Raw genomic sequence first — 57671 nt, forward strand, 5'->3', positions numbered from 1 at the left:
CAGTTATTTTGAGGTTGCACCTTCCGACGAGTGCGTAAACTGCATCCGAGAGCTCGTTTCGGTGGGAATACTACCCGCGCCGAGGGTGGAGAACGAGATCCGTCGGGGAAGCTTCATTTTCAAGACCGATGAGGCGGCGTACGCATATCAAGCCAAGTTGATTGAAGCGTTAGGCTGCAAAGCCCCAAACGGCTGGTTCGGCTTTGGCAGCAAACAGGATGTTCCCAAGGACGCTCTTTACGTCGGAAGGTTTGACAATTGCTACACTTGGGTCATGTGCAATCAAGTCGATGCGCTATCTCGTTTTACCTTGACCATGCTGGATCTCGCGACTAAGGAACCCAATGGATCGTCTGTCGAAATCAGTCGTAAGTATGAGACGCCGTTCGGCGAGATCGAGATCAAAGGCACTGCATCAGGCGCAATTGGGGACTTCGTATCGCCCAGAGAAGTCGTGCTATTGAGACAACTTGACGCCAAAGGCCTGAAGTCGAAGACCGAACTCTCTGCGGAGAAGTTCGAAGACGCAGTCGGCTCGTTAGACTCACGCCTTCCTAGCGACTTCGCTCCAGCTCCAAGCCGTACGGATGCTCCGTTGATTCTATTGCCGCAAGGACTGATAAACACGCCGGGCCCGAACTGAGCTTGTCTTGCATAAACTGAAAGCGTCCCCGGTGCTCAACCACCGGGGATGCCTTTGGATCGGGAACACGTTTAGCTGGTTCGCAGCAACGGATAACGCGAATTAAAAGGAATCAAGCACTATCTTATCACGCTCCTACCGAAGTTCCTTTTACATCGTCCATTCCTCTTTATTCTCGAGCATGCCACCAGACAGCGGTTGCCCCCACACGCAGGCTTCGCATTTGAAACGCTGCAGAGCAGATGCGTATTCAGCTCCGACCTATTCACGCGCGGATGGAGTTGATTTCCCCGGTGATTATCCTCGGAGTCGTTAGCGCGATCGTTTCCGCCGCAGGCTTGATGCCTGGTGCGAAAGAGAAGGGCATCGCACAACGACCGGCCGAGCTTGTTGGTGGCGTGGTTCTAGCATCGGCCGGCGGCTGGGGGATCTGGACCTAACGATCAGACCTGGGGATAAGTCGGAACCATTCGTTGAATTTTACGCCCGCGGCGTGATAGCGTGAATTCGTAACAACGTGCATGCGAATGCACAGAAACACGACGGACATGATTTACGCTTATCTCAATCAAAAAGGCGGCGTCGGCAAGACGACGCTTTCCATCCACACCGCAGCCGAACTGGCGAAACGTGGGCGCCGTGTCCTGCTGATCGATGCCGATCCGCAAGGTAGTTCGCTGACCTGGTCAAATTGCCGCGAAAAGGCTTTGTTCACGGTGGTGGGAATGCCCAAGGCAACGCTGCACAAAGAGATCGACCTGATGGTGGGCGACTACGACGACGTGGTCATTGACGGACCGCCCCGAGTTACGGAACTAGCCCGCTCGATCATTCTGGCCGCCGATATCGTCATCATTCCCATCCAGCCCTCGCCGATGGACGTTTGGGCAGCGGCCGACACCGTCGACTTGGTCAAGGAAGCCCAAATCTACAAACCGGAACTACGGTGCGTCCTGGCGATCAACCGCAAGATCGCAAACACAGCAATCGGAAGGGACGTGCGAACGGCACTGGCGGAGCTGGAAGTACCGGTGCTCAAGCACGACATCGGTCAACGAGTCACATTCGCTGAAACCGCGGCGAACGGATCCACTGTACTGGATCAACGCCGCAGCAAGGCCCGAAAAGAAATCGAAAAGCACGTCAACGAACTCAGGAGGATCCTATGAGCAAACAAATCAAAATGCAAGTTCGGCCGAGCCGAGGAAACGAAGCCGACCAATGGGTCGAAGCCCGCAAAGTCGAGCCCGAATTCCCGCCAGTAAAAATGAAACGGCTAACGATCGACATCGACCCAGATCTGCACACGAAGCTGAAGGTCCACTGTGCGATGAAAGAGACGGAAATCGTCTCCCTCATGCGGGAACTGATTCAGAATGAACTCGGGGCTGAATAAATCGGCCGCAAATATGTGCCAAGTCTGCCTATCTGCTGACTGGGCGTTTCGCTCCAATATTCAGTTGCCTCCGGCGTCGGCCACCGGAGTGTTGTTGGGCAGGTCCCTATAGCGGCAATTGAGTCCAGGAACCTATTCTTCTTGATTGAGTTTTAGATGCAAAGCCCTCCTCGTCCTCGCGACTTACCTACCCAAAATATCATCCATCGAATTTGAACTTTCAGATCCCCAAATGAGCGACCTGACTTCGTCGACGTACAGGTCGATGGAATGGTTGCTTAGGTAAGGGGAGTTTCCTTGCAGCAAGACTTCGCCGTTTTCGTTTCGAGCAACGGGTGGGGCGGCTTGGTCTGCAAGCCACTGTTGGTACTCGGCCTCGCTGAGCGGGTCCGGTTCATCGAAATCACCAAACGCACCTTTCAAACCACCGTCTTCCGAAAACGGTGAGCCAAACATCTGCCTTTTCGGCTTTGATCGTTTCAGTCCGTCATCGGTGAACCAAACTAGACTGCCAGCGGGGCGGTAGCTTGGTGGGATCCTCGCGACAATGTCGCTTCGATTTACGAACCGGGCATATCGTCCAAGCAGGCGATCGTCGATGTCGTCGGCCAGCGTTGGTCTCGCGACCATGGGTTGACCGAAGGTGACGACCCCGGCGATCGGCCGACCAGAGAGCTCTGAATCGTAGGCACAGCAAACCGCCAACGCTCCGCCAAGACTGTGGCCGGTGACCCACAAGTGTCTCGGTCGCGCGCGGTCCAATGCCACTTCAATTTGCGATTTCAACGATTGATAGCCGTTCCAGAAACCTGTGTGGACATCGCCGACTTCCAGAGGAAACGGCGATCGACTGAGGTTGGCCCACCAATCGCCAAATTCCTCTTCGCTACCGCGGAAAGCAATCACTGCCACGTCGCCATCGCTCACCACGTAGCCGAACATGGTCGCCGAGCTGACCGGGACAACCTCATCAAAACCCAGCGCGCGAAATTCATCGGTCGCCAAGACCGGCGGTCGATAGGCAATGTCGCTCAGCCTGCTCATGAGCGAGGCCACGGGCCAGCTCGCAGTCCCTTCGCTATCCCACGATTCATGTAGTGGATCCAGGTCATCGTCAGAAACAATCGGCGGGAACAGATCGTCGCCGTCATCCTCATTGACCACATCAATGCCGCCCGGAGTCGAACGAAGCACTCGGACAACGCCGAGGCCGAGCAATCCAGAAAGCAAAATGAAGCACGCAAACGCGACGCGAGCATCCTCTCGCCGCCTGGCCAAGTGCAGCGTGAATACCAGGCTGCCGACGGCGAGCAACCCCAGGGGCAAAAGGTAAGATTCAGGGTTCATTGCGTCATTCCTAAAAAAAGTGAATGGACATTGGCCGCTAGCACCAAACGATTCGGCCGGATCGAAGAAAGAAATGACTGCGACAACCGACCTTTCGCCAAACAGACGGGTGCAAGGTGACGTCGCCGCCCGATTCCTGACGCCAAGTCCAACGTGGCCTCGTATTCGGCAGACAGCAAAGTTGGATCGTCGCCCCGCAACCGCACGGACACGACATCACCGCCTGCCAAACGACCTCGTCTTCGCGTACGAGGTAGACCATGCGGTCATCCAGTTCAGTCGGAACGTCATCGACAAGAACGGCTTTCCATCGCCCGCCGAACGGCCAGCATGACCGCAGCCAATTCCAAAACTGATCAAGCATTTGCACGACGAACCTCCCGCTGAATCGAAAGCGCGGGCAATCCCAGCGGCGGAATCATGTCCCCACTGCCCAGATACTTAGCGACGATTGTGCATCGTTCCCCGTCTGGTTCGGCATTTCGGAAGTCGCCGGACAACGACCAACGCTGAGCCGCAAACCCGGCGTTGTCATCCGTACGGATCGGATGCAAACGAGCAAGCATTTCCAGCACAGCGTAGCTGCCAAAAAGTTGGTTGATTGTGATAACCGCGGGACGCGACACGTCCGCGCCGCGAATGTAGCCTGCGTCCAACTGGTCGGCGTAATCATCAGGGGCCGAGCGAGCCATCGCGTCCGCGCGAACGTCCTCCATTGAGAAGACACCACGATTGATCAAGCTCGATCCGTCGGGCTGCAGATAGTGAACCGCCCCTGTCGCGTGACCAATTCCACCGCTTCCGTTGGCCCGGATTCCGATCCCAACGTCGATGTACGGAACGCAGTAGGTAGACGCGATCTTGTTCAACAGGAAACGTGCGAAGACGCTGTCGACGCAACCGAAGATCAGATCGCATGACGCGACGGCTTGAATCGCTTCGGGATCACTCAGATCCTTCTGGATCGGAAATACGTGCGTCCCAAGACCGGTGTCTTCGATCGCATCAGCCAATAATTTGACCTTCGGCGTCTTGGATGACGCGTGCCGATGACGAGAGTTGATGATCCGATTCAGGTTTTCGGGACCAACCGAGTCGGGATCGACCAACACAAGCTCTCCAACACCCAAGCGATACAACTGCTCGACCACCGGCGATCCGGTTCCCGAGCAGCCGACCACGGCGACACGCAATCGCCGCATCTTGGCGAACGTTCCTTCGCCGAGCACCTGTGCGTGACGGTCAGCGAAGTCCGGCACAACCGGCATTTCTTCATCGCGATCAAACCAAAACTCCAACTCGTCACCCGCCACCGACATCATCTGCAATGGTTGGAATCCGCCTTCCTCAATTCCGTACCGCCCAAACATACATCCGCTTGGCAACATCACGGCGGTGGCATGTGGTCCGCCCGATTCGACCCAAGATTCTGTCGCCGTGAAAAAGTCCGCATCCGATCGGTCGTCGTATTCTGAGAACCGATCAAAGCCGTTTGGGTGACTGTGGATCTTCAAGATCGACAGTCCCTCGTCATTGGCACGTTGGAGCAACGGCCGCAACCGATCGGTTGACCACGTCACCCGATCCGCCGAACGATCACATTCGGAGTGAGGGATCGGATGGATTTCCATGACGCTCAAACAAATACGCCCGGCACCACGGTGCTTGCCGCACAAGGCCAACGCGACGGCTTCTGATTCATCACCTGGAAATAGGTGCGATCGCAGTTCTTCTTTTTGGCGTCCCGTCAGACGCACGATGACATCACTATTCATTTTGCAAACTCCCTTTCGAGCCAATGCCGCACCAGCAGCAAATGAGATTCAATGTTGTCCTGACCGGGCCGCCACGGATTAGCGGGAGACCGGTGCCGAGACCATCGCTGAAACGATTCACCGTTGATCGTCTTCGTGTTTCCGGTCGCGCCGATGGTCTTGCCATCAGTGCGGGCCAGCGGTGGGTTGAAATACACCATGTCGATTGGGGTATCCGGGTAGCCCGGTTCCAACTGCAGTGCCGCAGTCGCCGACTGCACTTTGTATCCGTCACAAACCGGAAAGTCCGGGATGACCAACCACGAGGCGTTCCCATCGCGAATGGTTTGCCAGCCGAGATACGACGCATTCAAAAACGTCGTATCGTCCGGCGGCAAAACAAGATCGCGACGAGGTTTCGTCGCGACATCACTCATCGCGACACCTCGCCCTCGGTCTGGTCGCAAGGCAGCGTCTTGAACTTCTCGACGCCTTTCGCCGTGAAGTCGACCCACTCGTCGTGAGCGACCTCGACCAACTGGCCGCAAAGCTTCTGGAACACCTTCCACTTCGCTAGGTCACATATGCCGGCCAGTTCCAGCAACTGTTGGCCCGTCATCTTGGTCACATGGACCACGTGGGGATCGCGATCAATCCGAATCCGATAGCGGCGAACGCACCGAGCGGCCCGCCCCTGCGAGCAACAAACTTCCAAGTCTTCCAATTCGTCGGGAAGATCGACGTGTTCAGGCACAGTAGCCATCATTAACTCCTTCGAGAAAAACCTGACCAATCTGGTTTTGTGATTGGTCTTCTGAAGGAGTACTCGCACCAACCGAGCTATCGGGGGTGCAAAATTTGAAAACTATTCGTCAGGCGTTAATAGAGTGATCGCGAAACCAGTGCGGCCGAGAATAATTACATCCTCCCAAACGCATTCGACCGCTGGGTTTTCAAACCATGTTGTCGCCATGACGCGTCCGTCGACCGCGGTGCCAACTTCGTCAGTCTGAAACGCCTCTCGTGTTTTTGAATCTCTGGGGACCGGTTCCTTGAACGGAACATATCCCATTCCCATTACCTTCATATCCGCCGAGGGCATCGCCCACTGCACCACGCCGTTTCTTGAAAACACTGCGATGCATGGCTCAATATCACACTGGCAGTACCGTCGAACGGTGCTCGTCAATGATGTCCCCAGCCGTTCGCTGGATAATTCGCTCAACTCATTCAAAGTGCAGACACGTTGGCGGAACCGCCCAACCTCGGCGATGAAAAGATCGCGTGGCATCAATAGATTGGCCGCGAACTCATCGGCTTCCCTCTCCTGCTCGGCAGCCGATCGGAAGTTTGAGGTCGAATTGTGCATCTCGCCGCGTAGCAATTGCTCCCGATGGTGAGGCAGGTAGAAATGTCCAAGCTCGTGCGCGATCGAAAAATTGACTCTGCCTCTTGGTCGTCCGGATCCCGGCGGCCGATAGTAAATGGCAAATCGTGTCGCTTCGGGAATGAACTCAATTCTGGCATCAAATCCATCCGTGTACTTTCCGGGGGCCAACTCAATCTCTTCGATCCCCGCGATCGCAAACGGATCAACTGGCAGCGACATCATTTCGTGGGTTTCCAGAACCTCGCGGCTCAGGTCACTCGCTTGGGTCGGCATCGTCGTGATCCTCCTTTGATTTCTTCGTGCGGTCGATAATCTCCTGGCGTTTTTGATCCAGCTCCGCTTTCGTTTCCTCGTCGATATCTTTGGCACGATTCAGCCCGAAAGCGGTGCCGCAAAGGGCAGTGCCTGATTCCTCCACCTCATCAGTGCCGCAGATTTCTTCGATTTCGCCGGCAAATAGCCGATTGACAAAATCGTCACCAAGGGAGCGAAGCTGCTCGCGGTCGTGTTCGTTTAATTCGGGGTGGCTTTCGGCGTCTGTCCGGTTGGACCGCAGCTGCGATACAAACAGAGCGTCGATGGCGCGCTCTTCTCGCTTGCTATTCATGATCTATTCCTCGATATCTGGAAATGTAAACCCGTTCTTCGCCAACTCTCGCATCAATTTCGCTCTCGCCTGCTTCCACTGCTTCTTCACCGTCATCGCGGTTTCAATCTTGCCCGTCCTTTCGCTTACCCGTGCAGCCAGTGGTCCGTAAATATTGTTTGGTGTAAATTCTTCAAAATGATCCACATAGCAACTGGCGACGTCGACTTCTTTTGGCGTCAATTTTGTCTCGATCGCGGTGCTCAAGACGCGGCGAAACCTTGCCCGATCATCCTCGCTTGTTATTTGCCACGCGGCTTCAACTTGGGTGCCAGACAAGGCCGCAGCGATCGCGTCTAGCGCGCCATCAATGTCCTGCTTGTGCGACCGTTTGCGAACCCGAAAATGGTCAGCGACCCGCTTTCGGGCAATGTCAATAACAATCCTCATCGGGTCGCGCCAGTCGAAGTCTGGCTTCTTTGCAAGCTCGGCCAATGAGACCATCGTGTTACAGTAAATATCTCTTATTGCTTCCGACTGATTTTTCTCGGCTATGCCGTACAGACGAGACTTGATGAACCTCGCAATGCGATCTTCAAAATCAGTATGGAGTAGATCAAGACCGAATCTTGGTTCCGCCAAGAAGGCCTCCTCCAACTCGTCTTCAGTCGTGGATTCAGTCGTTTTCACTTCACCCTCCGGGATGAATCTAGGAACGTTGCAACGGTTCGCGGTAATGGAACTCGCCGCAGACAGGCGATCGGGGGTCGAGTTTTCTAAAATTTCTTGAAATTCGCGATGAATTTCGTCCGAACGCCCCATAAACCATCTCATTTGAGTGGTTTTTTAGCCGCCAAAGGGATCGTCCATCGTTGAGGTACGTGTGTCAAACCCCCCCAGATGCACGTGTTCGTTGATGCCGAAATGCAACACGAACTCACCGTAAGGCATGTTTGCCGCAGGCTTCATTTCAAACGTGGCGATTTCGCCAGGAGCCAAAACGACCGGCGGGCGGAATTGGTGCACCCAAACCTGGCCGCTGGTAAATTCGATCTTGATAGGTTCGTCAGCGTTCTCGACCGGGATGATCGCAGTAGTGTGAAGGGTTTCACCGATCGCGCCTTTGACATCGCTCATCCGATATTCAACCTCGAAAACCGCCGCCTGTCGCTCGCCCACATTTTGGACCGTGGCAAAAAACGATGTTTCACTCAGGCGATTGAACCGGAGCATCTCGAGGCGTGGTATCCGAGACCGATACTCGATCTGCGCGAGCTTGGCTTGCAACGCCCGGTCTCGCTCCGAGTTCTGGTTCGCGGATTCGACGGCTTGGCCAGATCGCACGATGGAATCGCTTGCCAGCCTGTTTGCGTCCCAACTGATCGCCGTTGAGACGATCCCGAAGATGACAGAGATGACAATTGCAGCGAAGGAAAGGCCGACGCCCACCCAGCCCAGAACGTTGGCGTCCTTCTTGGGTTGATCTTGAATGACTATGTCCCCTTTAGGCTCGCGGCAATCGTGGCGAATTGGTCGAGGGCGTCTTGGAGGTCAGCGATGATTTCGTCGGCTAGGATGTCGGGGTCGGGCAGGCTGTCGCTGTCTTCGAGGCGGTCGTCTTTGATCCAGGCGGCTTCCTCAGGTTTCATTGATCCATTTCTCCGTCGTCAGCGAAAAGCCGCAAAGTAGGCTTCGATGATTGTTCGCTTTGTTGCTCCGAATCGACAGAGTCGGCTTCCGTCGCGGTTGCCGATGCGCCCAGCCGTGGCGATCGCAGACCAGCCGAGTCGACTTTCTTTGTAAAACGATCGACAAGCGCGGTTCGCAGTCGTGGGGTCTCCGAGGGAATCAGCACGGGTTCACGTTTCTTGTACCCCTTTGCACTGAGCTCACGATTCAGATTGCGATATTGACTCTCTGAAATGACTTTCAAGTCGTAGGCTCGCCGAATGATCGCTTGCATCGAGACTTTCCACTTGCCCTTCAGGGCAGCTGCTTTGCTCAGGTTCAATTGGCGGAGTGATTTGATGATGTCATCTTTCGGCATCAAGAATTCAGACGCGAACTGGTTGGCCTCTGCTTCAAAGTCTTCAGCAGGTTGATGGTGCAAACACAGGTGGCCCAACTCATGGGCCAACGTGAACCGCTCGCGGTCTCCCGATTTGCCCGAGACGCGGACCACCACCGGTGTCGTTTCCTCTTCACCGATCGGCCACAGACTCAGCGCATCGACCTCCGACGCAAGCTGATCCGTTTCCCACACGACGATGCCGGCCGACTCAACCAAGTCAACCAAGTTAGCGATCGGACCTGGGGGAACCTGCCAACTTGAACGTAATTGCCTAGCCGCGTCGGACGGCGATACGGTCGGTGTCACTGCAATCCGATGCATCTTTCGGCGCACTTTGAGATTGATCCCATCCATCATGCGAAGGACTCGCAATCGCGTGAAGTTGATATGGGCATTTGTTTTCTCGACGTCTCGGACACGGGTCGACGCACGACGACGATGAAAGACATGCGAACCGGCAAACAACTCGCCATCCCATCGAAGGAATTCGATCGGACGGTCCAACGCTTCGGCGATAGATGCCGCGATCTCTTCGGTCAGGATACGGTCTCCGTTTTCAACGCGTGTGAGGTGCGATTGCGACATGCCGCATCGTTTCGCCAACTGTGTTCGGGTTAGTCCGAGCAGTTGGCGGCCTAGCGTGATCATCTCGCGATTGAATTCGGTCGACATGTTCAGCAACGTGACTTCTTCAGGGGACGGCTCAGCCGAATCGTTCACTCTTAGAGTCATCAAGTTCTTCAATTTCAAATCCAAAGTCTTCGGTTGGTTGTTCTTCAAAGGTGCGTTCTTCTGTAAAGCCGTCCTCGAAGCCTTGCGGGCTGTCGATCTCGCGGTGCCATTGCAACGTCGCGTTAGAGCCTCGCGGCAATCCGAGGTAACAATGCATTTCAGTCAGCTCGTGTCGAAACTCATATCCGACAATCACTCGCGGAAGGTCGGGTACTTCGTCGATAGCACGCTGGCCCCACCAGTCCATGTTCTGCTTCGTTCGACAATTCGATGTCACCAATTCCGTGGTGCCATCACGGTTGGTTTTGTTCCGCAGCTTCTTGAAGACGACAATGGCTTCCTCACACACAACGATGAAATCCTGCTGTTTGACTCGTCGGTAAACCAGCATCGGTTCACCGTGAAAATCATCCTTGGCCCTGTGCCGCAGTTGGGTCCACATCCACCACGCCGATTCACCTTCATCCATCCACGCGAAGGCATCATCGCTATGCCGCCGAATGAGCAAGTCATCGAAGGTGTCTCGAACCAGCCCGCGAAGCCGTGGCAGAGCGGGTTCGACCGTCTTCATAACTTGGTCCGGGTGAAGCTCTCCGAGCAAATCGAAGAGGAAAAACTGACGGTCCATTGGCTGAAAACTCCCAACAAATGCGGTCGAAACTGTCGCGATCGACAAACGAGTGTGGAATTATGCCATAGAATATGCCGTCGTCAATGCCTCATCGTACGACCAACGTGTTCAACTGCTCCGGAGCCACTATTTCCCACATCTCCCGTTGCCGGTCGAAGTCGATTTCGGACGTGATCGGACGGAGCATCTTTTCGTGGATTTGGCTGCGGCCGGCGATTTCTTGGGATCCGAAAATGTGAGATCCGAAAATGTGACGGGGGTAATATTTCGAGTTCACGGATGTTTTCAGCCATCAGTAGTAACCTGCTCCGGTGGCCGACACCGGTGCGATCTGGCTCATCGATCAGGGCACGCCAGGTGGACGGAGCTTTCCGCATGGGCGATGGGGACTAAGGCTTTGTCGCCTGTGGCCGAAAGAATACGTTTGAACTAAGTGGGGCCAACAGAGCAAGCCTCCTCAGTCCATCACCTACGTGTCCAGACCGTGGAGCGTGCACGTTTCGATGCACGAAACAGCGTGTAAAACAGGAGACTGGGTGCGCATGATGGAACGAAAACTCGCCTGGATCCCCGTAAAAACAACGATTCTGCACCGAGTGGGTTTCGATGGCATTGCAGACAATCTACTTTTTTAGGCTCGCAGCAATGGCTTGCTTTCGCAGAAAGTCGACGTTTTGAGCGAGGTGGGCATAGTTATTGATCATCCTCGTGTCCTTGTGCCCCATCAGGTGCGAGAGCGAAACCGTGTCGACCGAACGGATCAAGGCGTTGGTGGCGTAGCTGTGCCGAGCGCCATAGGCGATCACGCGAAAGCCGACCTTTTCCGAAATCCGGGTTAGCCGACACTTGATCGAATCCTTGGTCCAAGGGTTGCCCCGTGAATTCAGCAAAAGTGGCCCTGTCGGGCGTTCAGCAAGAAGTGGCTTCACGATTGCCTCAGTCTCGGGCGTTAGGAAAATGACGCGGGAATCGGCTTCGCCCTTTGATTCGTCGGGCGGGAAGATGACCAAGTCGTCGTGGACGTGCTTAGCCTGGAGCGTCCGCGCTTCTTTCGGCCGACAGCCGGTGCCCCAGATGAAATCGAGAAATGGAATGAGCGGACCGATAGCATGTGACTTGATCTGCTGCCACTGATCCGGCGTGTAAACAATTTCACGACGTTTCGACTTGGGCTTTTTCATCCGCGGGATAGGCGTTGCCGAAAGATAGCCTTGGTCGACGGACCAGTTGAACATACGTTGAACGATGGTGATTGCATCGTTCCTGCTGGTCGAGTTCCAACTGTCCTTGTTCGTCCACTTGGTGAGGTGGTGAGGCTTGATCGCCGCAGGCTTCATCGACTTTCCAATCGCCCCGATGAAGCTCTCCAGATAGTGCCGTTGCTTCCCGTAGGTGACAGCCTTCCGGTTGGCCTCGACCCAGTCCAGATAGGACTGAGTGAGCGCATAGATCGTGCAAAGCTCAGCACGGACCGACGACCTGTCTAACATTAGGGCGTGGTACTTTTCGAACGCCTTTTCTTTGTCATCACCGAGCGTAACTCGATTTCCGTCGATCGTGCAGACCCACCGATTCTGGGCTTTGCGATAATACGGCTTCGGCTGACGTGGCATGAATCGCTCCTGATTAGGGTACACAAAAGGGGTACAACCAGGAGAACAATTGCAATAAGTGCCCAAAAGGCAATGGGCGATACAGAACTCGAATCTGTGACCTCTGCCGTGTGAAAGCAGCGCTCTAACCAACTGAGCTAATCGCCCTTTGCAGGGTGTAAATTAGCTTGCCGGACGGCGTTGGGCAATCGGGGATTTTATCGACTCGTTGATCGGGGGAATCGACTGACGCCCGAGGGCGTGGATGGTGGATGCTGCGATCCCGCCGGCCAGACCGGCTAGGTGGGATTGGACCAACGGGGTGAAGGTCGATGAATCGACGAATAACGTGTTTCCTGTCGCCGCTTCGAAGATCAGCTTGCCAATCAACGCTAGCAGACCTGTGGCGGCGACGACCGCTGCCAAGCGGTTGCTGGATCGCCAACTTTGGCGTGAGTGGTCGACCACCAGCCATCCGAACAGACCGGTATCGATCCCCGAAAGCCCTCGGTAGGTGGCGATCTCCGGACAGGTGATCCGGATCGCTGCCGAAATGAACAGCAGACTGGCGGCGATCGTTACGGCGTATCCCCAGGCAGACTTCTGCCCACACCGGCGTTCGCACATCGCCGACAGCACCACGAACATCAGCAGGTCCCAGCACAGATGACTGGCGTCAAAATGCGTCCAGTGACCGCTGATCAGCCGCCATACCTGGCCGCCGGCAACCAGACCAAAGTCCAATTCGAACGCCCCAGTCAACGCCGCTGACGTGTGCGACAGAACCGCAAGCACGGTGATCGCGATGGTGACCGGATAGGTTCGCAGCAGATGAGTGAACATGATGGTTGCCGGGGGGGAGTACGTGGACGGCGTGAAAGAATTCGCTGGCCCGATGACGAGGGAACCACCATTCCAAGATTTGGAACGGTGGTTCGGCAGCTGGGCGATACCCAACAGGCTAAAAGTCGTTTCTACGTCGCCGTGACCAGGCTGCCGCACCGGCCGACGCGAGTGCGATCGCTGCGGTGATCGGATCGATCGCTCCGCCACCACCTCCACCGCCGGAACTGGGCAGAGTGAAGTCGACGTTCTGTCCGGAATTCGGACGTGTGGTTGGCGCTGGGTTTGAGCTGGGTGCTGGGTTTGAATCAGGACGACCGGCAGGGGAGGGCGATGCGGCATCCGATGTCGCTGAATCCTCCGGTGCAGTTTTCTGTGTCGACGTCAGCGTCATCTCGTTCTGCTTTCGCAGGTCGGCCAGTTTGTCGGTCGTCCGTTGCTGGGATTGACGGTCACGAGCGATGCGGGTTGCGTTGCGACGATCGATTTTCCAGCGACGATACTCGTCGTTATTCTCTAGCACCAACATCGATGCGTAGGTGGAAACGATCGAATAGCCTTCGCACAGCCGCACGATCTCGTCTTGACGATTCCCCGTCCCCGCACGCTCTTGAGCGAACAGACTTTCGACGCGGCGGGATGCCCACATGCGTTCGATCGGACTATTCCCTTTGTCATCGGCGGGCAGGGTGACTTGGACGGTCTGTTCCCAGGGGCTGCCCTGGATTTTTCCACGCAGGATGACTTCGACGGCACCACCATTCTGATAGCGACCGAACAATCGCAGCGGCGTGCCATAGAACAGGCTGCCCAGTTGGGCCGGTTCGACTTGACTGACCTCGCCGCCGGCGAACTGAACCGACAGGTCCTCGATCGCTGGGCGAACCAGTTTTTGCCGCATCAGGTGAGCCTGGCGACTGAAACTATCCTCGGTCGACACAAACGCGGCCAACCCGCCGGCCTGGCTGGCCAGTTGACTTAGCAGCGGCCGATTCACTTCATTGCCCACGCCCACACAGAACACGCGAACGCCTTCGGGCCGCGATCCGATCAGTGACATCAGTTCGTCGCTTTCGCCCGTCTGTGTCAGCCCATCGCTAAGCAGGACAACATTCAGCGGGCGATCGGAATCTCGGTACGCGTAGGCCGATCGCAGCGCGGGGCCAAGGACCGTGCCACCGCGAGCCCGTTGAGCGGCGAAAAATTCCGCCGCGGCGGTTAGGTTGGCCTTGTTTGCCGGCTTGGTCTGCTGGAACAGCGGCGTGGGTGTCAGGTTGAACGCCAGACAATCGAAACGGTCTTCGTCCCCCAACGATTCGATGAACGCCATCACACTGCGGCGACTGATTTCCATTTTCTGGTCACGAGCCATTGAACCGGAGATATCCAGCAGGAAGACATAGTCCATCGGCTCGATCGTGCTGCTGAGGTCTTCGCCGGGCGTGACCGTCATCATGAAGTAGCCATCTTCGCCCGCAGGACGACTGGTGACGACATCGATACCGGTGCGTGGGCGCTTGGTTTGAAAGGCCATCACGATGTCACGTGACAGGTCGCCCGCGGTCAATTCCATCGCGGCCTGGGCGTATTGGTCGGTGTGTTCGACGATCACAAAATCGTCGGTATGCGATTCACTCTTGAATGCTTTGATCGGCACTTCGCTAAGCACGTTGACGTTCATCGAGAAACGTCCTTGGACTTTCGAATCGATCGGTTCGCCCCCGGCGACGGTGGCCAGCGGATAGACATAGGTGCCCCAATCGTGGTCCAGATTCAGTTCCTGGTAGTATTCGATCCGGACGCGTTGCTGGGCGCCGGCGGGGATCGGGAAAATTCGCATTTCGAATTGTTTGAAGTCGACTTGTTCCAGCAACCCGGGGTCACGTTTGACGCGTTTGTAGCTGTCGTAGATTTCGCGGGCGCGTTGCTTTTCGACGACTTCGCCGATCATTTCTTTGCCCCCGATCCACATGCTAAAGTTGGACACGCTGGCACCGCGTGGGACGGGAAAGGTGTACAAGGCTTCGACGATGCGGTTTTCGCGATTGACGAAGGTCTGGTCGATCTGGGTAACAGCGACCGAGTTGTTGATGGTGACGGTGACGTCTTGGTTTTCGATTTCCAGTCGTCCACCGAAACCGCCATCGGCGACCAACATCCCTGCGGCGTCGGCGGTGGGCGACATCACATGCAGCGTGATCGCGGTGAGAGCCAACACGAACAGGGTGGCACGGGGAGGTGGCTGGCGCATGACAAGGACTCCGACAGAAGTGAATGGGGGGGGGGAAGCACGGATCCGGACGGAAAGATTGCCGGTCGCTTCATTCACAGGAGCCCGAAGCCGCCGATGGGCTTCGAAAGAAATCGCCCTGGACCGGAAAATCCCAAACAAGGAAATCCAGAAACAGGGCGATGAAAGAGCTTGTTAGCTTGATGTGCCGCCGATAGATCAGGCGGGTGGTGTGAACTTCGGCGCTTTCGGCCCGGTGACTTCTTCGTCGTCGTCTTCGTCGTTGGAGCCCGATGTGGGCTTCGAGTCGTCGGCGGTGAAGGTCTTCTTGGCCTCGTATTCGGCCAACCGGAACTGCTGCTGAACCTCGTTCAGTCCTCGGCGAAACTCGCGATAACTGCCGCCTAGTTTTCGAGCAACCTCGGGGAGGTTGCCGCCGAACAGGACGACCGCGATGACGCCGATGACCACCATTTCAAATGGTCCGAGTCCAAACATGCTTTAGCTTTTCTCTTCGCGTTTTGCGGCCGGCTCTTCTTCGTCCGTCGACTCGCTCATGCCACGCTTGAATTCATTCGTGCTGCGGCCAAGATTCCGCATCAAAGTGGGCAATTTGGACGATCCGAACAACAACAGGATGATGCCGGCGATGATCGCCAATTCCAACGGGCCGGGTGCACCGAACGCAAACAGGGGATCGGCTAGGCCTTCCATCAAACGATTCACAACCATGGTTCTCTCGCGCAAAAAGGGGGTCTACAAAAAACCCTGACTCATGACCGGCGAAAGCTGGAAGGCCAATCAGCCGGAATGTTACATCGGCCAATCACCTCCGGAACCGATATGTCGGGGAAGGGGGGGGGATCGGTGCGGGGGCAGGCGCCAACGCACGGACACGTCACTGTGTCTGGCACTATTTTATTGTCTTACGCCAGATAGTCAAAGGCTAACACAAAACCGTTTGCGGTGTTCCAAAGTCGCCGAATCCGCGATTGTGGGCAGGGTGATGCGAAACAACGGCATTTCTGGGGTTCCAGAGGCCGATGCTGGCCCTGGGGGCGATCGAAATGTTGGTCTAGGATTGGCTGCGATCGCGGTGCAGGCCGGTTCGACAGGCATCGCCAGCCGATCCGGACCCGTACCAGTGAGGGGGTGCCACCCACAGCCTAGCGACCGGCCGCTGAACTGGTCTTCCGCTCCATTGGCCTTCCGCTCAACAGGCCGCACGTCGCCCTCTTTCGACCGAAAACCCAGAAAACCATCCTCATGCAAACCCTTTGGCCAGTCATCACCAGCGTCTTGGCGGTCTTTTTGGTGATGGGGATTGGTGCGATCTGCCGTCGACAGCGATGGCTGACTCGCCAAGCCGACCATTCGCTCGCCAATTTGACGGCCAAGGTGCTGTTGCCGGCGTATTTCATGCACCGGATCCTAGAGAGCCCTCAGTTCGAATCGGCCGCGGCCGCATGGTTGCCACCGGTATTCGGATTCGGGATGACGGCCCTCGGGTTCGCCGTGGCGTTTACGTTCGCTCGGTCGCTGGGTCGTTTCATCGGCCTGGACAGCGACGCCAAGCAACGAGCTTTCGCGTTGTGCGCGGGCATCTGCAATTACGGTTACATCCCGCTGCCGATCGCCGAGGAATCGTACCCGGATGCGGTCATCGATTTGATCCTGCACAACGTCGGCGTCGACTTGGCGCTGTGGAGCATCGGAATCGCGATCATCAGCGGGTCGTCGGGCGGCAAGTGGCGACAAGCCTTTTTGAGTCCACCCTTCCTGGCCGTGATCCTAGCGTCGGGGCTAAGGCAGTTTGGCGGCAGCGCGTTGGTGCCCGCACCAATCCTGGACGCGATCGGCAAACTGGGCAGTTGTGCGATTCCGATGGGGCTGCTGCTAAGCGGCGCGATCATCGTCGATTTCCTACAGGAATCGAATTGGTCGGGATCGCGAAACGTGATCCTGGCGGCGATCGGAATACGCCAGGTGCTATTGCCGGCCGTGATGCTGACCATCGCGCTGGCAATCGTCCCCAGCGTCGACCTGAAGCAAGTCATCATGCTGCAAGCCGCGATGCCGGCCGCCGTGTTCCCGATCGTGCTGGTACGGATGTACGAACGAGATACGGAAACGGCACTGCGAGTGGTGCTGTCGACTTCGATTGCGGGGTTGTTGTTCATCCCGCTTTGGTTGGTGGCGGGAGCTTGGTGGCTGGGAGTTTAGGAGGCGGGGTTGGAGGGTGAGGGAGAGGGTTTAAGTTCGAGTTCGAGTTTAAGTTTAAGTTTAAGTTTAAGTTTAAGTTTAAGTTTAAGTTCGATTTTAAGTTTAAGTTTGAGGATGCCACGACACACTCGCCTACAACTTAAACTCGAACTTAAACTCGAACTCGAACTTTCTTCCTGCCGCAGCAAAGCAGCCACTACCGACCCGACCGAGCCCCCGAAGCCGACCTCACTTTCCTTCGGCTGCCATCTTCTTCATCCAGGCGATGTTCGATTCGATCACACCTAACTGCTTGCTGCTGCTTTCATTGCCACGCAGTTTGTCGGTATAGACCTTCATATCGCTGTCGTACATTGCGACCGATTCTGGCGTTCGCCCTTTGTCGTCGGTCCGGACCATCCAGTCGTCCAATCGCGTTCGCATTTGGACCAGCTGATCGGCATAGGCGGGATCGTCCGCCAGATTGTGGATCTCGTACGGATCGGCGTGGATGTCGTAGAGTTCTTCGGCCGGTCGAACTTGACGAAACAACAACTGTTGAACGTCGTCTAGTTTTCCTTGTTCGTGCCAGGACCGGAGTGCGATCAGGATCGACTTGGCGTCCTTGTACGCACAGGGTTGCAGGTAGGGACGCTGGGGCAAGAAGTTGCGGATGTACTTGAAGTCCGCGGTGCGAACGCTGCGGATATGGTCGACCGTTTCGTCGCAGCGATCGCGGGCGGCAAAAACGGCGTCGCGAGGCTGATAGTCGGCTGCCAAGATGTCTTTGGCCTGCATGTAGTCCGGGATCGGGATCCCGGCGGCGGCCAATGACAGGGCGGCGATATCGATGTGTTCAACGACATCGGACCGAACCGTCCCGGCATCGATCCCAGGCCCGGCAATGACCATGGGAACATGCAGCCCTTCGTCGTACAGGAACTGTTTACCACGGGCGTGGCTGATCCCATGATCGGTCATGAACAGCACGATCGTGTTGTCCAACACGCCTTCACGATCCAGCCGATTGATCACTTCGCCCACCATCGCGTCGGTCAAACGAACCGAATCCAGATAGGCGGCCCAATCCTGGACCACGTCCGGGTGATTGGGATAGTACGGAGGCAACTTGACCGCATCGGTCGACGTCCGGCTGCCCAGTTTGCGTTCTGCTTTTTGGGCGACCGATTCCCATCCCTTGGAATCCTTTCCACGCATCTTGCCGCCCTTGGTTTGCAGTTGGGCAAAGAAGGGCTGCCCGTCGGCTCGATTGGCCCAATCGCTGCCGTCATAGACGCCTGGGTCCCACTGGAAGTTGTAGTCCGTTTTGCCCAATCGGTTTCCCTTTGGCGGCCAATCCGAGATGGTCGTGTAATAGCCGGCCTGTTGAAACAGTTCGGGAACCAAACGAATCGCATCGGGCAACTGAATCGTCTGTTGGCCGCGACCGCTGCGGTGATGATGGGCTCCGATGCTGGTCTGATACATGCCGGTGATGAAAGCCGAGCGGCAAGTCGAACATACCGGCGCGGTGACATAGGCGCCCGTGAATTGAACCCCGCGTGCCGCCAACCGATCCACGTTGGGTGTTTCGACCGCGGTCTCGCCGTAACACGAAAAGTTTGCCGACATATCGTCGGGGATGATCCAAACGATGTTGGGACGCTGGCCTGCGAGCGACGGGGCATCGTCCGCGGTGGCCACACAGGCCGCGAACAAGATGGCAATGAGAGACAGGTGTCGCATGATGGATCCGTGATCGGGCGGGATTGGAAAAAGGATGGTGGGGAAGGTCGGTGAATCGGTGGACCGCTATAGGCGGCTTGTGGATTGAATCCAGATTCGAATGCTAATGGTAGCCGTTTGAGCGATAGCGGCCTGCTGATTGAGTGAGCCGTGATCGCGTGAGCGGCCGGGAATTGCCAGCGGCCTCTACCAACGCCGTTGAAAACAGCGATGAGATCACAATCCGACGCGGAATCGAGTGGCGGAATCGAATCCCTCGCTGACCGGAGTGTTACTAAATCAACTGGCCGATAACCCCGGTTTTTGTGTGACGAAATCGAGGTTAAGCGTCTAACGAAATCGACATACCCTCGACGGTGGGGGCCTAGGATGTGGGGTCACCGAAAGTCTTGGCGACTTGCGCTACGGTGGGGATGGGGTGGGGTGGGTGGGCCGAAAGTCTTGGCGACTTGCGCTACGGGTGGGATGGGGTGGGGGGCCGAAAGGGATCACCGAAAGTCTTGGCGACTTGCGGTGCGAACGGGGAGGGGGTGGGGGCACACGCTGATCAGGAACCGAAGGCCAGATTCCGCACACCCAATGATTTCGCCCAGGCCGGGTCGATCGCGACCAATCTTTCCGTCGGCGGCAGGGTCATCATCGCGTGCATTCGGCCGCGGAACCGGTCCAATTCGTCGCCCAAATGCGAATCGACCCACTGGATGATCGCATCATCCTGGGACGATTGCGACTTGTACCCCAGCCGTGCTGCGGCCGACCGACCGGCGGCGGCTGCGGCGCCGTCCAACATGGGATTGCACCAATCGTCGATGGCGACCCCCGTGGCCCCCAACAAAACCAATTTGACGGCGTCGTCCGGCGAGATCGGACCAGGGACGATCCACAGCGGCATCTCAGGCACCTTTTCGTGCTCCATCCACAATCGGGCACGGCGAGTCATGAAAGCCAACATCAGCCCCGACATCGGCACCTGATCGGCTCTTAGGATCACTCCGTCCGGCTTTTGCCGAATCACCCCAGGCAGTTCCTGGTCCATTCGAAAGGGGGACATCGCGACAAAAACGGCAGCCGATGGTGCCAACAATCGCAACTGTTCCAACTTGGATCTCAGCCCATCCAACGAATCGACATCGGGCGGAAAGGTTCCCGCGGGCACCCAACTGCCGCCGGCCACCGGATGATCGTCATCGGCGGCCTCCCAGCGTTGGATCTGTTCAGGCGAATACGCAAACCGCCCCGATTGGTCGGTCGCGATGGTCAGCCGGACATCGATCACCGACGTGCCTGCAAAATCATCGATCGACAATCCATAACGTTCGGGCCGATAGGGCGTGATGCGGGGCAGCGGACGCAGCCGACAAGCGTCCGCAGACTCTCCCGCCGGCGCACCTTCATCACGCGCCCCCGAATAGTGGCCCATCAGAAACGTCGACGCATCGTCTGCGGCAGCAAAATCTCGCCGCATTCCCGAAACCGCGATGCCCTGGTTCGCCGTGATGCGTGCAACGACATCGGCCGTTGCCGGAGGCACGCTATGCCAAGGTGGGTCGTACCAGAACAAGGGACTATCGAAAACGACATCCGCGTGATCGGCACGTGCGATCGCCGTACCAGAGGACTGCACCGGAGCGGCGACCCAGGGGGAGCCGGCGGCGGGTGTTTGGAACACCAACTGGCGAAGTCGATCGGTGTCGACAAAGTGGTCTGATGATGTGGACGGGTGACTTATCGCCATTTTGGATTCACCTCGCCACGACTGGCCCGTTCGGCAAGAATCATGGCTTCGGGGACGATCCGCCGAAACTCTTTCGCGTCGCCACGAATCGATGCATTGATCAGTAACAGGCCCAGCTGCAGTTGTTCTCGTTTTCGCAGCGGAGCCTCCACCACTCCTTCGGCCAGACTTTTTACTTTGCCCCGGATGAACACCGACACGTTGCTCATCGCATCCCCGACGTGGTGCCCGGCATCGCCGCCGATCACGATCATCCCGCTGAGCGCGCCGACGCCGCACTGATCCCCCACGTTGCCACGGACAAAGATATTCCCGCCTCGCATCGCCCCACCGCAGCGATCACCCGCCGACCCGTAGATCGCCAGCGTGCCGCCGGTCATCGCAGCCCCGGCTCCGATTCCCGCATCGCCACGAATCCGCACCGCACCGCTGATCAATCCTTCGGCGACGCCGTTGCCAACAGCGCCACTCAACCGCACTTCGGCATCGGCTCCCCACGCAAAGGCATGGTTCCCCAGCGGCCCATCGACTTGGATCCGCACCGCGTGGTGGATCCGCATCAGTGCATGGTCTTGGCCACAGGCGCCGGTCACATGGACCTGCGTTAGTTTCTGGTCTTCGGGTGCCAGCGGAACCGCTGCGATCGCGGCTCGCAAATCTTCGTCGCTGATCGACGCCATCGAAAAACGATGTTCGGGCAGCGCAAGCACGTCCTCGTGCGATGATGGGGAATCGGCATCAGGATGAGGATCGACCGGCATGAACAGCGATTAGCCCAAGGGAAATGGAAGAAACAGTTCAGCAGTGCTAGACACAAACGCCGCGTTGATGGCGACCCCCGACGAGGGAACACGCAAAAAAAGGTGCCCGCGTCCGTCCTAAGGTAATCCCAGCACAGCGCGAACGATGGCTTCCATCTTAACCTCTGCGGCGCGGCCCGCCTGTAGGACTTCTTCGTGATCCGCTTTCACCGGCCGATCCGGGTTGGCAACGTTGCTGACCATCGACAATCCCAAAACCCGCATGCCCCGGTTCGAAGCGGCCAAAACCTCTGGAACCGTGCTCATCCCCACCACATCGGCCCCCAGCTTTCGCATCATCCGATACTCGGCTCGCGTTTCGTAGGTGGGTCCGAATGTTGCCAAATAGGTCCCTCGGTAGGCGGCAAATCCGGTATCCACCGCCACCTGCATGGCCGTTTTGGACATCGCGGTGTCGTAGGTTGGCCCGGAATGGGTACGACCGAAGCATGGAACGGACTGCTTGGAATTCCAAGCGAAGGTGCCTGTCATGAAATTGATGTGATCGGCAATCACAACGATGTCGCCGACCGAAAGTTTCGGCGAGACGCCACCGGCCGCGTTGCTGACAATCAACCGCGACGCCCCCATCGCGTGCATGACGTCAACGGGAAAGGTGACGTCATCGTTGGACCAGCCCTCGTACCGGTGGAACCGGCCGGCCATCGCGACCACGGGAACCGCGTCGATGGTGCCCAACACCAACTGACCACGATGGCCTGCGGCGGTGGATGTACCGAAGCCGGGAATGTCGCCAAAGGGAATCGCCACGGGGTCTTCGATCTTGTCGGCCAGCCCACCTAGGCCGCTGCCCAAAATGATCGCGGCGCTGGGCGACAGGTTGGCACGCGACTGAATCCAGTCGGCTGCAGCGGAGATTTTAGGCGTCAATGCGGTTCTCGATCAGGATGGCAAACGTGTCAGCTAAGCGATGCGGGTTTGGCCCACTTCGCCAACGATCCCGCGAACGATCGCGACCAACCGAGGCGCCGCATCGTTGGCCGTTGCAATGATCTCCGTGACGTCGGCGGGTTTCAAGGCATCGGGCAAACACATGTCGGTGATCACACTAAGCCCAATCGCTTTGATACCACAGTGAACGGCCACGATCGTTTCCGGCACCGTGCTCATCCCCACCACATCGGCGCCGATCATGCGTAGATAGCGGTATTCGGCACGCGTTTCCAGGTTGGGCCCGGCCACGGCAACGAATACACCCTTGTGCAGCCCCATTCCCTGATCACGCCCGATTTTGATCACACGGTCCACCCATGCTTGATCGTAGGGCTCGCACATGTCGGGAAAGCGCGGACCAAGCCGATCATCGTTGATGCCGATCAACGGGTTGTCGCCCATCAGGTTGATCTGGTCTTCGATGACCATGATGTCCCCGTTTTGGAAGTACGGGTTCAGTCCGCCGCAAGCGTTGCTAACGACCAACAATTCGCATCCGAGTTCCTTGAAGACGCGAACGGGCAACGTGATCTGTTTTAGCGGATAGCCTTCGTACATATGAAAGCGACCTTCCATCACGACCACGGGAACGCCATCGAGTGTCCCGCAGACCAATCGGCCTCGGTGACTGGTCGCGGTCGAAGTCGGAAAGTGCGGGATGTCACCGTATTCGATCGACGCGGTGACTTCGATTTCTTTGACGAGATCGCCCAACCCGGTGCCCAGAATGATGCCGACTTGGGGGACGACCGTGAATTCTTTTCGAATTGCGGCGGCGGCTTCTTGGATTTTGTCGTAAAGGTCAAGCATCGCAGAATCTGCACACGAAGGGGGGGGCAAACGAAATCCGCCGGGTGTGACGGCCTGCGAATTAGACCACGGTCCCACGACCGCTTGTAGGGCATAGCGTTTTGCCGCCGCCCAGGGCGCTGCGTTTCCGCGTGCTGCGTTTCCGCTTCGATACGACTCTTGCTAAAACATGCCAATCGCCTGACCGCATCATCGCCTGTCCAGACTCATCTTCTCTTATCCAACATCCAACGATCATGTCTGCACCGTCCCCGGAAATCTTCGAGAAGCTCGCCTCGTTCTATCTTGGCCGTCACTACGACCTCAACGGAGGCAAATTGCAGGACGATCTGCTGATGTACGACGCCAAAGACCTGTGCACGCATGCGATGTGTGTCGGGATGACAGGCAGCGGCAAAACCGGGCTGTGCCTGTCGCTGTTAGAGGAGGCTGCGCTCGACGGGATCCCGGCGATCTGTGTCGATCCCAAGGGCGACTTAGCGAACCTGTTGCTGACCTTCCCCGAGATGCGTCCGGAAGATTTCAAGCCCTGGTTGGAACAGGCCGACGCGACTCGCAAGGGCAAGACGCTGGACGAATTGGCTACCGACACCGCCGCAACCTGGAAAAAAGGGCTGGCGTCGTGGGGCCAGACCCCGGAACGAGTGCAACGATTCAAAGACGCCGTTGACATCGCGGTCTACACACCCGGCAGCAACACGGGCCTGCCGTTGACGGTGCTGAAAAGCTTTGACGCACCACCGCCCGAGATGCTGGACGATAGCGACGCGATGCGCGAGCGAATCACCGGTGCCGCATCGGGACTACTGACGCTGCTGGGGATCGACGCAGACCCACTCTTGTCGCACGAACACATTTTGATCTCGTCCATTTTCAGTCACTGTTGGCGTGAAGGACGCAATGTTTCGATCGGCGACTTGATCGGATTGATCCAATCGCCGCCGATCCAGCGAGTCGGCGTGTTGGACTTGGATTCGTTCATGCCATCGGCCGATCGATCGAAGCTGGCGATGACGCTGAACAACCTGTTGGCATCCCCCGCGTTTTCGACGTGGCTAGAGGGCGAAACGCTTTCGATCCAACGATTGCTGTACACGCCCGAAGGGAAACCACGTCTGACGATCCTGTCGATCGCTCATCTGAGTGACAGCGAACGGATGTTCTTTGTCACGATCTTGTTGAACGAGCTATTGGCATGGATGCGAACCCAAAGCGGAACCAGTTCGCTGCGTGCGATGTTCTACATGGACGAAGTGGCGGGTTACTTTCCGCCGGTCAAGAATCCACCGACCAAACCGCCGATGCTGACACTGCTGAAACAGGCTCGCGCGTTCGGACTGGGCATCACGCTGGCGACGCAAAACCCCGTCGACTTGGACTACAAGGGACTCTCCAATATCGGAACCTGGTTCTTGGGTCGGCTGCAGACCGAGCGCGACAAGGCACGCGTATTGGAAGGCCTGGAAGGCGCATCGGCAGAGTCCGGTCAACCTTTCGATCGCAATGCGATGGAACAGATGTTGGCTTCGTTGGGCAACCGCGTGTTCTTGATGAACAACGTGCATGACGACGGGCCCAGTGTGTTCCAAACCCGATGGGCGATGTCGTTCCTGGCCGGCCCCTTGGCTCGCGATCAGATCAGCCGTTTGATGGCCGACCGCAAAGCGGCGGTGGAATCGTCGCGTCAGGCCGAAGGCGAATCGGTCGAAAGCGATGCCGCCACTCCATCGCGACCGGTCGCCCCCAGCGGCGTCGAAGAACGTTTTCTAGCGTCCAACGTGGTGGCCGGTGACGATGTCCGGTTGATCTACCGACCGGCGATCTATGCCGAAGGTTCGCTGCACTACGTCCGCAGCAGCGCTGGCGTCGACATGTGGATCGACGCCAAACGGATGGTGTCATGCGCCACAGGTGTCCCCGATGATTTCTGGGAATCCAGCAAGCCGTTGCCGGTGGATGCCGATTGGGTGTCGGAACCCGAGGACGATTTCCAGTTCAGCGACCTGCCGACGGAATTGATGAGCGCCGCGAACTTTCGGTCGCTGGAGAAGCAACTGAAAGACTACCTGTACCGTCACCACACGATGACGCTTTACAAAGGGCCGCTGATCAAAGAGTACGCGCCGGGCGGTTCGACCGAATCTCAGGCACGCGCTCATTTTAAACAGTCCGCTCGCGAGGCCCTAGATCTGGAAACCGAAAAGCTGCGTGAAAAGTACGCGGCCAAAATGAAGTCGATCGATTCGAAGATGCAGACGGCACAGGAGCGGGTCGACCGCGAATCGGATCAGTACAACCAAGCCAAGATGTCATCGATCATTTCAGTCGGCGCATCGATCTTAGGTGCTTTCCTGGGCAACAAAGTGGCCAGCCGCACGAACGTGTCAAAGGTGTCGACCGCGGCCCGTGGCGCCAGCCGCGCCGCCCAACAACGAAGTGACGTCGTTCGCGCCGAAGAATCGCTGAAACAACTGGCGATGGACATGCAGGATCTGGACGCCGAACTGAACGAAGAACTCGAATCGCTGGGCAATCGCTATCGGGTCGAAGTTTGGGAACTGGAAACTCTGGTCATCCCGCCGCGCAAGGGCGACCTGAAAGTGACCGACCCAATGATCCTGTGGACGCCATGGCAGGTCGACAAGCACGGGATCGCAACCCGGATGTACTAACTGCCCAATTGAGCGAGCTTTTCGCTGGCGCGTCCTTCGTCGATCGCGGCCGCTGCCATCTTGGCTCCATCGGCCACCGTGGGCACCTTGCCGACCAACAGCAATGCAGCCGAGGTACCGGCGATCACGGTGTCGCGGCAGGGGCCGGGCTCAGCGGCGAAGATGCGGCGAATGATGGCGGCACTTTCCGATGGGTTGGCGGCCGCCAATGCATCGGCGCCGACGGGCAACAATCCAAAGTCGCTTGCCGACCAGGTCAACGTCTGCTGGCCGCCCGAGGTCACCTCCACCGCCGTCGTGGTCCCATCCAACGAAACTTCGTCCTGTCCATCATCGGCGTGAATCACAAACGAACGGGTTGTCCCCAGCTGGTGGATGGCTGCGGCGACCTTGGTTTGCGCATCCGGCGTCGACGTTCCCAACAATTGGTGGGTCGCCCCGGCCGGGTTGCACAGCGGGCCCAACAGATTGAACAACGTCTTGACCCCCAACTTTCGCCGTACACCGACAACGTGCCGCATGGCCGGGTGCAACTTGGCAGCGAAACAGAAACAGATGCCAATCGAATCGAGACGTTGGGCAACCGCGTCGGCTTCGGATTCGATCCGCACGCCCAGTTCTTCTAAGACGTCGGCTGATCCGCTAAGGCTGGTGGCTTTCCGGTTGCCGTGCTTGGCGACCGCGACACCGCAGGCGGCCGCCACGATGGCGACAGCGGTCGAGATATTGAAAGTCCCGCTGCCACTGCCGCCGGTTCCACAAGTGTCCAGCAGGACGTCGTGATGGTGCGAAATCCGTGTCATGTGGCGACGCATCGCAGTCGCCGCCCCCACCAACTCGGCCACCGATTCCCCTTTTGCACGAAGCGCCAACAAGAGTTCGCCGACAGCATCCTCGCTGGCGTCCCCCCGCAGCATCGAATCGATCAGGTCGCTGGTCTGGTCGACCGCGAGGTCTTCGCCGCGGTGGGCTTGGTCGATGGCCGATTGAAACGAGGGGGCTGGGCTGGCAGACATCAGCGAAGAACCGCAATGAGAGGGGGGTAGGGAGAGCGACGATATCGAGGGTTAGTCGTGGGTGATCGAGTGAACCATAAGCAAACCGTCCGAAATAGCAATTCGCACAGCTTCTGTGACGACGATACCTCGATTAGCCAAGAACCCGAGCAAAGTGGAGGAGATTCGGGGTCGCCCGATCAACACCAAAATTCTAGACTTGTGAAATGACACGCAAGATTATCATCGATTGTGATCCCGGGATCGACGACGCCATCGCGATTTTGATCGCCCTATTTGACCCTCGCGTCGAGGTGCTGGCTATCACAGCAACGGCCGGCACGGTGGAAGCCCAACAGGCGACCCGCAACGTGACCGCGCTAGTCAATCACCTGGACCCCGCCCGGTATCCGCGGATTGGGACAGCGACGCCGTCGGAAAACGCACCGGTGCTGGACGACAGCCACCTGAACGGCCCTGAAGGGCTAGGGGAATGCCGTTTCGAAGCCTCCGGCCGCCAGCATCCGACGCCCAGTGAAAAGATCATCAGCGAACTGGTCCACCAGCACCCCGATGCCATCACGCTGGTTTGTCTGGGGCCGCTAACGAACCTAGCACGATTGATTCGCCGCGAACCTTCCGCGATTCCCCTGATCAACAACATCGTCATCAGCGGCGGTTCGATCGGCTATCCGGGCAATGCGACGACCATCGCCGAACGCAACATGTTCTTTGACGCGCAAAGTGCCGCCGAAGTCTTTGCGTCGGCGACGACCAAGAGTCTGGTGCCGTTGGACGTGACCGAAGAAGTCCTGTTCGGTGTCGACCTGCTGGAACACCTGCCATCGAAGTTCAGCAAAGCGGGCGACTTGTTGCACAAGATGTTGCCCTTCGCCTTTCGCACCGCTCACCAGAAACTGGGTCGCGAACTGATCCCGTTGTACGATGCGACGACGATGTTGAGCGTGATGGAGCCGGAATTGTTCGAATGGGAAGGCATGGCTGGCAAGGTGGAAACCAAGGGCGAACTGACTCGCGGTGCAACCGTGTTCGACCAACGACTTCGCCGCGAATGGCCCATGAACATGGAAGTCGCCGTGGAAGTCGACGTCGACGAAGCCCAAGCCGCGATCACTCGATCGCTGAAATACGCCGGCCAAAAAACCTAAGACCCGCGCGAATCGGCACCGACGGTTCCAGGTGCAAGAAAACCGGACCGACGGGAAGACGCAGTTGCGCAAGCATCGATTCGTAGCGAGACTCGCCAAGAGTTTCGGCCAAGGACGTGGGACCACCGAAAGTCTTGGCGACTTGCGCTACGAATGAACGCCGGTGCCTGTAGCGAGACTCGCCAAGAGTTTCGGCCAGGAACGTGCGACCACCGAAAGTCTTGGCGACTTGCGCTACGAATGAAAGCCGGTGACTGTAGCGAGACTCGCCAAGAGTTTCGGCCAGGGACGTGGGAGCACCGAAAGTCTTGGCGACTTGCGCTACGAATGAAAGCCGGTGCTCGTAGCGAGACTCGCCAAGAGTTTCGGCCAGGGACGTGCGACCACCGAAAGTCTTGGCGACTTGCGCTACGAATGAAAGCCGGTGCTCGTAGCGAGACTCGCCAAGAGTTTCGGCCAAGGACGTGGGATCACCGAAAGTCTTGGCGACTTGCGCTACGAATGAAAGCCGGTGCTCGTAGCGAGACTCGCCAAGAGTTTCGGCCAAGGACGTGCGACCACCGAAAGTCTTGGCGACTTGCGCTACGAATGAAAGCCGGTGCTCGTAGCGAGACTCGCCAAGAGTTTCGGCCAGGGACGTGGGACCACCGAAAGTCTTGGCGACTTGCGCTACGAATGAGAGCCGGTGCTCGTAGCGAGACTCGCCAAGAGTTTCGGCCAAGGACGTGGGACCACCGAAAGTCTTGGCGACTTGCGCTACGAATGAAAGCCGGTGCTCGTAGCGAGACTCGCCAAGAGTTTCGGCCAGGGACGTGGGACCACCGAAAGTCTTGGCGACTTGCGCTACGAATGAACGCCGGTGCTCGTAGCGAGACTCGCCAAGAGTTTCGGCCAAGGACGTGGGACCACCGAAAGTCTTGGCGACTTCCGCTACGAATGAAAGCCGGTGCCTGTAGCGAGACTCGCCAAGAGTTTCGGCCAAGGACGTGCGACCACCGAAAGTCTTGGCGACTTGCGCTACGAATGAAAGCCGGTGCTCGTAGCGAGACTCGCCAAGAGTTTCGGCCAAGGACGTGGGAGCACCGAAAGTCTTGGCGACTTGCGCTACGAATGAATGCCGGTGCTCGTAGCGAGACTCGCCAAGAGTTTCGGCCAGGAACGTGGGACCACCGAAAGTCTTGGCGACTTGCGCTACGAATGAACGCCGGTGCTCGTAGCGAGACTCGCCAAGAGTTTCGGCCAGGGACGTGGGAGCACCGAAAGTCTTGGCGACTTGCGCTACGAATGAAAGCCGGTGCTCGTAGCGAGACTCGCCAAGAGTTTCGGCCAAGGACGTGCGAGCACCGAAAGTCTTGGCGACTTGCGCTACGAATGAACGCCGGTGCCTGTAGCGAGACTCGCCAAGAGTTTCGGCCAGGGACGTGGGACCACCGAAAGTCTTGGCGACTTGCGCTACGAATGAAAGCCGATGCTCGTAGCGAGACTCGCCAAGAGTTTCGGCCAGGGACGTGGGACCACCGAAAGTCTTGGCGACTTGCGCTACGAATGAAAGCCGGTGCTTGTAGCGAGACTCGCCAAGAGTTTCGGCCAAGGACGTGGGACCACCGAAAGTCTTGGCGACTTGCGCTACGAACGAAAGCCGGTGCTCGTAGCGAGACTCGCCAAGAGCTTCGGCCAAGGACGTGGGAGCACCGAAAGTCTTGGCGACTTGCGCTACGAATGAAAGCCGGTGCTCGTAGCGAGACTCGCCAAGAGTTTCGGCTTAGGACGTGGGAGCACCGAAAGTCTTGGCGACTTGCGCTACGAATGAAAGCCGGTGCTCGTAGCGAGACTCGCCAAGAGTTTCGGCCAAGGACGTGCGATCACCGAAAGTCTTGGCGACTTGCGCTACGAATGAAAGCCGGTGCCTGTAGCGAGACTCGCCAAGAGTTTCGGCCAGGGACGTGGGATCACCGAAAGTCTTGGCGACTTGCGCTACGTAGAGTGTGGTTTCGGCCAAGTTGTGAATGGCCGAACGTCTTGGCGACTTGCGCTACGGGTGGGCCAGTTACGGGCGGCGGCTATTCGGTGACCATGGATGGTTCGTAGCCGTATGCACCACGATTGATCAGTTCTCGTTCGGCGTAATCGGGCAACGCCAAATGCAACTCCGTTTCCTCGTGCTGACGCGGGCCGTAGCCGTTGTGGATCACGTGTGCGACCAAGGCGACGATCAACTCGCTGCGTCGCGATTCCTGCGATTTCCGGCGAAACAGATGGCCCACGACGGGGATGTTCCCCAGCCAGGGAACCATCGCTTGGTCCAACACATTGTCTTCACGGATCAACCCGCCAATCACGACGCCACCACCATCGGGGATCATGATGGTCGTTTGCACCTCGGTTGTTTCCTCTTCGGGAAAACCGCTGGCCAAAATCTTGCCGCCTGACACCTTGGGCAACACCGACATGACCACGTTGCCATCGTCGGTAATGGTTGGACGCACCGTCAGCACCACCCCCACGTCTAGAAATTCAACGGACTGAACCGTCGTCGTTTGGACAGTTGTGGCGACGGCATAAGGCAACCGCTGGCCGATCTGGATCTTGGCTTCCTGTTGATTGATGACCGACAACTTGGGCGACGCCAGCGTCCGTGAATTGGTGCATTCCCGGATCAATTCCAGCAGCCCCGTCATGTCGCTGCCCTTGAGCCGCAGTGCGACCGATGGCCCCGACTCTGCGTCGTCGGCAAATCCGCTACCTTCTAATTCAATCTGACTGTTGCCCGCCCGCACCAACGTTTTCAGGTTGATGCCGTGCCGCTCGGCGTCGGTCAACGAGATTTGCATGATGTGGGCTTCGATCAACACCTGCTTGGGTGGCACATCGATCTGAGCAATGTATTGTGCGATTCGGGCGTGGGCCGCTGGCGTATCTTCGATTACAAGCGTTTCGCGTGTCCTCATCTGATCAATCGGATCCGACTGACTGACGAACGCATTGCCAACCGGCGACAGCAGACTATTGGCCACGTCTTCGACGTCATTGGCCGAGATATAGTTCAGCGGGTAGACCTGCAGATACCGTCCCTGCACGCGTGGATCCATCCCGGGGATTCGACCACCGGTGACGTACAGCATGTTGTCCACTCGGTGCCACGAAAACCCAGCCACACCCAGGATCGCGTCCAAGACTTCATCCAGTCGCGCGCCACGGATACTGACGGTCAGTGGACCGCCCACGTCGGGTGCCAACGCCAGGTTCAAACCATGGTGTTCGGCGATCATGCGAAGAACAGCGTTCAGATCGGCGCCTGTCGCGACCAGATAAACGAGTTCGTCGTGAGTCGAAAGCTTCACGCCCTCGGGAACTGGCACTCTAGCGATCGGGATCAAATCCGCGTCGTTCATATCGCCCTGTGCGGCGACCTGCTGGACCGCGGTTGGGCGAACCCTGCGCCACAACTGGGACACCTCGGCAGCCGTTGGGTAGGCCGACGCGGATTCCAGATCGCGAAGCACTGCCACTTTCGGTACTGCGGAAGTGCTGCCAACGATGGGCAATTTGGATGGACGCTGCTGCGGTTGGTACAGCTGGACCCGATGCGGAGCAGTTCTAGGCGAAACCGAGCCCGGCGACTGCCCCGACGCAGGTGCGCAACAGACAACGCACAGCATCAGAACTCCCCCCGTCAATATTGCCCAAATGTTCTGCATGGTCGCCTAACTGAAGTTACCCCTCTCGGCTTGGGTGTGATTATCGAACCAGCCGTTACGATCGGTATCGGCATTCACCCTGATACGAATCGAACCAAATTGACCATCGGGTGATCAAAAGAGCATCCGCTGCGGTTATCCGCAGCTTCGCTGGCCGATGGTCAAGCGAGCGGAGCGCCCAGCGGTTAATCTATTCCGGCTGATCGTCGGATCTGCCATCAAATTGACTGCCCGTTTGCCAGCAAACCTCAATGCCAGCAAATGATGCCTCGCGTCCGTGATGTTCGGTCGGTCCCGTGCGGGACCCATCCTGCAAGGCGGACGCGGCCCCCCGACCGACGAATTCTCCATCGCTCTTTCATTTGATTTTCCCACCCGAGGTGCTCGCCCATGAAACTTCCTGAACTCGCATCCATGCGAATGGCCTTCCAGCAATTCGGTGGCCCCGCATTTCGGCCTCTGCGATGGGCGATGGGAACGTGGTTGGCTCTAGCGATTTTGTCGCCGGCCCGGGCTGACGATGCCGCGCAGTACGACGTCGTGATTTATGGCGGGACCAGTGCTGCGATCACCACCGCCGTGCAAAGTCGCCAGATGGGCAAGTCGGTGATCATCGTTTGCCCCGAAACCCACTTGGGCGGGCTGACGTCGGGCGGATTGGGATGGACCGATTCGGGCAACAAGAATGCCATCGGCGGGCTCAGTCGCCAGTTCTATCATCGCGTTTGGCAGCACTACCAACAGCCCCAGAATTGGCGTTGGGAATCCCAGAGCAAGTTTGGTGGCCGCAACCAATCGGGACCTCGCCAGGCCGGTGACGGTTCGACCATGTGGGTGTTTGAACCGCACGTGGCCGAGCAAATTTTTGACAACTGGATGGCCGAACACAAGGTTCCCGTCCGTCGCAACCAATGGCTGGACCGATCCGATGGTGGCGTCACGATCAACAACGGTCGCATCGAATCGTTTCGCACGACCGACGGGCACGTGTATCGCGGCAAGATGTTTGTCGACGTAACCTACGAAGGCGACCTGATGGCAGCCGCGGGAGTCGACTATCACGTCGGCCGCGAAGCGTCGTCGGTCTATGACGAATCCTACAACGGCGTCCAGGTCGGCGTACTGCACCATGCCCACCACTTCAAACAACCTGTCGATCCCTACGTCACACCGGGTGACCCCAGCAGCGGATTGCTGCCACTGATCAGCGGGGACCCACCTGGTAAACGCGGGGAAGCGGACGATCGCGTTCAGGCATACTGTTTCCGAATGTGCTTGACCAACGTGGATGACAACCGCATCCCGTTTGCCAAACCGGCCGGCTATGACGCCGACGAATACGCACTGCTGCTGCGAGTCTTCGACACCGGTTGGCGGGACATGTTCCAGAAATTTGACCCGATGCCCAACCGCAAGACCGACACCAACAATCACGGTCCGGTCAGCACGGACTACATCGGCGCCAACTACGACTACCCCGAAGCCGACTACGAACGTCGCAAGGAAATCATCGCCGATCACGAGCGGTATCAGAAAGGGCTGATGTACTTCATGGCCAACGACGATCGAGTGCCCGAGGACGTGCGCACAGCGATGTCCAAATGGGGCCTGCCCAAGGATGAATTCCCCGACACCGGCGGATGGCCGCATCAACTTTACATTCGCGAAGCACGTCGCATGATCGGTCACTACGTGATGACCCAACAAGACTGCTTGGATCAAAAGGAAACGCCGTCGTCGATCGGGATGGGTTCCTACACGTTGGATTCTCACAACACCCAGCGGTACGTTAAACCGGATGGTTTTGTCCAAAACGAAGGCGACATCGGCGTCCACACCCCACGCCCCTATCGGATTTCCTACGGGTCGATTGTCCCCAAGAAATCGCAGTGCCAAAACTTGTTGGTGCCGGTCTGCGTTTCATCCAGTCACATCGCGTTCGGTTCGATTCGAATGGAACCTGTGTTCATGATTCTGGGCCAATCGGCGGCCACCGCAGCCTGCCTGTCGATCGACCAAGACATCGCGGTCCAGGACCTGGACTACGCGGCCCTTCGCGACCAACTGATTTCCGACGGCCAAGTGCTGCAGTGGGATCGTGCAGCGGCGCCGAAGTCCAAAAGAGATCACGATTCGTTTTCTTCGCGTCAACTAGAGGGCACCGTCGTCGATGACATGAACGCCAAGTTTTCGGGGCTGTGGAATCAATCGATGGCGAACCAACCGTTTGTCGACATTGGATACCACCACAACCGCGCCGAACCCGACGCCGACGCTTCGGCAACCTTCACCGCCAAACTTGCCGCCGGCCGATACCGGGTCCAGTTGGCCTATCCGGTCAATTCCAACCGGGCGACCAACGTGCCCGTCACCATCAAGCACGCAGATGGCGAGACCAAGGTCGTGGTGAACCAGCGGACGGCACCAACGGTCGACCGGCTATTCGTTGATTTGGGGCAGTATACATTCGGCGCCGGCGGCGACGCATCGGTTCGCGTCCAGACGGCGGGTACCGATGGATATGTCGTTGTCGACGCAGTCCGCTGGCTGCCGGTAAAAAACGACTGATCGCCCCACGCTGGATGCCGAAGATTCTCAAGAAGCCTAGAAAAAACACACCTTAGGTAGTGCCAAGGGTGACAAATTCAGCGATAATGCTTCCCAAACGACACACCCCCACCCCATTTATATGGACTTTCACGATATGAGCCGCTTGAACCGTCGTCATTTCATCGCCACTACTGTCGCCGCGGGGGTGACCACGTCATTGGCGCCACGATCGCTTCGAGCGGCCAACGCAAACAGCGAAGTCAACATCGGCTTCATCAGCTGTGGCAGCCGGGCGGGCCAATTGATGGGCCAGTTCGACAAGATCGAAGGCGTCAACATTGTTGGGCTTTGCGACGTGGATGAAAACCGCGTTGCTGCGGCCAAGAAACGATACCCCAAAGCGGACACCTACACCGATCTTCGCGAACTGATCGCCAACGACAACCTGGACGCGATCGTCGTGGCGACCTGCAACCACTGGCACTGTTTGGCCGCGATCTGGGCCATGGAAGCCGGCAAGGACGTGTACGTCGAAAAACCACTTTCGCACAGTCAGTGGGAAGGCCGTCAAACGGTCGCCGCCGCTCGCAAATACAACCGGATCTGCCAACTGGGCACCCAACAACGATCCGACCCGATGCAGGCGGAAATCAAGAAGTTCCTGCACGAAGAAAAAGCGTTGGGCAAGATCGAGGCCGCGCGAGTCAACCGGTACGGCATCCGTGGCCCGATCGGCAAACGCGACACGCCGCTAGAAATCGAAAAGAACGTGGCTTACGACCTATGGCTTGGCCCAGCCGAAGACCAGCCATTGTTCCGCAACCAACTGCACTATGATTGGCACTGGGATTGGAACACCGGCAGCGGCGAAATGGGCAACTGGGGCGTTCACGTGTTGGACGATTGCCGCAACAACGTGTTCCAAGACTCGGTCGCACTGCCCAGCCGCATCATGGGTGGCGGCGGACGAATCGCCTACAACGACGCTGGCCAAACCCCCAACGTCCACTTCACCTACTTTGACACCGGCGATATCCCGGTCGTCATCGGGCTGTCGAATCTGCCCAGCGCACCGGGCGGCAAGAAGAGCCCAGGCCATCCCGGACCTGGCAGCGGATACGTGGCCTACTGCGAAGGCGGTCGTTTCGAAGGCCAACGCGGTCGCGGAGCAGCCTACGACAGCGATGGCAAGAAGATCCGTGACTTCAAGGGCAACAACGGCGACGTCCTGCACCAACGCAACTTCATCGAAGCCGTCCGTGCCCAAGACCGCTCGATCCTGAACGCCGAAGTCGAAGTCGGTAACGACAGCACGGGCTGGTGCAACCTCGCCAACATCGCCTTCCGCGCCGGCACCAACCAAGATGCCGTCGAAGTCGGCGCTGTCGACCTGCCACAGTGGGATACCCTGATCGGCGAGATGACCGAGCACTTGTCCGCGTACGACATGGACTTTTCCAACGACCAGATCCGCGTCAGCCCGATGTTGACCCTGGACGAAAAGACCGAACAGTTCACCGGCGACAATGCCCAGGCTGCCAACGAACTGCTGCGTCGTCAGTATCGCGAAGGTTTCGAAGTCCCGGAATTGGTCTGATCATCCGACCGGACTGACCGATCAAGGATCCGATCCATAGGCGATCCGATCCGTTAGCGATCTGATCCATTAGCGATCATGGGGGGGGGTGAGAAAACACGGCTCCCCATGATCGCTTTTTTGTTTCTCAACTGCCCGCCACGTCGCCCCTGTTGGTTCCATGCATTCTCTCAGCCGCCGGCTTGTCTTGTCGCTGGTGACCACTGTGTCGGCCGCAACCATTGTGATCGCAATCACGATCAAGGTTCTGGCATCCGGCCCCGCTGACGCGGCGAAACCGGTTTCGTTTGATCGCGACATTCGACCCTTGCTGTCGGATCGATGCTTTGCCTGCCATGGCCCCGACGAAGGCACTCGCGAAGCCGGGTTACGACTGGACCTGCGTAGCGACGCAGTGGACAGTGGCGCGATCGTGCCTGGCCAACCGGATCAATCCGAAGCCTTCCTTCGGATCATCAGCGACGATGCCGATGATGTGATGCCACCGACCGATGCACACAAACCGGTCATGCCCGCTGAACAGGCGTTGATTCGCCAATGGATTTCCGACGGCGCCGCTTACGAAACTCATTGGGCTTATCGCGATTTGGTTCGCCCGGCGGTTCCGCTAATCGGCGATGCGACCGGCGGCGAGAATGACGCCGCCAACCCGATCGACGCATTCCTGTTGGATCGCCTGCACGACCAAGGGCTGACGTATTCGCCTGCTGCCGACACGACGACATTGCTTCGCCGCATCCATTTGGACCTAACCGGAATCCCGCCGGGCAGCGAAGCGATGGAACCGCACTGGGCCGAACTGGCATCACCTGCCCCTCACCCGTTCACCCCGCAGACGATCGGCGCGATGGTCGACCAACTGCTGACCACCACGGCGTATGCCGAACGGATGGCGGTGCATTGGTTGGACTTGGTGCGATACGCCGATACGATCGGATACCACAGCGACAAGCCGCGGGAAGTATCTGCGTACCGCGACTATGTGATCGATGCCTTTCATTCCAACAAGCCATTCGACCAGTTCACCATCGAACAGCTCGCCGGCGATCTGCTGGACGCCCCGACACGCGAACAGCTGATCGCATCCGGGTACAACCGGTTGCTGCAAACAACCGAAGAGGGCGGGGCACAGCCCAAGGAATACATCGCCATCTATGCCGCCGACCGCGTACGGAATGTATCCAGCGTGTGGATGGGGCAAACCGTTGGCTGCGCCCAATGCCACGACCATAAATACGACCCGATCACCGCACGCGATTTCTATTCGCTGGCCGCCTACTTTGCCGACATCGAAGAACAAGCCGTCGGGGTTCAGAAACCGAACCTGTCGCTGGCCACCCCCACAGACGACGCACGGCTATCACAACTAGAAGCCGAACGGGATTCACGCAGCCTGGCGAATCGACTGGCAGCCGATCCGAAACTCGCCCTACAGGTGGCGGCATCCCAAATCATCTGGGAATCGGAAACGCGATCGGCGATTCGAGCGGGCGACAAGACGGCCGCGAAGATCGACGGCAAAGTCCGATCCGCATTGATGGTCGACCGAAACCAACGCACGGCCGAACAAGCGTTGCAGGTGAGCCAGTACTATCAATCGATTGCACCGGAGACGAAAGCGGTTCGCGACGAAGCGGCTGCTGCGGAGAAAACGTTGGCGGAATTTCGTGATTCGATCCGCACCACGTTGATTTCCAAGTCGCTCGGCGAGCCACGGGTCACTCGCATTTTGCCGCGTGGCAATTGGCTGGACGAATCGGGGCCGATCGTCGAACCTGCGCCTCCTGCATTCCTGCCCGGTCAACCATCGGCCGGGCGCCGCGGCACCCGGCTGGATCTAGCCCGATGGATCGTCGACCCGCAAAACCCGCTGACCGCACGCACGACCGTGAACCGGCTTTGGAAGATCTTTTTTGGCCAAGGACTTTCGGCCAACCTGGACGACCTGGGCGGGCAGGGACAACCGCCAACGCACCCCGAACTGCTGGACTGGTTGGCGGTAGAGTTCATCGAATCGGGCTGGAACGTTCAACACATCGTGCGGCTGATCACCACGTCGCAAGCCTACTCGCAATCATCCCATGGCAGCCCCGAACTGCTGGCCGCCGACCCATCCAACCGCCTACTGGGACGCCAGGGCCGTTGGCGATTGGAGGCGGAATTTGTTCGCGACGCCGCACTATCGATCAGCGGATTGCTGCAAGACGAAACCGTCGGCGGCAAGAGCGTCAAACCGTACCAACCGGCCGGTTATTGGCAGCACCTGAACTTCCCCAAACGTCAGTGGCAAACCGATCAAGGCGAAAGCCTGTACCGCCGCAGTCTGTACACGTTTTGGTGCCGTACTTTTTTGCATCCGGCGATGATCGCCTTTGACGCCCCCAGTCGCGAAGAATGCACGGCCCAACGTTCGCGGTCGAACATCCCCCAACAAGCCTTGGTGCTGTTGAACGACCCTGTGTTCGTCGAAACCGCCCGCGTGTTTGCCGAACGCATGATCTCGTCGGGCGGTGACAGCGCATCGAAAAGGATCGATTGGGCGATCCGCCGTGCAATGTCGCGGCCCAGCACCGCTAGCGAACAATCGACGCTAATCGAACTGTACGAAAACCAAAAACGACGGTTCGATTCGGCCCCCGATGACGCCCAAGCCTTGATCGGCGTGGGCCAATGGCCTGTACCGGACCAGATTTCTGCTGCTGAACTTGCCGCCTGGACTCAGGTCGCGCGAGCAATCATCAGCGCTTACGAAACCACCTCGCGTTCCTAACCACCATGCCTGACCCCATTCAACGACGAACGTTTCTGCGATCCGGCACCGTTGGAATCGGCGCCGCAGCGCTGGCTAGCCAGTTGATCCGCGATCGCGCCTGGGGATCCGCCAGCAGCGAACAGGCAACGGTCAGCCATCATCCGGCAAAGGCGAAACGAGTCATCTTCTTGTGCATGGCCGGCGGCCCGTCGCACCTTGAAACGCTGGACTACAAATCAAAGCTAGCCGAAATGGACGGCAAGCCGATGCCGGCATCCATCACCGCCGGCCAACCGATCGCCCAACTGCAGGGCAAAGCACTCACTTGCTTGGGACCACAGACCACGTTCGCCAAGCATGGTCAATCGGGCCAGGAGATCGCCGCGACGCTTCCGCACATTGCCAAGTTGGCGGACGACATTGCGATCGTGCGATCGATGACGACCGAACAAATCAATCATGATCCCGCCCACACATTCATGAACTGCGGCTCCCAAATTTCGGGCCGCCCCTGCATGGGATCCTGGATCCAATATGGACTGGGAAGCGAATCCGAGAACCTGCCCGGATTCGTCGTGCTGACGTCCGTTGGCGGCGGCCAATCCCAACCCATTGCGTCGCGACAATGGCACAGCGGTTTCCTGCCCAGCCGATTCCAAGGCGTCCACTTCCACTCCAAAGGCGACCCAGTCCTGTACGTTGGCAACCCGCCCGGCGTCCAGCGAACTGACCAACGCAGCGTCATCGACGCCGTCAACGCGCTGAACCAGCAGCGTTTCCAGATCGCCGAGAACCCCGAGATCGCGACCACGATCTCGCAATACGAACTGGCATTCCGGATGCAGGCCAGCGTGCCCGAACTGGTCGATCTGTCCAGCGAATCGCAGAGCACGCTGGATCGATACGGAGCCACGCCTGGTGACGGATCGTTCGCCAGCAACTGTTTGTTGGCGCGCCGATTGGCCCAGCGGGGCGTCCGGTTCATCCAGCTGTATCACCGCGGATGGGACCATCACGGTGGCGTCAAAAAGGGTGTCGAGGTGACTTCAAAACTGGTCGACCAAGCCAGTTGGGCACTGGTCGACGACCTGAAGCGGCGCGGCATGCTGGATGACACGCTAGTGGTTTGGGGTGGCGAGTTTGGGCGCACGCCGATGTCACAAGGCAGCAAGACCAACCCCGGCCGCGACCACCACATCAAAGGTTTTTCCCTGTGGATGGCCGGGGGCGGAATCCGCGGCGGCGTGACTCACGGATCCACCGACGACTTCGGCTACAACGCGGTCGAAAATCCCGTCAGCGTCCATGACTTCCACGCCACGATGCTGCACCTGTTAGGGATCCAACACGAACAATTCACCTATCGCCATCAAGGCCTGGACATGAAATTGACAGGCGTCGAACCAGCCCAGGTCGTCACCCCGATCCTGGCATAACACCCCGGCCGAAACACGAAATTCCGTAGCGAGACTCGCCAAGAGTTTCGGCCAGGGACGTGGGAGCACCGAAAGTCTTGGCGACTTGCGCTACGAATGAAAGCCGGTGCCTGTAGCGAGACTCGCCAAGAGTTTCGGCCAAGGACGTGGGACCACCGAAAGTCTTGGCGACTTGCGCTACGAATGAAAGCCGGTGCTCGTAGCGAGACTCGCCAAGAGTTTCGGCCAAGGACGTGGGACCACCGAAAGTCTTGGCGACTTGCGCTACGAATGAAAGTTAGGCCTGCTTGGGTTGTTCGCGGCTGGCGCAGTGCAGTGCTCCCAATCCCCACACCAGATCGCGGCAATCGATCGGTTCGACCTTCAATCCGCTCAACTCGCTTAGCAGACCGATCGCGTGATCGTCGGTCGGCGCCGCGAAGGTTGGCACCAGCAATCGATCGGGGCCCAGGCGGAGGAAGTTGCAGTAGCTTTCGGGGACGCGCTGGCCATCGATATACCGGGCGGGTGGGATCGGCAACCGGTGCACGTCCACGCCTGGGTTCGTGGCGTCGCCCCACAGATGCAGCTGACGATAATTCTGCTGCAGCGGTTCATGATTGGCGTCCGATGGATCATCACAGACCGCCACCACGACGTTGCGAACATCCACGAAACGCGCCAACTGGTCGATGTGCCCGTCGGTGTCATCACCGATCAATCCGCCACCGTCTAGCCAGACGATTTCGGTCACGCCCGTGCATCGATGCAGTTCTTGCGAGATCGCGTCCTGGGTCCAGCCTGGGTTGCGTGTATCGGTGACCAAACACTCGGGCGTCGTCAGCAGACGGCCGCGACCGTCAAATTCCATCGCGCCGCCTTCGACGCCAAGCGGACTGTTGACGACCGAAAACCGATCGACCCCGGCCATCTGGGCTGCCGCTGCGTCGTCCGAATCCCAAGGCGGATACTTGCCACCCCAAGCGTTGTATTTCCAGTTGACCGCATGAATCGAGTGATCGGAAAGGTCTTCGACGTACGTCGGTCCATAGTCGCGCACCCAGGCGTCATTGGTCGCGATCGGCACGACCTCGACACCGTCGATACCACGCACAGCCGACTGACAGGATGCGGCAACCTCTCCCCCAGCAAGAATCCGAACGGGAACGCTCTCGGCAATTCGCCGCACCCAATCGGCATAGAAACCGGGGATGGCATCGAACAGGCCGGGCCAGGTTTCCAGACTGTGCGGCCAAGCCAGCCAAACGCACTGGATCGGCTCCCACTCGGCGGGCACTCGCAAACGACGGGGCGAGGATTCGCCGGACAAGACGCGAGATTGAGTCATAAGAATCGCCGGCGACGTTTTCAGAGCGTTAGTTTTTCGATTGACGGAACAGCCAATCGAAGACATCGTCACGCGAATACGTTCGAGTCCAACTATCGTGCCCGACGCCGGGATATTCGGTGTACCTCAGTTCCGGATAGTGACCGGACTGGGCAAGTGCCTTGATCATCTCGCGGCCGCGAAGGACCGGGACCACCGAATCGGACTGACCGTGGAACGCCCAAACGGGGACTCCGTCATAGCGGTGTGCCCAACTTGGATCGCCACCCCCACAGACTTCCAACATGGCCGCGAATCGCTTGGGGGGTGCAACGGCCGCGTACCAAGTGCCTTGCCCGCCCATCGACAACCCGGTCACATAGATTCGGTTGGGATCCACCGGCAGTGTGTCCGCCAAGTGATCCACCAGCGCCAGTGCCTTGGCCATCGGCCCCGAGGGAGCCTGGGGAAACGCACCGTCACCGGAAGCAGTGCCCCAGTCGGATTCGACCCAACGAGCATCCTTGGGACACTGAGGCATCACGACATAGGCGGGATAAGCCTGGCGTCGATCGGGCCGCAGGAATTCAGCCGCACCGTGCTTCAGTTGAGCAACGTTGTCATTGCCCCGTTCGCCAGCCCCGTGCAGAAACAACACCAATGGATACTTCGCATCCGCATCGGCGGTACCGTCGTCGCCGGTCGATTCCGGCGCCAGCAATCGATAGGGCAGCCCATCGAACGTGGCTGCGGTGAACGCATCGGCCGGGTTCGCGGCGGCCGGGTTCGCAGCGGTTGTGGTCACAGCGACAGCCTTGCCGGCTTCGAGCACCTGGCCGGGCACCTGGTCGGGCACCGTTTGGGCGACGGCCGTGCCAGCGACAGAGAGGAGGAGTGCGACGACAGCCACAACAACAGTCGAGCCAGTGAGACGAAACGACTGCATGGGAACCGCCATCGAGAACAAAGAGCCTGGGCCGGGAAAGTGGGGGGGAAGGCAGCCTATTCAGGCTTGATTTCTTCCTTCACCTTTTGGATGAAGTGCGGTGATTTTCCGCCCTTGCTGAGCTCTTCGGCCCTTTTCTGCGCGTCTTTCTTCTGATCGAACTCGAACACAGCCACTCGCTTCAGATTTTGGCTAAAGACTCCCCAGTAAAGCCTCAAGCGGACATCGGCAGCCGCTTTCTTGGACTTACGTTTGGAAGCCTTTTTCTTGGTCTTCTGATCAGTGATAAGCTTTTCGGCAGCTTCAGCCTCGGCGGCTTTTGCCTTGCGACTGACGACCTTGCGGGCCATGGAGCGAGTCGGGGGCTGGAGGATATGGAATCGAAGTAGATCGACGTGAATCGAAACAGATTACCAAGTTGCCACCGTTTTTGTCACGGGGGAGCAGGTTTTGTCCTGCGAAAGCCTTCGGCCCGGTGGCGATCAAACCGGATGCCCGGCGATTGCCGCCGCGTGGGCTCGCTCAGGCGGGCCAATCCGCCGGCAGGGCACCGTGGGAGGGGGGGAATCTTTGGGCGGATTCCTGGGCGAACCACCGTCGAGAACACGGGCGGGTCGCGGAAACGGGATTTTGGCGCGGCTTCGGGGCGGGATCAGCCGGCCAGATGCGTCGACTTCGGTCGACTTCGGTCGAAATCAACGCCGCACGGCACGCAACCGCCTCGCGCGTCGCCCCCCTAAACGGCGGGAGCGTCAAAATCGGATTTTTGCGCAAGCCTTCGGTTCTTCCTGGCCTGCTGCGGACTGTGCCGCCGATTTAAACCAGCGACAGAGTTCTCGCCAACCCACCGATTGTTCGACCGACAGATCACCCCGGAAGTGTCCAGGACACCGCTGTGTGCTGTGCTGACAGGGCGGGGAAACCCGCATCTGGACATTCCGAAAAAAAGGATCGCTATTCCTGGGCGTCGATGTCGCTTATGATTGTCTATAGAGAAGAAGTCTGTCGGAATCAGCGATCCCCTTATTCGCGATACGGCCAAGTCGATGATTCGTGGGTTTTAACGAAATTTTGTGACCCGATACGGCTCGATTCCAACCGCGAAAAGGTCTTTGCCGCTTCCGCAAATTCCGTAATCTCTGGGAACATTTTCCCGACTGGATTGCGGGAAATGGTGCCAACAGGAAGAACCGGACACCTCAGAGATTTCACCCTTCATTTCACCGGATTGAGAGTCACAACATGCAGGTTAACGTTTCGGCGCGTCATGGCAATTTGCAGCCTGGAGACCAACAACTAGTTGTCGAAAAAGCGGAGAAACTTCGCCGTTTGTTCGACCGGGTCAACGCCATCGAAGTGACGATCGACCTGAAACAGTTGGACAAACCAACGGTGGAAATCAAGGTTTCGGCAGAGCACGCAGAGGACTGTGTTGCCACCGCCGAAGCGAATACAGTGATCGCGGCGCTAGACGCAGCAATCCCCAAGGTAGAGCAACAGCTCCGCCGACTCAAAGAAAAGAAAACGGGCCACCGGGCCACCGCACACAAACACATTGACCCTGTTGTCGCAGACGAAGATTGACGAGCCCTGTCGGGGTCGCCCTTGCCCTGCGTTTTGCATCGCCCGAGAGGTTGATTGGACCGCCACTGATTGGCCGTCAACGACCTCAGGCGGCGTTTGCAATCCGCATTCAGCGACGGATTTCCGACGGCATGCCTTGTTCATCTTTGACCCTAGCGGCGATCACCGCCACCGACGCACACCGCTTTCATCACCGACGGGATACCGACCGACTTTTGTCAAACTGACCTGCACCCGCGCAGCCAGCGTTTTCAAACGACGAACGACAAAAGCGAAAAATCGGTTCCCCATCCGTGGTCGATGCAAGAACAGTGCAAGGCGGTAAACCCTCTCAACCGAGAATTCCAGACGAGGAATCGCACCCCAATGAAGTTCGCAGATTTTATTACCACTTCGGCCATCCGGGCTGAACTGAAGTCCCAAACCAAAGACGCGGTCATCGAGGAATTGGTGCAAGCGTTGCTTGACGCCGGCGAAATCGATGCCGATCAACGCGAGGACATCATTGCCTCGATCATGAAGCGTGAAGAACTAGGCAGCACCGGCATCGGCCGTGGCGTTGCCGTTCCGCACACCAAACACCCCAGCGTTCAAAAGCTGGTGGGAACCGTCGGTGTCAGCGAGTCGGGCGTCGACTTCGATTCGCTTGACGGCGAACGCGTCCAACTGTTCTTCCTGCTGATCAGCCCTCCGGAACGCCCCGGCGATCACCTGCGGGCCCTCGAAAACATCTCGCGACAACTTCGCGACGACGCATTTTGCCGATTCCTGAAGCAGAGCAAAACGCCTGAGGACATCCAGCAATTGCTGCAAGAAGCCGACGACAATCAATTTGTGTCCGGCTAATGAGTAACGACGCTTCGCTTACCCGAACAGTGGTTGTCCAAAACGCCGAGGGCCTGCATGCCAGGCCGGCGGATTTGTTGGTCCGCATGGCCAACAAATTTCATGCAACCATTCGGATCGGCAAGAACAGTGAATGGGTCGATTGCAAAAGCATTCTGTCGCTTTTGACGCTTGGCGCTGCGCAGGGAACCGAGCTTTCCGTCGCTGCCGAGGGTGAAGACGCTGCTGCTGCGATCGACGCAATCACCGCGCTTTTCGAGGCGGGGTTTGATGACACCGATGAGATGAAAGGGGTCAAGCCTGCGGTAGATTCCTGATCGCCGATTCCGAAACGATTCGTACCGGTGATCCCCGAACTGCTGCCGCATTGCCCGCCATGGAACTGCGCTTGGGCAGACGATATTGACGCGAAAGCCAATCGTCCGCAAAGCCGTTTCCAACGCAGCGCTTGATCCCGGCCCTGACACCCAAACGGTGTCACGGCTGTGAATCTCAACGCCCACACCACCTAATCAAATACCGAACAATTTCGATGGATCGTGTCACGAAAGTGAGGCTGCAGGAGCGGCCCCCGACGCGGGCGAACGGTTTCACGACGGCGGATTCTCCGCTGCTCGCTGATCCTGGTTCGCCAGCACGTGAGTCCAGATCCATCTTACGACGATGGTCGAACTGCAAGGCATCCCTGTCTCGCCAGGAGTCGCTATCGGCCCAGCGCTAGTGCTGGATGCGGATGGTTATCAAATTCCTCGCTCTGTGGTCCCCGCCGAAGAGGCGGATCAGGAGTACGCGCGCCTGCAGTTAGCCGTCGATGCGGTGTCGGCCTGCCTGGAAAACAGCCGCCTGGAAACGTCGGCCGTTGCCGGCGAACACACCGGCGACATCTTTGCGGCCCAATTGCAGATGCTGCATGACCCCCGCCTGCATGCCGAACTGCGGCGACGAATCTGCCGTGAAAACCTGACGGCGGCCTACTCGGTCAACCGGGTTCTGCACAACTATGCCGGAGCCCTGCGGAGGCTCTCCAATCCGCTGCTGGCCGATCGCGCCGAAGATGTGCTGGACATCGAAAAGCAATTGCTGTTGGAACTAGGTGCCGTCACCCGCGGCCCGATGTCCGAATTGACCGAACCGGTAATCGTCGTTTCACATGTCCTGACGCCCAGCGAAACAGCCAGTTTGGATCGCCGCTACGTTCGTGCATTCGCCACCGAAACCGGTGGACCAGGCGGCCACACGGCGATCGTCGCCAAGGGGTTGGAACTGCCTGCCGTCGTCGGTATCGGTGCGTTCCTGGATTCGGTGGGCGCCGGCGACCAAGTGATCATCGATGGCGATCGCGGACGCGTGATCATCAACCCCGACGAAGCAACCCTGCTGCAGTATCAACAGCGGCTGGAACAACGCAATTCGCTCAGTGCCCGCCTGTCGGAACTGCGTGACTTGCCGGCCGAGACGGCCGACGGAGTTCGTATTCGTCTGAGCGCGAATATTGAATTCCCGCACGAAACCAGCGCGGCACTGGAACGTGGTGCCGATGGCATCGGACTGTACCGAACCGAATTCCTCTACCTGTCCAGCGAAGAAGAGCCCAGCGAAGAGGACCACTACAACGCCTATAGCCAAGTGGTCCGCGAAATGGGCGGGCGACCGGTCGTGATCCGCACGTTGGATTTGGGCGCCGACAAAATGGGGCACCGCCCACTGGCCGAACAGGAACATAACCCGTTCTTGGGTCTGCGAAGCATCCGACTATCACTACGGAACCTGGACCTGTTTCGCCCTCAACTGCGAGCGATCCTGCGGGCCGCCGTCCACGGTGACGTTCGTGTGATGTTCCCGCTGATCACGACGATGGCCGAACTGCGGCAGTCCCGAATGCTGCTGAACCTAGTCGCCGAAGACCTAAAAGACGAAGGCATCCCGTACCGCGCGGACATTCCCGTCGGCATGATGGTCGAAGTGCCTGCGGCCGTCATGATGCTGGATCACTTTGTCAAAGAAGTCGACTTCCTTTCGATCGGCACCAACGACCTGGCCCAGTACACCTTGGCCGTCGACCGCAGCAACGAATATGTCGCCGACCTGTACCAGTCCAGCGACCCAGCAGTGCTAAGGCTGATCCAGCGATGCGTCGAAATCGCTGACCAATCGCATACGCCGTTAGCGGTCTGTGGCGAAATGAGCAGCATGCCAGCGCGAGCGTTGTTGCTGCTGGGGATGGGCGTCCGCAACCTCAGCGTGCCGCCATCCAGTTTGCCGCGAGTCAAGAAAGCCATTCGCAGCGTTTCAATCCAGCAATGCCAACAGATTGCTGAACGCGTGATGAAGCTAGAAGCTGCCCGCGATGTCGACATGTACCTGTTGGACCGTTTGGCCACGCTGGTGCCCGAACTGATCGTTACCTGACCAACCGTTTTCACCCGAAGCCCAACTGCCCGCCTAGCGCACATCCCACTTCTCTCCATCGCCCCACCATCTCCCTGCTGTGACTGACGTCCCCACACCTCCCGATAATTGCACCGTCGATCCCGATAGCGTGGCGCCCGAAACGGCACCGCTGCGGATTCGGTACCGCATCCGGTTCGCAAAGACGGGGCTGTTGCGATGGATCGGACACATGGATTTGTTGCGACTTTGGGAACGCTTGATGCGACGTGCGTCGCTGAACATATCGATGACCGAAGGGTTCAATCCCAAGCCGCGATTTGTGTTCCCGTCGGCGATGGCGTTGGGCATCGAGGGCACCAGCGAAGTGATGGAACTGGAACTGGCCGAAGACCTGCCGCCCGCCGAACTGCTGCAGCGATTGATCGCCGACAACCAACCCGGGCTGACCCTGATCAGTGTCAAACGTTTGCCCGATGGGTTCGGCAAAGCCCAATTGGTGCGTACCGACTATGTCATATCGGCGCCGACGGGTTTGGATGAATCGCCCATCACGATCGACTGGGACAACATCCGGTCCAACGTCACCGCGCTTCTGGCCCGCGACACCGTGACGATCCCCCGCAAGAAAAAACAAGTCACGCTGACCATCGATCAACAGATCGCGGCTCTACAGGTGGAAGACGAATCCATCGCACTGTCGCTATTGGCCAGCAACACCGCATCGCTACGACTCGACGATGTCCTGAACCTACTGGGGTTGGACGATTGGATCGCGAACGGATCGCAGATCACTCGCACCGGCGTCCACTTAGAAAACGAATTCGAGACCAGCCAAGACCAAGAGATCGCAATCAACCAAGCCGCCGCGGCGAGTTTGAATTGCACCACACCCGTGTAACGCGGATGCCGACTTGGCGTTCGACGTTCCCGATTTACCAAAACACTGTTTAACAAAACACTATCACCGTTGGCGTCCATGTGATTGACGCAAAATTTGCAATCGCATCAAGCCGACCTAACACCCGTAAGAGGTGCTTTTCGATGAAAAAAGAAATGCTGATCAATGTGCTGCAGCCAGAAGAATGCCGCATTGCAGTCTTAGAAAATGACCGGCTAGACGAACTGTACATGGAACGCAAAAGCGTCGAAGCGTTCGCCGGAAACATTTACCGTGGCAAGATCGTCAACCTGGAACCCAGCATCCAAGCGGCCTTTGTCGACTTTGGTGTCGGACGAAACGGATTCCTGCACATCAGTGACGTCGAACCACAGTACTTTCGCCAAGGTGGATACGACCCAGCCGAGGTGATGCGCGAATCCGACGAGATGGCCGAAGCGGCTGCGAAGCGGGCACGCGAATCCGGCCGTGGCAGCAAGCACGCATTCAAAGGCGGACGCCCCCGCGTCAAACCACCGATCCAAGAAATCTTTCGCCGCGGCGACGAAGTCCTGGTCCAGGTCATCAAGGAAGGCATCGGAACCAAGGGACCAACCCTTAGCACCTACATTTCGATCCCGGGTCGTTACTTGGTACTGATGCCATCGCTTGCTCGCGTTGGTGTTAGCCGCAAGATCGAAGACGACGACGATCGCAAACGGCTGAAACGGTGTCTGTTGGCGTTGAACCCACCGAAGGGTCTGGGGTTCATCGTCCGTACCGCTGGGGCCGGCCGTAAAGAGAACGAACTGGAAAACGATCTCGAGTACTTATTGCGTTTGTGGAAGTCGATCGTCAAACGAATCCAGACCTCCAACGAACCGGGCGTGATCTACGAAGAAAGTGATCTGATCATCCGTACGATTCGCGATATCTACAGCGATGACATCGATCAAATCTTGGTCGACGAACGGGAATCGTATGAAAAGGCGCGCGACTTTTTGAAGATGTGCATGCCACGAGTCGTTGATCGGTTGAAGTTCTATGACAGTGACGTGCCGTTGTTCCACAAGTACGACCTGGAACAAGAGATCGTGAAGATCAACCAACGCCAGGTTCAACTGAAAGACGGCGGATCCATCGTGATCGATCCGACCGAGGCTTTGGTCGCGATCGACGTCAACAGCGGCAATTTCCGCGGCAACGATTCGGCCGAAGAAAACGCATTCCGATTGAACATGGCGGCCGCCAAAGAAATCGCGAGACAACTACGACTGCGTGACCTGGGCGGCGTGATCGTCAACGATTTCATCGACATGCGGAAAGAAAGTCATCGTCGCAAACTGGAACGCACTCTACGCGACGCGATGGCCAACGACCGAGCCCGAACGAAGATCCTGCGAACCAGCCCGTTCGGTTTGATCGAGATGACTCGTCAACGAATTCGTCCGAGTCTGAAACGCAGCATCTACAACGATTGCCCGTGCTGTGAAGGACGTGGCTTGGTGAAGACGGCTGAAAGCATGTCGATCGAAGTCATCCGGACGCTGGCGTTGGCATCCAAGAATTCGCACATCGAACGTGTCACCATCCGCGTCAACGATCACGTTGCCGCTCACCTGAACAACCGCAAACGTCGCGACGTGATGCAGTTGGAAGACACCGGCAAGATGTCCGTCCAAATTCTTGGCAGCGAAGCCCTGTATCCAGAACACCTGGAACTGGATTGCCGCGACAAGAACGGCGAACGAGTCGAGATCGATTCCTAGTATTCCGTCTCAACGGAACGTTGGGATCCATACGCAGCGGAAGCCGTTGACGGCTTGTCGATTGAGTGAGCCGCGATCGCGTGAGCGGCCGGGAATCCCCCGCAAATGCCCTTGGCCTCACGGCCAGCGGCTCACCATTGCCGTTAACAGCTTGTCGATTGAATGAGCCGTGATCGCGTGAGCGGCCGGGAATCCTCCGCAAATGCCCGTGGCCTCACGGCCAGCGGCTCACCATTGCCGTTGAAAGCTTGTCGATGAATGAGCCGCTAGGCGATAGCCTCGGTTACCTCACATAGGAACCGCGGCCATCGCCCCAGCGGATAAAATTGGAACTAGAAACTGGACTCAATCGACAAACTTTTGACGAGTTCCGCGAATCGAAAATCCAGGTGCTTCTGCCTCCCCTCTTTTATCCCTAGTTCTCCACCACTGCTGACTTGGTCCTATGATTGAACTTGGCGTCAACATTGATCACGTTGCGACCGTCCGCCAGGCGCGTCGCACCTTCGAGCCCGACCCTGTGATTGCGGCTGCATTGGCAGAGCAGGGCGGGGCGGACGGAATCACGTTTCACCTGCGCGAAGACCGGCGTCACATCCAAGATCGTGACGTTGAATTGTTGAAGCGAACGGTGACCGTGAAGACCAATATGGAAATCGCGTGTGCCGAAGACGTGGTCACAATCTGTTGCCAGACAAAGCCCGATTGGGGACTGCTGGTGCCTGAAAGCCGGCAAGAGGTGACCACCGAAGGCGGCTTGGATGTCGTCGGCGATACCGGCCGAGCCAAGGCGGCGGTGGCACGACTGAAGGACGCCGGCATTCTGGTCAGCCTGTTCATCGATCCCGATCCGGACCAAATTCGGGCATCGGCGGAAATGGGTGTGGATGCGGTCGAACTGCATACCGGACCGTACGCGATCGCTCGCCGCGACGACCAGAAACGCGAACTGGAACGCCTAGCCGAATCGGGCGAATTGGCGACCAGCCTGGGCATGCGTTTGCACGCCGGGCACGGGCTGAACTACACCAATGTCCGCGACGTCGCCAAGATCCCCGACATGATCGAATTGAACATCGGGCATTCCATCGTCAGCCGCGCGGTGATGGTGGGCATGAAAGAAGCCGTCGCCGAGATGCGACGAATTTTGGACCTTTGCTCGCCGTGAACTAGAATGGTGTGACCGTGTTCTTCGAAGTTCGTCCGTTTTAGGAATTCAGCATGTTGGCTTGGAAGCAGACCGCTCGCCGATCGGTCGTGGCATGCTGTTTTGCTTCGACGCTTGCCACCACAACGATGGTTGCACCGATGGGCACCTATGCCGACGAACGCCGGGCGCCGCCACCTAAGGTTTCAGGCGACCAGCTTCGTGGGATCTTCTTTGACGACATGGGGCAAGCGATCCGAGGCCAGCGACCATCGCTTTCGTCATTGCGAGCGGCCGCCAAATTGCAGGCCGCGCCGAGCAAAGACGGATCTTCCTCCAGTACCGCCAAGGCCGATGCCAACGGCGGCTGGGGAAAACTGATTTCGCCGACTTCGATCGAAGATGAAATCAAACGAGTTCGGCTGCGCTTCGATGCGACCATCACTACCCCCGGCGCGTTCAACAGCGGTGGCTACCAAGACGCCCGACTGGACCTGACGATCCTAGCTACGCTATTCGCCGTGATCGTCGAACACCCCGGCGACGTCCGGTGGAAAGACGAATCGGCTGCCGCTAGAGACCTGCTGGCACGGACGGCGTTCAATTGCAAAGCTGGGTCGACCCAGGTTTACAACGAAGCCAAGCTTCGCAAAGCCGACTTGCAAGACCTGGTTTCCGGGGCAGGGCTGACCGCGCGAGACGCGGCCCCCGAGAACACTTGGTCCGACATCGCCGACCGATCGCCGTTGATGGAATACGCCGAACGGCTGGTCGAATCGCTGGAAGACCATAGCCAAGACGTGGCGGCGGTCGAACAGAACGCCGACGCCATCAAACGTGATGCCGAATTGCTGTCGACCTTGGGGGAAGTGCTGACCAAGGAAGGCATGGACGAAGCCGACGACCAAGACTACGTCAAACTGAGCCACGAAATGATGGGCGATACCAGCAAAGTCGTCGCCGCTATCGAACGTCGCGACTTCGAAGCGGCTCGCAGCAGTGCCGCTGGGATCCGCCAACGCTGCGACGCTTGTCATGAACAGTATCGATAAGGTCGGCTCGGCCAAGTAGAATGGACGACGTAGCATCGGCGCCGCACCATTGCAGTCCCTTTTTGCTGATCCGACACCCCCACTTCGATCCTCTTGCCGCCTGCACCCGTCCATGCCGATCCGAGTCAAATGTCAGTGCGGTAAAGCCCTGAATGTCCCCGACACAGCGGCCGGCAAAGCGGTCAAGTGCCCCGGCTGTGCCACCGTCATCCGCGTTCCATCTGCCACTGCCCAGGGTGGAAATGGTCAGGGTGGAAATGGTCAGGGTGGCAAAGCTCCGGCCGGCGGCGTCAAGCGATCGGCCCCTCAACCGGGCGGTGCCAAACCGGCGGGCAAACCAGCGCCACGTCCGGCAGCCCCCCAAATCCCTGCTGCCCAACAGCCGGGGATGATGGACGAGATGTTCGACGAAGAGGGCTTTTCGGCCCAGGTCGCTCAGATCTGTCCCAACTGCCGATCGGAAATGGCAGCCGGATCGGTGCTGTGTACCAAGTGTGGATTCAACAAAGAATCGGGCGCTCGTCTGGAAGGCCACAAGACGGCCGGCGTCGACATCAGCCACGGAACCCTGGCACTGCAAAAAGCCAAGGCTGACATGGCGAAAGCGGCCGCACTGGACAAAGCGGTTCTGGACGGCTCCGGCATGCCATGGTGGATGCTGTCGCTAGTCCTGTTCATGATCGTCAGCGGGTTAAGCATCGCGGTTTTGGCCGTCAACGCGTCGCGCCGCATCGACGAATCGATCTCGTTCAATCCGATGCAAACGTTTCTGATGCTTTGCGGCGTCGCCTTCTATCTGGCGTCCCAGGGCGCCTACCTGATGATCGTCGTGCACGCTTTCAAGCAAGAGATCGTCAAAGGCTTGCTGACCCTGTTCGTTCCGTTCTACGTGATCTATCACGTTTTCAAGAACGGACGCGAAACCTGGAAGTACTTAGTCGGTAGCATCATCCTGGGCGGCATCTCCGCTGCCTTCCTGATCGCGTCGGTGGGTGCCTGACGCGACCAGTTGACCTTGGATGCTGGACCCGAGCTTACCAACCGTCGGGAAGCGTCGCGCTGGCTGGCATGACGGACGATGTCGGTCGGGCGGCTCGTTTCATCATCTGGATGTCAACCGATGGCGTTTCGTTGCTTCCAGCCACCATGGTTGCTGGAACCCCGGGCTTGCCGGGCACGTTGATCCCCGGCGCCCCTTCCGATTGGCCGGGAAGGCGACGTCGCGAGATGGTCGTGGTCGTCAATCCCGACTTGGGTGTCACCTCGCCAGCCGCTTGCCGGAACTGGCGGTACTGAGGCGACATGCCGGCCAATTCGTCTTCGCGAGTCTTGGGCTCTGTCGTCCCGGGCAACTGAACCGTCGCCGGAATGCCTTGGATCAGCTTGCCTTCGACCGTTTTGAACGACGTCACCAACGACACCCGTCGCTGGGACCCGCCAATCGCGTCCCACGGGATCCACACGCTGTACGATGCGCCAAGGTCAGTCTGGCTAAAGTGACGTGTGAACTGTTCGGGCGTGAACTCGAATCGCTTCGCGTTCTTGTCCGATGGGTCTCCGGATTCGGATTTCGAATCGTCAAACCCATGCACGATCAACGTGCCTTCGACGGGGACAGCGCGTGACTTCTCGTCATAGAAGAAGACACGGCCACCGAAACCACGAGTCGGGGTTCGACCGGTTTGAACCAACGTATCCGGTGTCCAAGTCGCTGCCATCTTCGCAGGATTGGGATACGGTTCCGGCGGTTCATCCGCTTTGCCTTTGCCAACGAACGGCAATCGATCAAAGAACGAATCGTCGTTCTTGGCAGTCTTCTTGTTGAACGTCGTGCAGCCTACCGAACTGATCGAAATCAGTACGGCGACCGAAGCGGCGAACTTACGTCGTGAGATACGCATCACTGAATCCGTTCATGATGGGGTCAGAAACATGTCCGTTGGAACTGGCTGATACACGTGGCAATCGCTGCGGGGCGATCACCGGCTGCCATTGATTCCACTGGACGCAGTGCCGATTCGGACGGGACGCGGACGATTGGCTGCACCCGAACGGAATTCAGGTTGCACTTGATCGACCCAGTTGACTTGACTTGCGGTACCGGCAGCGCCCATCGAAGCCGATGGAGTCGGCAACGATGTTGCTCCCGGCAAGGCTTGCGGGACAGCCGAAGCCCCCGGGACGCCTGGGGCCGCGGGCACGAATGCACCTGGGGCACTTAGACCGGAGCCGGCTGGGGCGATCGACGGTGCAGGTGTGACCATCGGCGAAGGCGTGATCGGTGTCGATCCCGCAGGCGCCCCGTACACACCGGGCTGGGCATACGGTTGGCTATAGATCGGCGTTCCCGTCGCACCCACGTCACCAGGGACCATCACGGATGGTGAATTCGGCATCCCACCATTGATCGGACCGAAGCTTGAATCGTAGATCGTAGGATCGCTGCCGGCGGGATACGAATCGTGAATGATCACTTCGTCCACGGTAGGCTGCAGGTCTGGATAGATGACCGCACCGGTGGTGGGTCCCCACAATCCGTAGCCACCGCTAAGCCCGACGTCACCATGGGCTTCGACCACGTCGGCCAAACACCAGCTCATGCGGCTCGATTCCACTTGCTTGACGTATTCCAGATCTTCTTCGCCGGTCACCAACATCGGGGTCAGCACGACCAACAGTTCTTTCCGTGATTCGACTTCCTGTTCGTACTTGAACATGTATCCAAGGATTGGAATGTCCGCCAGGTAAGGCACGCGGCGACTGAAGTTCGAACGTTCTTTCTGAATCAATCCACCAAAGACAACCGTTTGACCGCTATAGGCGGCGACCACCGACTGGGCAGTCGTTCGCAGGATGTCGTCGATGATCACGACGGATCCGTCACCGGCGGGAATCGGCGTGCCGTTGTTGCTGTCACGAGCCGATCGAGTTGCGTCGACGTCCATCACGATCAGTCCGTCCGACCCGACGCGAGGTCGAATCCGCAGGATCAAACCGACTTCGATGTCTTCGGTCGAAACCAAGGACCCCGAAACGTTCTGGGTGACGTCACGAATCCGAGCCACTTGACGCCCGACTTGGACAAAGCCTTCGGTGTTGTCGACCGTCATGATTTGCGGTCGGCTTAGAATCTGCAATCGATTGGCGTCTTGCAACGTTCGCAGCAACAGGCTGATCGAATCGCTGGCCGCACTGAGCACAAAGCCACCATATCCCAGTGCCGAGTTGGTCGTACCAACACCGAAGCTGGATACACCGCGGCCCGCGACATTGCCCTGCCCGAACGAATTCAGGTTCGGTTGCCCCACGTTATTGAAATTGTATCCAGGTGTGCTGGGTGGGGTGGCACCGGGGAAAGCACCGGCAGCAACGCCACGGTCATAGACCAAGGAATCCTGCAGTCCGACTTCGCCACCGATTTCGAAGGCATCGTCCAACGCCACTTCGGCGATCAACACCTTGATCAAGACCATCGGTGGACGACGGTCCAAGCGATCCACCAGCCGACGGACATCTTCGTAAAGCCGTGGGGAAACACTTAGCAGGATGCTGTTGGTGACCGGTTCGGCCACGACGATCAAGTCACGATCGGGAAGATCGTAAGGGCCCAATCCCTGTTGGAACTGTTGGATCGTGTTGACGGTTTGCGTTCGTTGTTGAACGTACGAAGTCAGCGCGGTTGCGACGTCGGATGCCGCTTGGTGCCGCAACCAAATCACTTCGGTGATCCGTTCGGCAAAACCTTCGCTGTCCAAACGCAACAGGATGCTTTCGACCACTTCCAGGTCCGACGACGAACCGCTGGCAATGATGGCATTGGTACGCTGGTCGGTGCTGAATCGCAGCGGCACAAGCGAATTGTCGCCACCCGCACTCGACGACGGCAATCCACCCAAGTTCCCTGCACCCACGCTGGTTCCGCTGGTCGCGGCTTCGTCACCGAACAGGTCCTGCAAGGCGGCGGTTAGCTGCAACGCGTCGCCGTTTTCGATCGTGAACACTTTGACCAACGATTCCACGCCGGGTGCACGGTCCAATTGGCGGATCAATTCACCGATCAAAGCCATGCTGGCCGCGGGTGCCCGAACCACGATTGAGTTCGCACCGGTATCGGCTGTGATGACCGCACCTGCCAAGATCCCGGAATCCAACAGTTGGCTGTTCTCGGAATCGATACTAACGATCGAAAGGGTGGCCGATGGCCGGGTCATGTTATCGCTGCCGCCTTCGCCTTCGCCATTGATGGCTTCTTGAATGACCGGTGCCAAATCCTCGGCGACCGCATTGGACAGCGTGAAAATCTTGATCTGGTTTTGCGATGCCACTTGATGAACGTCTAGATCGTTGATCAGCCGCGTGACCTCTTCCATGTCACGTGGTGCAGCACTGATGATCAATGAATTGGTTCGATAGTCAGCCAGCACGCGAACACGTGGGCCAACACCGGGACGGTAATCGTCACCCGCACCGGGGCGATCGGCAAAGAAGCTTTGAATGGTTTGTTCGGCATCCACGGCGGATGCATTTTGCAATCGGAAGATCCGCAGTCGGCTGGTTTCGGAAACCGGTTGGTCGATTTTGACGATCAGGTCTTTCAGACTCTTGATGGCTTCGGCGCGTCCGATCAACAACAGGGCGTTGGGCGAATCCAACGATGTGATGCTGACTTCGCCTTGGCGAGCCGACAGCACGTCGGTGTAAAGCTGCTGCAACAAAGTCGCAACCGCGTTGCTATCGGCATGTTGCAGTTCGGCAACTTCGATTTCGGGTTTGGTGATTTCGCTTTGTTCTTCGATCTGCTTGATCACATCCATGACGCGTTGCACGTCTCGTTTGGCACCACGGATGATGATCGTTCCCAATTCGGGAACAAACTGAATTTGCGTGTCGCCAATCACACCGGCGCCACCTTCCTCGGGGACCACTTCGACCGAGACATCCGCGGTCGCAGCACCACCGGCCTGTCCGCCGACGGCGGGTTGCTGGAAGACGGCGTTGCGGAACGGCGACCCAGCGGCGACCGGGGCTGCGGCGGCGGAATGGCTTTCCAGTTCCTTCAGCAACCGGATGGCTCGCTGCACGGGTGCCGGCTCGGCGTTCTTCAACCGCATCACATTGGTCACTTGATCGCCGCCTCGACGACTGTGATCCAATGTCTCGATCATTTTTTCCCAACCAGCAATCGATGCGGTAGGTGCAACGACCGTGACGGAGTTATTGCGTCGGTCCACTTCGACCGTGGCACCACCAAGTGGCACGGCGGCCAACTGGAACGCGGCTCGTTCACCGTTTTGACTGGTCGTGACCGGAATCGGTGTGTCGGAAAGACCCTGCAGATCGTCCTCGAACTCTCGCCAAGTGATCTGCTTGAACGCCACGCGAATCGGGCTTCGCCCTTCCGGGGACGCAGACTCTTCCATGT

General features: G+C 58.2%; 51 protein-coding genes and 1 tRNA gene (2 of these 52 only partly in view). 21 read left to right on the plus strand and 31 right to left on the minus strand.

Going from position 1 to position 57671, the window contains the following annotated elements:
* The 4 genes from K227x_RS27335 to K227x_RS27350 form a co-directional block, all read left to right on the plus strand.
* A protein-coding gene (locus K227x_RS27335) for a hypothetical protein (RefSeq protein WP_145175526.1) crosses the window boundary here: on the plus strand, positions 1 to 643 show its 3' portion. The gene continues 455 nt to the left of window position 1, outside the view; only the last 643 of its 1098 coding nucleotides appear in the window; its start codon lies off the left edge, out of view; its stop codon occupies positions 641 to 643.
* Between the two features lie 275 nt (positions 644 to 918).
* Positions 919 to 1083, plus strand: a complete 165-nt coding sequence (locus K227x_RS31655; protein ID WP_218933581.1) for a manganese efflux pump — start codon at positions 919 to 921, stop codon at positions 1081 to 1083.
* A gap of 87 nt (positions 1084 to 1170) precedes the next feature.
* Positions 1171 to 1812 carry a ParA family partition ATPase gene (parA, locus tag K227x_RS27345; RefSeq protein WP_246146328.1) on the plus strand — a complete coding sequence of 214 codons (642 nt, stop codon included), beginning with the start codon at positions 1171 to 1173 and terminating at the stop codon, positions 1810 to 1812.
* The gene (locus K227x_RS27350) at positions 1809 to 2039 is read left to right on the plus strand and encodes a plasmid partition protein ParG (protein ID WP_145175532.1); all 231 of its coding nucleotides are present in this window, start codon (positions 1809 to 1811) and stop codon (positions 2037 to 2039) included. Before parA ends, K227x_RS27350 begins: the two co-directional genes overlap by 4 nt.
* A gap of 183 nt (positions 2040 to 2222) precedes the next feature.
* Here the strand turns inward: K227x_RS27350 and K227x_RS27355 are convergent, their stop codons facing one another.
* The 8 genes from K227x_RS27355 to K227x_RS27385 form a co-directional block, all read right to left on the minus strand.
* Entirely contained in the window at positions 2223 to 3386 is a 1164-nt protein-coding gene (locus tag K227x_RS27355; RefSeq protein WP_145175535.1) for a lipase family protein, read from the minus strand.
* A gap of 37 nt (positions 3387 to 3423) precedes the next feature.
* Positions 3424 to 3750, minus strand: coding sequence for a DUF6527 family protein (locus tag K227x_RS30935; RefSeq protein ID WP_246146893.1), 327 nt, complete (start codon positions 3748 to 3750; stop codon positions 3424 to 3426).
* Positions 3743 to 5161 (minus strand): ThiF family adenylyltransferase, encoded by a 1419-nt coding sequence (locus tag K227x_RS27360; protein WP_145175538.1) that lies wholly within the window; start codon positions 5159 to 5161, stop codon positions 3743 to 3745. The genes K227x_RS30935 and K227x_RS27360 overlap by 8 nt, the downstream gene beginning before the upstream one ends.
* Positions 5158 to 5577: an E2/UBC family protein gene (locus K227x_RS27365; RefSeq protein ID WP_145175541.1), complete on the minus strand. Its 420-nt coding sequence runs from the start codon at positions 5575 to 5577 to the stop codon at positions 5158 to 5160. Before K227x_RS27365 ends, K227x_RS27360 begins: the two co-directional genes overlap by 4 nt.
* On the minus strand, positions 5574 to 5906 hold the full coding sequence (locus K227x_RS27370) for a multiubiquitin domain-containing protein (RefSeq protein ID WP_145175545.1): 333 nt from the start codon (positions 5904 to 5906) through the stop codon (positions 5574 to 5576). The genes K227x_RS27365 and K227x_RS27370 overlap by 4 nt, the downstream gene beginning before the upstream one ends.
* 99 nt (positions 5907 to 6005) lie before the next feature.
* The gene (locus K227x_RS27375; protein WP_145175548.1) at positions 6006 to 6803 is read right to left on the minus strand and encodes an ImmA/IrrE family metallo-endopeptidase; all 798 of its coding nucleotides are present in this window, start codon (positions 6801 to 6803) and stop codon (positions 6006 to 6008) included.
* Positions 6784 to 7137 (minus strand): hypothetical protein, encoded by a 354-nt coding sequence (locus K227x_RS27380; RefSeq protein WP_145175551.1) that lies wholly within the window; start codon positions 7135 to 7137, stop codon positions 6784 to 6786. Before K227x_RS27380 ends, K227x_RS27375 begins: the two co-directional genes overlap by 20 nt.
* 3 nt (positions 7138 to 7140) lie before the next feature.
* Positions 7141 to 7950: an RNA polymerase sigma factor gene (locus tag K227x_RS27385; RefSeq protein ID WP_145175554.1), complete on the minus strand. Its 810-nt coding sequence runs from the start codon at positions 7948 to 7950 to the stop codon at positions 7141 to 7143.
* A 66-nt stretch (positions 7951 to 8016) separates the two neighbouring features.
* On the opposite strand from K227x_RS27385, the gene K227x_RS27390 reads away from it, so the two are divergent.
* Positions 8017 to 8508 (plus strand): hypothetical protein, encoded by a 492-nt coding sequence (locus K227x_RS27390; protein ID WP_145175557.1) that lies wholly within the window; start codon positions 8017 to 8019, stop codon positions 8506 to 8508.
* Between the two features lie 101 nt (positions 8509 to 8609).
* On the opposite strand, the gene K227x_RS30940 is transcribed toward K227x_RS27390, so the two are convergent.
* The 9 genes from K227x_RS30940 to K227x_RS27430 all read right to left on the minus strand — a co-directional run bounded on the left by K227x_RS30940 (position 8610) and on the right by K227x_RS27430 (position 15947).
* The gene (locus K227x_RS30940; RefSeq protein WP_218933583.1) at positions 8610 to 8765 is read right to left on the minus strand and encodes a hypothetical protein; all 156 of its coding nucleotides are present in this window, start codon (positions 8763 to 8765) and stop codon (positions 8610 to 8612) included.
* A complete protein-coding gene (locus K227x_RS27395; protein ID WP_218933584.1) occupies positions 8762 to 9967 on the minus strand; it encodes an ImmA/IrrE family metallo-endopeptidase in 1206 nt (401 codons plus the stop codon). Before K227x_RS27395 ends, K227x_RS30940 begins: the two co-directional genes overlap by 4 nt.
* Positions 9891 to 10490 (minus strand): hypothetical protein, encoded by a 600-nt coding sequence (locus K227x_RS27400; RefSeq protein WP_145175564.1) that lies wholly within the window; start codon positions 10488 to 10490, stop codon positions 9891 to 9893. The genes K227x_RS27395 and K227x_RS27400 overlap by 77 nt, the downstream gene beginning before the upstream one ends.
* Positions 10491 to 11173: 683 nt before the next feature.
* Positions 11174 to 12163 (minus strand): tyrosine-type recombinase/integrase, encoded by a 990-nt coding sequence (locus K227x_RS27405; protein WP_218933585.1) that lies wholly within the window; start codon positions 12161 to 12163, stop codon positions 11174 to 11176.
* A 73-nt stretch (positions 12164 to 12236) separates the two neighbouring features.
* Positions 12237 to 12310 (minus strand) — tRNA-Val (locus K227x_RS27410).
* A gap of 15 nt (positions 12311 to 12325) precedes the next feature.
* Entirely contained in the window at positions 12326 to 12985 is a 660-nt protein-coding gene (rrtA, locus tag K227x_RS27415; RefSeq protein ID WP_145175567.1) for a rhombosortase, read from the minus strand.
* Between the two features lie 118 nt (positions 12986 to 13103).
* The gene (gene mprA / locus K227x_RS27420; RefSeq protein ID WP_145175570.1) at positions 13104 to 15236 is read right to left on the minus strand and encodes an MprA protease, GlyGly-CTERM protein-sorting domain-containing form; all 2133 of its coding nucleotides are present in this window, start codon (positions 15234 to 15236) and stop codon (positions 13104 to 13106) included.
* 198 nt (positions 15237 to 15434) lie between these two features.
* On the minus strand, positions 15435 to 15713 hold the full coding sequence (locus K227x_RS27425; RefSeq protein ID WP_145175573.1) for a Sec-independent protein translocase subunit TatA/TatB: 279 nt from the start codon (positions 15711 to 15713) through the stop codon (positions 15435 to 15437).
* Between the two features lie 3 nt (positions 15714 to 15716).
* On the minus strand, positions 15717 to 15947 hold the full coding sequence (locus tag K227x_RS27430; RefSeq protein ID WP_246146329.1) for a Sec-independent protein translocase subunit TatA/TatB: 231 nt from the start codon (positions 15945 to 15947) through the stop codon (positions 15717 to 15719).
* A gap of 534 nt (positions 15948 to 16481) precedes the next feature.
* Between K227x_RS27430 and K227x_RS27435 the strand changes: the two genes are divergently transcribed.
* Positions 16482 to 17438, plus strand: a complete 957-nt coding sequence (locus K227x_RS27435) for an AEC family transporter (protein ID WP_145175576.1) — start codon at positions 16482 to 16484, stop codon at positions 17436 to 17438.
* A gap of 228 nt (positions 17439 to 17666) precedes the next feature.
* Here the strand turns inward: K227x_RS27435 and K227x_RS27445 are convergent, their stop codons facing one another.
* The 5 genes from K227x_RS27445 to K227x_RS27465 all read right to left on the minus strand — a co-directional run bounded on the left by K227x_RS27445 (position 17667) and on the right by K227x_RS27465 (position 23462).
* On the minus strand, positions 17667 to 19163 hold the full coding sequence (locus K227x_RS27445) for a sulfatase family protein (RefSeq protein ID WP_145175581.1): 1497 nt from the start codon (positions 19161 to 19163) through the stop codon (positions 17667 to 17669).
* Positions 19164 to 19710: 547 nt separating this feature from the next.
* Positions 19711 to 20898, minus strand: a complete 1188-nt coding sequence (locus tag K227x_RS27450; protein WP_145175585.1) for a hypothetical protein — start codon at positions 20896 to 20898, stop codon at positions 19711 to 19713.
* The gene (locus K227x_RS27455; RefSeq protein WP_145175588.1) at positions 20889 to 21659 is read right to left on the minus strand and encodes a tributyrin esterase; all 771 of its coding nucleotides are present in this window, start codon (positions 21657 to 21659) and stop codon (positions 20889 to 20891) included. The genes K227x_RS27450 and K227x_RS27455 overlap by 10 nt, the downstream gene beginning before the upstream one ends.
* 117 nt (positions 21660 to 21776) lie before the next feature.
* On the minus strand, positions 21777 to 22589 hold the full coding sequence (locus K227x_RS27460; RefSeq protein ID WP_145175591.1) for a purine-nucleoside phosphorylase: 813 nt from the start codon (positions 22587 to 22589) through the stop codon (positions 21777 to 21779).
* A 33-nt stretch (positions 22590 to 22622) separates the two neighbouring features.
* On the minus strand, positions 22623 to 23462 hold the full coding sequence (locus K227x_RS27465) for a purine-nucleoside phosphorylase (protein ID WP_145175594.1): 840 nt from the start codon (positions 23460 to 23462) through the stop codon (positions 22623 to 22625).
* Positions 23463 to 23698: 236 nt separating this feature from the next.
* Here K227x_RS27465 and K227x_RS27470 point away from each other — a divergent pair, with 236 nt between their 5' ends.
* Positions 23699 to 26134 carry an ATP-binding protein gene (locus tag K227x_RS27470; RefSeq protein ID WP_145175597.1) on the plus strand — a complete coding sequence of 812 codons (2436 nt, stop codon included), beginning with the start codon at positions 23699 to 23701 and terminating at the stop codon, positions 26132 to 26134.
* Here the strand turns inward: K227x_RS27470 and trpD are convergent.
* Positions 26131 to 27150, minus strand: coding sequence for an anthranilate phosphoribosyltransferase (gene trpD, locus K227x_RS27475; RefSeq protein WP_145175600.1), 1020 nt, complete (start codon positions 27148 to 27150; stop codon positions 26131 to 26133). The genes K227x_RS27470 and trpD overlap by 4 nt on opposite strands.
* A gap of 206 nt (positions 27151 to 27356) precedes the next feature.
* Between trpD and K227x_RS27480 the strand changes: the two genes are divergently transcribed.
* Complete coding sequence (locus K227x_RS27480; RefSeq protein ID WP_145175605.1) at positions 27357 to 28298, plus strand: nucleoside hydrolase; 942 nt, start codon at positions 27357 to 27359, stop codon at positions 28296 to 28298.
* Here K227x_RS27480 and K227x_RS27485 read toward each other — a convergent pair.
* From K227x_RS27485 to K227x_RS27495, 3 genes are all read right to left on the minus strand, one after another.
* A complete protein-coding gene (locus tag K227x_RS27485) occupies positions 28261 to 29976 on the minus strand; it encodes a hypothetical protein (protein ID WP_145175608.1) in 1716 nt (571 codons plus the stop codon). The two genes, K227x_RS27480 and K227x_RS27485, sit on opposite strands and share 38 nt — an antisense overlap.
* 84 nt (positions 29977 to 30060) lie before the next feature.
* Positions 30061 to 30297 carry a hypothetical protein gene (locus K227x_RS27490; RefSeq protein ID WP_145175610.1) on the minus strand — a complete coding sequence of 79 codons (237 nt, stop codon included), beginning with the start codon at positions 30295 to 30297 and terminating at the stop codon, positions 30061 to 30063.
* Positions 30298 to 30358: 61 nt separating this feature from the next.
* The gene (locus K227x_RS27495) at positions 30359 to 31807 is read right to left on the minus strand and encodes a type II secretion system protein GspD (protein ID WP_218933586.1); all 1449 of its coding nucleotides are present in this window, start codon (positions 31805 to 31807) and stop codon (positions 30359 to 30361) included.
* 579 nt (positions 31808 to 32386) lie between these two features.
* On the opposite strand from K227x_RS27495, the gene K227x_RS27500 reads away from it, so the two are divergent.
* The 4 genes from K227x_RS27500 (at position 32387) to K227x_RS27515 (ending at position 40331) form a co-directional block, all read left to right on the plus strand.
* Positions 32387 to 34564, plus strand: a complete 2178-nt coding sequence (locus tag K227x_RS27500) for an FAD-dependent oxidoreductase (RefSeq protein ID WP_246146330.1) — start codon at positions 32387 to 32389, stop codon at positions 34562 to 34564.
* A 136-nt stretch (positions 34565 to 34700) separates the two neighbouring features.
* The gene (locus K227x_RS27505) at positions 34701 to 36143 is read left to right on the plus strand and encodes a Gfo/Idh/MocA family protein (protein ID WP_145175616.1); all 1443 of its coding nucleotides are present in this window, start codon (positions 34701 to 34703) and stop codon (positions 36141 to 36143) included.
* Between the two features lie 160 nt (positions 36144 to 36303).
* On the plus strand, positions 36304 to 38913 hold the full coding sequence (locus K227x_RS27510) for a PSD1 and planctomycete cytochrome C domain-containing protein (RefSeq protein WP_145175618.1): 2610 nt from the start codon (positions 36304 to 36306) through the stop codon (positions 38911 to 38913).
* A 5-nt stretch (positions 38914 to 38918) separates the two neighbouring features.
* Positions 38919 to 40331 (plus strand): DUF1501 domain-containing protein, encoded by a 1413-nt coding sequence (locus K227x_RS27515; RefSeq protein WP_145175621.1) that lies wholly within the window; start codon positions 38919 to 38921, stop codon positions 40329 to 40331.
* A 277-nt stretch (positions 40332 to 40608) separates the two neighbouring features.
* On the opposite strand, the gene K227x_RS27520 is transcribed toward K227x_RS27515, so the two are convergent.
* From K227x_RS27520 to K227x_RS27530, 3 genes are all read right to left on the minus strand, one after another.
* A complete protein-coding gene (locus tag K227x_RS27520) occupies positions 40609 to 41658 on the minus strand; it encodes an agmatine deiminase family protein (RefSeq protein WP_145175624.1) in 1050 nt (349 codons plus the stop codon).
* A gap of 28 nt (positions 41659 to 41686) precedes the next feature.
* On the minus strand, positions 41687 to 42547 hold the full coding sequence (locus tag K227x_RS27525) for a carboxylesterase family protein (RefSeq protein ID WP_218933587.1): 861 nt from the start codon (positions 42545 to 42547) through the stop codon (positions 41687 to 41689).
* Positions 42548 to 42639: 92 nt separating this feature from the next.
* Positions 42640 to 42933, minus strand: coding sequence for a hypothetical protein (locus K227x_RS27530; protein ID WP_145175630.1), 294 nt, complete (start codon positions 42931 to 42933; stop codon positions 42640 to 42642).
* 892 nt (positions 42934 to 43825) lie between these two features.
* Here K227x_RS27530 and hpf point away from each other — a divergent pair.
* The 9 genes from hpf to K227x_RS27575 all read left to right on the plus strand — a co-directional run bounded on the left by hpf (position 43826) and on the right by K227x_RS27575 (position 53249).
* Positions 43826 to 44167 (plus strand): ribosome hibernation-promoting factor, HPF/YfiA family, encoded by a 342-nt coding sequence (hpf, locus tag K227x_RS27535; RefSeq protein WP_145175633.1) that lies wholly within the window; start codon positions 43826 to 43828, stop codon positions 44165 to 44167.
* 366 nt (positions 44168 to 44533) lie between these two features.
* Positions 44534 to 45013, plus strand: a complete 480-nt coding sequence (locus K227x_RS27540; protein WP_145175636.1) for a PTS sugar transporter subunit IIA — start codon at positions 44534 to 44536, stop codon at positions 45011 to 45013.
* The gene (locus K227x_RS27545) at positions 45013 to 45330 is read left to right on the plus strand and encodes an HPr family phosphocarrier protein (protein ID WP_145175639.1); all 318 of its coding nucleotides are present in this window, start codon (positions 45013 to 45015) and stop codon (positions 45328 to 45330) included. Before K227x_RS27540 ends, K227x_RS27545 begins: the two co-directional genes overlap by 1 nt.
* Positions 45331 to 45676: 346 nt before the next feature.
* Positions 45677 to 47422 (plus strand): phosphoenolpyruvate--protein phosphotransferase, encoded by a 1746-nt coding sequence (gene ptsP / locus K227x_RS27550; RefSeq protein ID WP_145175642.1) that lies wholly within the window; start codon positions 45677 to 45679, stop codon positions 47420 to 47422.
* A gap of 79 nt (positions 47423 to 47501) precedes the next feature.
* A complete protein-coding gene (locus tag K227x_RS27555; protein WP_145175645.1) occupies positions 47502 to 48302 on the plus strand; it encodes a TIGR03936 family radical SAM-associated protein in 801 nt (266 codons plus the stop codon).
* 143 nt (positions 48303 to 48445) lie between these two features.
* Positions 48446 to 50050, plus strand: a complete 1605-nt coding sequence (locus K227x_RS27560; protein ID WP_145175648.1) for an Rne/Rng family ribonuclease — start codon at positions 48446 to 48448, stop codon at positions 50048 to 50050.
* A 445-nt stretch (positions 50051 to 50495) separates the two neighbouring features.
* Positions 50496 to 51218: a pyridoxine 5'-phosphate synthase gene (locus K227x_RS27565; protein WP_145175651.1), complete on the plus strand. Its 723-nt coding sequence runs from the start codon at positions 50496 to 50498 to the stop codon at positions 51216 to 51218.
* Between the two features lie 53 nt (positions 51219 to 51271).
* Positions 51272 to 52249: a cytochrome c gene (locus tag K227x_RS27570; RefSeq protein ID WP_246146331.1), complete on the plus strand. Its 978-nt coding sequence runs from the start codon at positions 51272 to 51274 to the stop codon at positions 52247 to 52249.
* A gap of 112 nt (positions 52250 to 52361) precedes the next feature.
* Positions 52362 to 53249, plus strand: a complete 888-nt coding sequence (locus K227x_RS27575) for an ABC transporter permease (RefSeq protein ID WP_145175654.1) — start codon at positions 52362 to 52364, stop codon at positions 53247 to 53249.
* A 34-nt stretch (positions 53250 to 53283) separates the two neighbouring features.
* Here K227x_RS27575 and K227x_RS30945 read toward each other — a convergent pair whose 3' ends face one another.
* Entirely contained in the window at positions 53284 to 54150 is an 867-nt protein-coding gene (locus K227x_RS30945; protein WP_218933588.1) for a hypothetical protein, read from the minus strand.
* Between the two features lie 78 nt (positions 54151 to 54228).
* A protein-coding gene (locus tag K227x_RS27585) for a secretin N-terminal domain-containing protein (RefSeq protein WP_246146332.1) crosses the window boundary here: on the minus strand, positions 54229 to 57671 show its 3' portion. It continues 319 nt past the right edge of the window; 3443 of the gene's 3762 nt are visible here — the last part of the coding sequence; its start codon lies beyond the right edge, outside the window; it ends in the stop codon at positions 54229 to 54231.

It is taken from the genome of Rubripirellula lacrimiformis (assembly GCF_007741535.1).
GTDB classification, from domain to species: Bacteria; Planctomycetota; Planctomycetia; order Pirellulales; family Pirellulaceae; genus Rubripirellula; species Rubripirellula lacrimiformis.

Coding starts and splice junctions, on each gene's coding strand:
- K227x_RS31655 (WP_218933581.1), top strand. CDS start 919: ATGGAGTTGATTTCCCCGGTGATTATCCTCGGAGTCGTTAGCGCGATC.
- parA (WP_246146328.1), top strand. CDS start 1,171: ATGCACAGAAACACGACGGACATGATTTACGCTTATCTCAATCAAAAA.
- K227x_RS27350 (WP_145175532.1), top strand. CDS start 1,809: ATGAGCAAACAAATCAAAATGCAAGTTCGGCCGAGCCGAGGAAACGAA.
- K227x_RS27355 (WP_145175535.1), bottom strand. CDS start 3,386: ATGAACCCTGAATCTTACCTTTTGCCCCTGGGGTTGCTCGCCGTCGGC.
- K227x_RS30935 (WP_246146893.1), bottom strand. CDS start 3,750: ATGCTTGATCAGTTTTGGAATTGGCTGCGGTCATGCTGGCCGTTCGGC.
- K227x_RS27360 (WP_145175538.1), bottom strand. CDS start 5,161: ATGAATAGTGATGTCATCGTGCGTCTGACGGGACGCCAAAAAGAAGAA.
- K227x_RS27365 (WP_145175541.1), bottom strand. CDS start 5,577: ATGAGTGATGTCGCGACGAAACCTCGTCGCGATCTTGTTTTGCCGCCG.
- K227x_RS27370 (WP_145175545.1), bottom strand. CDS start 5,906: ATGATGGCTACTGTGCCTGAACACGTCGATCTTCCCGACGAATTGGAA.
- K227x_RS27375 (WP_145175548.1), bottom strand. CDS start 6,803: ATGCCGACCCAAGCGAGTGACCTGAGCCGCGAGGTTCTGGAAACCCAC.
- K227x_RS27380 (WP_145175551.1), bottom strand. CDS start 7,137: ATGAATAGCAAGCGAGAAGAGCGCGCCATCGACGCTCTGTTTGTATCG.
- K227x_RS27385 (WP_145175554.1), bottom strand. CDS start 7,950: ATGAGATGGTTTATGGGGCGTTCGGACGAAATTCATCGCGAATTTCAA.
- K227x_RS27390 (WP_145175557.1), top strand. CDS start 8,017: ATGCACGTGTTCGTTGATGCCGAAATGCAACACGAACTCACCGTAAGG.
- K227x_RS30940 (WP_218933583.1), bottom strand. CDS start 8,765: ATGAAACCTGAGGAAGCCGCCTGGATCAAAGACGACCGCCTCGAAGAC.
- K227x_RS27400 (WP_145175564.1), bottom strand. CDS start 10,490: ATGAAGACGGTCGAACCCGCTCTGCCACGGCTTCGCGGGCTGGTTCGA.
- K227x_RS27405 (WP_218933585.1), bottom strand. CDS start 12,163: ATGCCACGTCAGCCGAAGCCGTATTATCGCAAAGCCCAGAATCGGTGG.
- rrtA (WP_145175567.1), bottom strand. CDS start 12,985: ATGTTCACTCATCTGCTGCGAACCTATCCGGTCACCATCGCGATCACC.
- mprA (WP_145175570.1), bottom strand. CDS start 15,236: ATGCGCCAGCCACCTCCCCGTGCCACCCTGTTCGTGTTGGCTCTCACC.
- K227x_RS27425 (WP_145175573.1), bottom strand. CDS start 15,713: ATGTTTGGACTCGGACCATTTGAAATGGTGGTCATCGGCGTCATCGCG.
- K227x_RS27430 (WP_246146329.1), bottom strand. CDS start 15,947: ATGGTTGTGAATCGTTTGATGGAAGGCCTAGCCGATCCCCTGTTTGCG.
- K227x_RS27435 (WP_145175576.1), top strand. CDS start 16,482: ATGCAAACCCTTTGGCCAGTCATCACCAGCGTCTTGGCGGTCTTTTTG.
- K227x_RS27445 (WP_145175581.1), bottom strand. CDS start 19,163: ATGCGACACCTGTCTCTCATTGCCATCTTGTTCGCGGCCTGTGTGGCC.
- K227x_RS27450 (WP_145175585.1), bottom strand. CDS start 20,898: ATGGCGATAAGTCACCCGTCCACATCATCAGACCACTTTGTCGACACC.
- K227x_RS27455 (WP_145175588.1), bottom strand. CDS start 21,659: ATGCCGGTCGATCCTCATCCTGATGCCGATTCCCCATCATCGCACGAG.
- K227x_RS27465 (WP_145175594.1), bottom strand. CDS start 23,462: ATGCTTGACCTTTACGACAAAATCCAAGAAGCCGCCGCCGCAATTCGA.
- K227x_RS27470 (WP_145175597.1), top strand. CDS start 23,699: ATGTCTGCACCGTCCCCGGAAATCTTCGAGAAGCTCGCCTCGTTCTAT.
- trpD (WP_145175600.1), bottom strand. CDS start 27,150: ATGTCTGCCAGCCCAGCCCCCTCGTTTCAATCGGCCATCGACCAAGCC.
- K227x_RS27480 (WP_145175605.1), top strand. CDS start 27,357: ATGACACGCAAGATTATCATCGATTGTGATCCCGGGATCGACGACGCC.
- K227x_RS27500 (WP_246146330.1), top strand. CDS start 32,387: ATGAAACTTCCTGAACTCGCATCCATGCGAATGGCCTTCCAGCAATTC.
- K227x_RS27505 (WP_145175616.1), top strand. CDS start 34,701: ATGAGCCGCTTGAACCGTCGTCATTTCATCGCCACTACTGTCGCCGCG.
- K227x_RS27510 (WP_145175618.1), top strand. CDS start 36,304: ATGCATTCTCTCAGCCGCCGGCTTGTCTTGTCGCTGGTGACCACTGTG.
- K227x_RS27515 (WP_145175621.1), top strand. CDS start 38,919: ATGCCTGACCCCATTCAACGACGAACGTTTCTGCGATCCGGCACCGTT.
- K227x_RS27520 (WP_145175624.1), bottom strand. CDS start 41,658: ATGACTCAATCTCGCGTCTTGTCCGGCGAATCCTCGCCCCGTCGTTTG.
- K227x_RS27530 (WP_145175630.1), bottom strand. CDS start 42,933: ATGGCCCGCAAGGTCGTCAGTCGCAAGGCAAAAGCCGCCGAGGCTGAA.
- hpf (WP_145175633.1), top strand. CDS start 43,826: ATGCAGGTTAACGTTTCGGCGCGTCATGGCAATTTGCAGCCTGGAGAC.
- K227x_RS27540 (WP_145175636.1), top strand. CDS start 44,534: ATGAAGTTCGCAGATTTTATTACCACTTCGGCCATCCGGGCTGAACTG.
- K227x_RS27545 (WP_145175639.1), top strand. CDS start 45,013: ATGAGTAACGACGCTTCGCTTACCCGAACAGTGGTTGTCCAAAACGCC.
- ptsP (WP_145175642.1), top strand. CDS start 45,677: ATGGTCGAACTGCAAGGCATCCCTGTCTCGCCAGGAGTCGCTATCGGC.
- K227x_RS27560 (WP_145175648.1), top strand. CDS start 48,446: ATGAAAAAAGAAATGCTGATCAATGTGCTGCAGCCAGAAGAATGCCGC.
- K227x_RS27565 (WP_145175651.1), top strand. CDS start 50,496: ATGATTGAACTTGGCGTCAACATTGATCACGTTGCGACCGTCCGCCAG.
- K227x_RS27570 (WP_246146331.1), top strand. CDS start 51,272: ATGTTGGCTTGGAAGCAGACCGCTCGCCGATCGGTCGTGGCATGCTGT.
- K227x_RS27575 (WP_145175654.1), top strand. CDS start 52,362: ATGCCGATCCGAGTCAAATGTCAGTGCGGTAAAGCCCTGAATGTCCCC.
- K227x_RS30945 (WP_218933588.1), bottom strand. CDS start 54,150: ATGCGTATCTCACGACGTAAGTTCGCCGCTTCGGTCGCCGTACTGATT.